General features: G+C 53.1%; 52 protein-coding genes and 3 pseudogenes. 31 read left to right on the top strand and 24 right to left on the bottom strand.

What is annotated here, in order from left to right:
• Positions 1–55 precede the first annotated feature (55 nt).
• A pseudogene (locus AAIR21_RS04120) lies at positions 56–865 on the top strand (MFS transporter); the annotation flags it as partial.
• A gap of 1 nt (position 866) precedes the next feature.
• Here AAIR21_RS04120 and AAIR21_RS04125 read toward each other — a convergent pair.
• Positions 867–1,229: a cell envelope integrity protein TolA gene (locus tag AAIR21_RS04125; RefSeq protein ID WP_183516411.1), complete on the bottom strand. Its 363-nt coding sequence runs from the start codon at positions 1,227–1,229 to the stop codon at positions 867–869.
• Between the two features lie 154 nt (positions 1,230–1,383).
• Here AAIR21_RS04125 and AAIR21_RS04130 point away from each other — a divergent pair.
• Both AAIR21_RS04130 and AAIR21_RS04135 read left to right on the top strand, forming a co-directional pair.
• A pseudogene (locus AAIR21_RS04130) lies at positions 1,384–1,470 on the top strand (hypothetical protein); the annotation flags it as partial.
• Between the two features lie 55 nt (positions 1,471–1,525).
• The gene (locus tag AAIR21_RS04135; protein ID WP_078773976.1) at positions 1,526–1,813 is read left to right on the top strand and encodes a hypothetical protein; all 288 of its coding nucleotides are present in this window, start codon (positions 1,526–1,528) and stop codon (positions 1,811–1,813) included.
• A 316-nt stretch (positions 1,814–2,129) separates the two neighbouring features.
• Here AAIR21_RS04135 and AAIR21_RS04140 read toward each other — a convergent pair whose 3' ends face one another.
• From AAIR21_RS04140 to AAIR21_RS04150, 3 genes are all read right to left on the bottom strand, one after another.
• Complete coding sequence (locus tag AAIR21_RS04140; RefSeq protein ID WP_139366846.1) at positions 2,130–2,372, bottom strand: hypothetical protein; 243 nt, start codon at positions 2,370–2,372, stop codon at positions 2,130–2,132.
• Positions 2,369–2,605 carry a hypothetical protein gene (locus tag AAIR21_RS04145; RefSeq protein WP_078773975.1) on the bottom strand — a complete coding sequence of 79 codons (237 nt, stop codon included), beginning with the start codon at positions 2,603–2,605 and terminating at the stop codon, positions 2,369–2,371. Before AAIR21_RS04145 ends, AAIR21_RS04140 begins: the two co-directional genes overlap by 4 nt.
• A gap of 274 nt (positions 2,606–2,879) precedes the next feature.
• Positions 2,880–3,869: a tyrosine-type recombinase/integrase gene (locus AAIR21_RS04150; RefSeq protein ID WP_434680047.1), complete on the bottom strand. Its 990-nt coding sequence runs from the start codon at positions 3,867–3,869 to the stop codon at positions 2,880–2,882.
• A 44-nt stretch (positions 3,870–3,913) separates the two neighbouring features.
• Here AAIR21_RS04150 and AAIR21_RS04155 point away from each other — a divergent pair, with 44 nt between their 5' ends.
• The 3 genes from AAIR21_RS04155 (at position 3,914) to AAIR21_RS04165 (ending at position 7,068) form a co-directional block, all read left to right on the top strand.
• The gene (locus AAIR21_RS04155; RefSeq protein ID WP_434680050.1) at positions 3,914–5,401 is read left to right on the top strand and encodes a carboxypeptidase M32; all 1,488 of its coding nucleotides are present in this window, start codon (positions 3,914–3,916) and stop codon (positions 5,399–5,401) included.
• A 177-nt stretch (positions 5,402–5,578) separates the two neighbouring features.
• Complete coding sequence (gene asr, locus AAIR21_RS04160; protein WP_032670412.1) at positions 5,579–5,968, top strand: acid resistance repetitive basic protein Asr; 390 nt, start codon at positions 5,579–5,581, stop codon at positions 5,966–5,968.
• Positions 5,969–6,246: 278 nt separating this feature from the next.
• Positions 6,247–7,068: a trypsin-like serine peptidase gene (locus AAIR21_RS04165; protein WP_020884292.1), complete on the top strand. Its 822-nt coding sequence runs from the start codon at positions 6,247–6,249 to the stop codon at positions 7,066–7,068.
• Between the two features lies 1 nt (position 7,069).
• Here the strand turns inward: AAIR21_RS04165 and AAIR21_RS04170 are convergent, their stop codons facing one another.
• From AAIR21_RS04170 to AAIR21_RS04185, 4 genes are all read right to left on the bottom strand, one after another.
• On the bottom strand, positions 7,070–9,232 hold the full coding sequence (locus tag AAIR21_RS04170) for a bifunctional diguanylate cyclase/phosphodiesterase (RefSeq protein WP_434680055.1): 2,163 nt from the start codon (positions 9,230–9,232) through the stop codon (positions 7,070–7,072).
• Between the two features lie 85 nt (positions 9,233–9,317).
• The gene (gene mdtI / locus AAIR21_RS04175; RefSeq protein ID WP_014169849.1) at positions 9,318–9,647 is read right to left on the bottom strand and encodes a multidrug/spermidine efflux SMR transporter subunit MdtI; all 330 of its coding nucleotides are present in this window, start codon (positions 9,645–9,647) and stop codon (positions 9,318–9,320) included.
• Positions 9,634–9,996, bottom strand: a complete 363-nt coding sequence (gene mdtJ, locus AAIR21_RS04180; protein ID WP_025204323.1) for a multidrug/spermidine efflux SMR transporter subunit MdtJ — start codon at positions 9,994–9,996, stop codon at positions 9,634–9,636. The genes mdtI and mdtJ overlap by 14 nt, the downstream gene beginning before the upstream one ends.
• A gap of 117 nt (positions 9,997–10,113) precedes the next feature.
• Positions 10,114–10,284, bottom strand: coding sequence for a protein YdgV (locus AAIR21_RS04185; RefSeq protein ID WP_086463355.1), 171 nt, complete (start codon positions 10,282–10,284; stop codon positions 10,114–10,116).
• A 133-nt stretch (positions 10,285–10,417) separates the two neighbouring features.
• Between AAIR21_RS04185 and AAIR21_RS04190 the strand changes: the two genes are divergently transcribed.
• Positions 10,418–11,461, top strand: a complete 1,044-nt coding sequence (locus AAIR21_RS04190) for an AI-2E family transporter (RefSeq protein ID WP_183516414.1) — start codon at positions 10,418–10,420, stop codon at positions 11,459–11,461.
• Between the two features lie 96 nt (positions 11,462–11,557).
• Here the strand turns inward: AAIR21_RS04190 and AAIR21_RS04195 are convergent, their stop codons facing one another.
• Complete coding sequence (locus AAIR21_RS04195; protein ID WP_014169846.1) at positions 11,558–12,583, bottom strand: LLM class flavin-dependent oxidoreductase; 1,026 nt, start codon at positions 12,581–12,583, stop codon at positions 11,558–11,560.
• 178 nt (positions 12,584–12,761) lie between these two features.
• On the opposite strand from AAIR21_RS04195, the gene yajD reads away from it, so the two are divergent.
• Both yajD and AAIR21_RS04205 read left to right on the top strand, forming a co-directional pair.
• Complete coding sequence (gene yajD / locus AAIR21_RS04200; protein ID WP_014169845.1) at positions 12,762–13,109, top strand: HNH nuclease YajD; 348 nt, start codon at positions 12,762–12,764, stop codon at positions 13,107–13,109.
• Positions 13,110–13,165: 56 nt separating this feature from the next.
• Complete coding sequence (locus AAIR21_RS04205; protein ID WP_068794561.1) at positions 13,166–13,435, top strand: hypothetical protein; 270 nt, start codon at positions 13,166–13,168, stop codon at positions 13,433–13,435.
• A 120-nt stretch (positions 13,436–13,555) separates the two neighbouring features.
• On the opposite strand, the gene AAIR21_RS04210 is transcribed toward AAIR21_RS04205, so the two are convergent.
• Positions 13,556–14,323 (bottom strand): arylamine N-acetyltransferase family protein, encoded by a 768-nt coding sequence (locus AAIR21_RS04210; RefSeq protein ID WP_025204325.1) that lies wholly within the window; start codon positions 14,321–14,323, stop codon positions 13,556–13,558.
• 36 nt (positions 14,324–14,359) lie between these two features.
• Between AAIR21_RS04210 and AAIR21_RS04215 the strand changes: the two genes are divergently transcribed.
• Positions 14,360–15,868, top strand: a complete 1,509-nt coding sequence (locus tag AAIR21_RS04215; RefSeq protein WP_183516415.1) for a PLP-dependent aminotransferase family protein — start codon at positions 14,360–14,362, stop codon at positions 15,866–15,868.
• A gap of 66 nt (positions 15,869–15,934) precedes the next feature.
• Here the strand turns inward: AAIR21_RS04215 and AAIR21_RS04220 are convergent, their stop codons facing one another.
• A complete protein-coding gene (locus AAIR21_RS04220; RefSeq protein ID WP_059306016.1) occupies positions 15,935–16,990 on the bottom strand; it encodes an SDR family oxidoreductase in 1,056 nt (351 codons plus the stop codon).
• A 97-nt stretch (positions 16,991–17,087) separates the two neighbouring features.
• Here AAIR21_RS04220 and AAIR21_RS04225 point away from each other — a divergent pair, with 97 nt between their 5' ends.
• Positions 17,088–17,969 carry a LysR family transcriptional regulator gene (locus AAIR21_RS04225; RefSeq protein ID WP_032678042.1) on the top strand — a complete coding sequence of 294 codons (882 nt, stop codon included), beginning with the start codon at positions 17,088–17,090 and terminating at the stop codon, positions 17,967–17,969.
• Between the two features lie 7 nt (positions 17,970–17,976).
• Here AAIR21_RS04225 and umuC read toward each other — a convergent pair whose 3' ends face one another.
• The 3 genes from umuC to AAIR21_RS04240 all read right to left on the bottom strand — a co-directional run bounded on the left by umuC (position 17,977) and on the right by AAIR21_RS04240 (position 20,757).
• Positions 17,977–19,239 (bottom strand): translesion error-prone DNA polymerase V subunit UmuC, encoded by a 1,263-nt coding sequence (gene umuC, locus AAIR21_RS04230; protein ID WP_183516416.1) that lies wholly within the window; start codon positions 19,237–19,239, stop codon positions 17,977–17,979.
• Entirely contained in the window at positions 19,223–19,657 is a 435-nt protein-coding gene (gene umuD / locus AAIR21_RS04235) for a translesion error-prone DNA polymerase V autoproteolytic subunit (RefSeq protein ID WP_014169838.1), read from the bottom strand. The genes umuC and umuD overlap by 17 nt, the downstream gene beginning before the upstream one ends.
• A 233-nt stretch (positions 19,658–19,890) precedes the next feature.
• A complete protein-coding gene (locus tag AAIR21_RS04240; RefSeq protein ID WP_183516417.1) occupies positions 19,891–20,757 on the bottom strand; it encodes an aldo/keto reductase family oxidoreductase in 867 nt (288 codons plus the stop codon).
• Positions 20,758–20,901: 144 nt separating this feature from the next.
• On the opposite strand from AAIR21_RS04240, the gene tcp reads away from it, so the two are divergent.
• Positions 20,902–22,563 carry a methyl-accepting chemotaxis citrate transducer gene (gene tcp / locus AAIR21_RS04245; protein WP_014169836.1) on the top strand — a complete coding sequence of 554 codons (1,662 nt, stop codon included), beginning with the start codon at positions 20,902–20,904 and terminating at the stop codon, positions 22,561–22,563.
• A 37-nt stretch (positions 22,564–22,600) separates the two neighbouring features.
• Here tcp and smrA read toward each other — a convergent pair whose 3' ends face one another.
• Positions 22,601–23,164: a DNA endonuclease SmrA gene (gene smrA / locus AAIR21_RS04250; protein ID WP_020884302.1), complete on the bottom strand. Its 564-nt coding sequence runs from the start codon at positions 23,162–23,164 to the stop codon at positions 22,601–22,603.
• 355 nt (positions 23,165–23,519) lie between these two features.
• Positions 23,520–24,332 (bottom strand): LysR family transcriptional regulator, encoded by an 813-nt coding sequence (locus AAIR21_RS04255; RefSeq protein ID WP_434680066.1) that lies wholly within the window; start codon positions 24,330–24,332, stop codon positions 23,520–23,522.
• Positions 24,333–24,507: 175 nt separating this feature from the next.
• Here AAIR21_RS04255 and AAIR21_RS04260 point away from each other — a divergent pair, with 175 nt between their 5' ends.
• The 7 genes from AAIR21_RS04260 to uspE all read left to right on the top strand — a co-directional run bounded on the left by AAIR21_RS04260 (position 24,508) and on the right by uspE (position 31,686).
• Entirely contained in the window at positions 24,508–25,818 is a 1,311-nt protein-coding gene (locus tag AAIR21_RS04260) for a M20 family metallo-hydrolase (protein ID WP_020884303.1), read from the top strand.
• Positions 25,818–27,263, top strand: coding sequence for a M20 family metallopeptidase (locus tag AAIR21_RS04265; RefSeq protein WP_020884304.1), 1,446 nt, complete (start codon positions 25,818–25,820; stop codon positions 27,261–27,263). The genes AAIR21_RS04260 and AAIR21_RS04265 overlap by 1 nt, the downstream gene beginning before the upstream one ends.
• Before the next feature lie 44 nt (positions 27,264–27,307).
• The gene (gene abgT, locus AAIR21_RS04270; protein ID WP_020884305.1) at positions 27,308–28,834 is read left to right on the top strand and encodes a p-aminobenzoyl-glutamate transporter; all 1,527 of its coding nucleotides are present in this window, start codon (positions 27,308–27,310) and stop codon (positions 28,832–28,834) included.
• Positions 28,835–28,844: 10 nt separating this feature from the next.
• Entirely contained in the window at positions 28,845–29,360 is a 516-nt protein-coding gene (gene ogt, locus AAIR21_RS04275) for a methylated-DNA--[protein]-cysteine S-methyltransferase (RefSeq protein WP_020884306.1), read from the top strand.
• 183 nt (positions 29,361–29,543) lie between these two features.
• Positions 29,544–30,296 (top strand): fumarate/nitrate reduction transcriptional regulator Fnr, encoded by a 753-nt coding sequence (fnr, locus tag AAIR21_RS04280; RefSeq protein ID WP_014070017.1) that lies wholly within the window; start codon positions 29,544–29,546, stop codon positions 30,294–30,296.
• A gap of 134 nt (positions 30,297–30,430) precedes the next feature.
• Positions 30,431–30,625 carry a hypothetical protein gene (locus AAIR21_RS04285; protein ID WP_014169828.1) on the top strand — a complete coding sequence of 65 codons (195 nt, stop codon included), beginning with the start codon at positions 30,431–30,433 and terminating at the stop codon, positions 30,623–30,625.
• A gap of 110 nt (positions 30,626–30,735) precedes the next feature.
• Positions 30,736–31,686, top strand: coding sequence for a universal stress protein UspE (uspE, locus tag AAIR21_RS04290; RefSeq protein WP_014169827.1), 951 nt, complete (start codon positions 30,736–30,738; stop codon positions 31,684–31,686).
• 49 nt (positions 31,687–31,735) lie between these two features.
• On the opposite strand, the gene pntB is transcribed toward uspE, so the two are convergent.
• Both pntB and pntA read right to left on the bottom strand, forming a co-directional pair.
• Positions 31,736–33,124: a Re/Si-specific NAD(P)(+) transhydrogenase subunit beta gene (pntB, locus tag AAIR21_RS04295; protein ID WP_014169826.1), complete on the bottom strand. Its 1,389-nt coding sequence runs from the start codon at positions 33,122–33,124 to the stop codon at positions 31,736–31,738.
• Positions 33,125–33,134: 10 nt separating this feature from the next.
• The gene (gene pntA, locus AAIR21_RS04300) at positions 33,135–34,664 is read right to left on the bottom strand and encodes a Re/Si-specific NAD(P)(+) transhydrogenase subunit alpha (RefSeq protein WP_020884308.1); all 1,530 of its coding nucleotides are present in this window, start codon (positions 34,662–34,664) and stop codon (positions 33,135–33,137) included.
• Positions 34,665–35,199: 535 nt separating this feature from the next.
• Here pntA and ydgH point away from each other — a divergent pair.
• The 3 genes from ydgH to folM all read left to right on the top strand — a co-directional run bounded on the left by ydgH (position 35,200) and on the right by folM (position 38,475).
• Positions 35,200–36,144, top strand: coding sequence for a DUF1471 family protein YdgH (gene ydgH / locus AAIR21_RS04305; protein WP_020884309.1), 945 nt, complete (start codon positions 35,200–35,202; stop codon positions 36,142–36,144).
• Positions 36,145–36,330: 186 nt separating this feature from the next.
• The gene (locus AAIR21_RS04310) at positions 36,331–37,713 is read left to right on the top strand and encodes an amino acid permease (protein ID WP_020884310.1); all 1,383 of its coding nucleotides are present in this window, start codon (positions 36,331–36,333) and stop codon (positions 37,711–37,713) included.
• 39 nt (positions 37,714–37,752) lie between these two features.
• Positions 37,753–38,475 carry a dihydromonapterin reductase gene (gene folM, locus AAIR21_RS04315; protein WP_020884311.1) on the top strand — a complete coding sequence of 241 codons (723 nt, stop codon included), beginning with the start codon at positions 37,753–37,755 and terminating at the stop codon, positions 38,473–38,475.
• On the opposite strand, the gene AAIR21_RS04320 is transcribed toward folM, so the two are convergent.
• Positions 38,472–38,807: a GlpM family protein gene (locus tag AAIR21_RS04320; RefSeq protein ID WP_020884312.1), complete on the bottom strand. Its 336-nt coding sequence runs from the start codon at positions 38,805–38,807 to the stop codon at positions 38,472–38,474. The two genes, folM and AAIR21_RS04320, sit on opposite strands and share 4 nt — an antisense overlap.
• Before the next feature lie 128 nt (positions 38,808–38,935).
• On the opposite strand from AAIR21_RS04320, the gene rstA reads away from it, so the two are divergent.
• The 3 genes from rstA to tus all read left to right on the top strand — a co-directional run bounded on the left by rstA (position 38,936) and on the right by tus (position 42,440).
• Complete coding sequence (gene rstA / locus AAIR21_RS04325; protein WP_025204337.1) at positions 38,936–39,652, top strand: two-component system response regulator RstA; 717 nt, start codon at positions 38,936–38,938, stop codon at positions 39,650–39,652.
• A gap of 485 nt (positions 39,653–40,137) precedes the next feature.
• On the top strand, positions 40,138–41,436 hold the full coding sequence (gene rstB, locus AAIR21_RS04330; protein WP_014169816.1) for a two-component system sensor histidine kinase RstB: 1,299 nt from the start codon (positions 40,138–40,140) through the stop codon (positions 41,434–41,436).
• Between the two features lie 74 nt (positions 41,437–41,510).
• Positions 41,511–42,440 (top strand): DNA replication terminus site-binding protein, encoded by a 930-nt coding sequence (gene tus, locus AAIR21_RS04335; RefSeq protein ID WP_014169815.1) that lies wholly within the window; start codon positions 41,511–41,513, stop codon positions 42,438–42,440.
• Here the strand turns inward: tus and fumC are convergent, their stop codons facing one another.
• Positions 42,441–43,835, bottom strand: coding sequence for a class II fumarate hydratase (gene fumC, locus AAIR21_RS04340; protein WP_020884315.1), 1,395 nt, complete (start codon positions 43,833–43,835; stop codon positions 42,441–42,443). It lies immediately after the preceding gene.
• A gap of 137 nt (positions 43,836–43,972) precedes the next feature.
• Positions 43,973–45,619 carry a class I fumarate hydratase FumA gene (gene fumA / locus AAIR21_RS04345; protein ID WP_025204339.1) on the bottom strand — a complete coding sequence of 549 codons (1,647 nt, stop codon included), beginning with the start codon at positions 45,617–45,619 and terminating at the stop codon, positions 43,973–43,975.
• 197 nt (positions 45,620–45,816) lie between these two features.
• Between fumA and manA the strand changes: the two genes are divergently transcribed.
• Complete coding sequence (manA, locus tag AAIR21_RS04350) at positions 45,817–46,992, top strand: mannose-6-phosphate isomerase (protein ID WP_020884317.1); 1,176 nt, start codon at positions 45,817–45,819, stop codon at positions 46,990–46,992.
• 99 nt (positions 46,993–47,091) lie between these two features.
• Complete coding sequence (locus AAIR21_RS04355; protein ID WP_063934335.1) at positions 47,092–48,642, top strand: YdgA family protein; 1,551 nt, start codon at positions 47,092–47,094, stop codon at positions 48,640–48,642.
• Positions 48,643–48,711: 69 nt separating this feature from the next.
• Here AAIR21_RS04355 and AAIR21_RS04360 read toward each other — a convergent pair whose 3' ends face one another.
• On the bottom strand, positions 48,712–49,740 hold the full coding sequence (locus tag AAIR21_RS04360) for a Mal regulon transcriptional regulator MalI (RefSeq protein ID WP_014169810.1): 1,029 nt from the start codon (positions 49,738–49,740) through the stop codon (positions 48,712–48,714).
• A 177-nt stretch (positions 49,741–49,917) separates the two neighbouring features.
• Here AAIR21_RS04360 and malX point away from each other — a divergent pair.
• From malX to AAIR21_RS04380, 4 genes and pseudogenes are all read left to right on the top strand, one after another.
• Positions 49,918–51,048, top strand: a pseudogene (gene malX, locus AAIR21_RS04365) (PTS maltose transporter subunit IICB); the annotation flags it as partial.
• 85 nt (positions 51,049–51,133) lie between these two features.
• A complete protein-coding gene (locus tag AAIR21_RS04370) occupies positions 51,134–52,903 on the top strand; it encodes a recombinase family protein (protein ID WP_434680077.1) in 1,770 nt (589 codons plus the stop codon).
• 554 nt (positions 52,904–53,457) lie between these two features.
• Complete coding sequence (locus AAIR21_RS04375) at positions 53,458–54,219, top strand: lysozyme inhibitor LprI family protein (RefSeq protein WP_434680079.1); 762 nt, start codon at positions 53,458–53,460, stop codon at positions 54,217–54,219.
• A 275-nt stretch (positions 54,220–54,494) separates the two neighbouring features.
• Positions 54,495–55,085, top strand: coding sequence for a hypothetical protein (locus AAIR21_RS04380; protein ID WP_434680082.1), 591 nt, complete (start codon positions 54,495–54,497; stop codon positions 55,083–55,085).
• A 903-nt stretch (positions 55,086–55,988) separates the two neighbouring features.
• On the opposite strand, the gene AAIR21_RS04385 is transcribed toward AAIR21_RS04380, so the two are convergent.
• Positions 55,989–57,137, bottom strand: a complete 1,149-nt coding sequence (locus AAIR21_RS04385) for a PAAR domain-containing protein (protein WP_373225284.1) — start codon at positions 57,135–57,137, stop codon at positions 55,989–55,991.
• A 15-nt stretch (positions 57,138–57,152) separates the two neighbouring features.
• On the bottom strand, positions 57,153–57,638 hold the full coding sequence (locus AAIR21_RS04390) for a PAAR domain-containing protein (protein ID WP_434680085.1): 486 nt from the start codon (positions 57,636–57,638) through the stop codon (positions 57,153–57,155).
• Between the last annotated feature and the right edge of the window lie 33 nt (positions 57,639–57,671).

Genomic DNA, 57,671 nt, shown 5'->3' on the forward strand with positions numbered 1-57,671 from the left:
GTGGAGCGGACAATCAATAACGGTGAATTAAGGTTTATATCACCGGCGCTAACACTATCTCAGCGAAGAGATCCACCCGAGCTTTGTCGCCTTCTCTATGGGGCTGTACATCAGCGGGAACTCGATTGGCGGAATGAGTGGACGTCTGCTGAGCGGGGTGTTTACGGACTTCTTTAACTGGCGTATTGCGCTGGCGGTGATCGGCTGCTTTGCCCTTGCGTCTGCGCTGATGTTCTGGAGAATCCTTCCGGAATCACGTCATTTTCGTTCTACCTCCCTGCGCCCGAAAACGCTGTTCATCAACTTCCGTCTGCACTGGCGTGACAAAGGGTTGCCGCTGCTGTTCCTGACCGGCTTTCTGCTGATGGGCTCATTCGTTACGTTGTTTAACTATATCGGCTATCGCCTGATGCTCTCCCCGTGGCACCTGAGTCAGGCGGTGGTGGGTCTGCTCTCTGTGGCGTATCTCACCGGTACGTGGAGTTCACCTAAAGCCGGAGCGATGACGGCCCGCTTTGGACGCGGTCCGGTTATGCTGGTCTCTACGGCCGTCATGCTGCTCGGCCTGTTGATGACCCTTTTCGCCTCCCTGTGGCTTATCTTCGCCGGGATGCTGCTTTTCTCTGCCGGTTTCTTCGCCGCTCACTCGGTGGCCAGCAGCTGGATTGGGCCACGCGCTCGCCGGGCCAAAGGCCAGGCGTCGTCTTTGTATCTGTTCAGCTATTACCTCGGTTCCAGCTTTGCGGGGACGCTGGGTGGGGTGTTCTGGCATAACTATGGCTGGAACGGCGTGGGCGGTTTTATTGCGCTGATGCTCTGCGGGGCGCTGCTGGCAGGGACCCGTTTACACCAGCGTCTGCACTGATTCAGGGTTTGAAATCGAGCGTGTAGTTTTCCCCGATACGCTCATCAGGTACCACTGGGAGCACATGATCGTCACTGGCAGACTGTAAGGCCGTAATGGCGGCCTTACACAGTTCAGGATCGCTGCCTTTTACCACCTGAATGTTGGTCACATAGGCCGCGCCTTTGGGCTGGTGAATCTTTAACGAGCAGAGCTTCCCTTCATACTGCTCTGTGGTTGTCATCCTTTGTTTCACTGTTTCCACATACGCAAACGCCCATGCGTGCGCGGAGTCCTCTTCGGTGTTGAACGGGATTACGTCATGATGATGTGTCTGGCATCCCGTCAGCAACACTGCAATCCCTACACTCACAACCTTGTTCATTTTCCATCCGGCAGTCGTTTTTTTAGGGTTATAACACAGCGTTACTGAACGAAATAGCACCAAACTCTAAGGGGTAATGGCTTGGATTCAGGCGGGAATTTTGATACTACTCACTCTTCATGCCTGAAACATCGCCTTGCAAAGAGAAAACGAAATGAGCGAAAACAGCCACTACCAACAACTCACCCGCACCTTCCAGCGCCTCTCCCGTTTCTCCCACCTCTCCTCCATCGCCAGCTTTAGTTGACCACTACACTTCTGATTGGGCTGATGATGAGGCTGGTAAGCTGTATCTGGTGGAGGCTGAGCGCAACATCTCAAGCAAAGCGCAGCGTCAGTGGCAATGGCTGGATGGTAAGCGTAATGAGCTAAATAGCTGGCACAAAGCCACCAGTAAGCAACACCTGAGTGCATCCGATATCGAGAGACAAGCCAAGAATCACATTGCTGAAATTTTACAGCGTTGTGCTGGTGTACCGATGCCGTACAAACCGGATGAATACGAGGTTAAGGGCAAGATTATTAAGCGCTGGCAACTGGAAGCTGCGAGGCTGAATAGTGACAAGGCACCGTGGGAGTGGTGAGTTAATGCAGTTTTCTAACACAGTACTGCCCGTATATTGGAAAGATTCTGGATAAATTAACACCCTGAGTTTTTTGCAGTGGTGTACTAGCGGATCGATACGTAGGGGCAGTTAGTATTTAATACCCGAGGGAGAGGGGGAACCAATCTCTGACTACCATCCTGATGCAGTTGGCATCGTGGGGAGAGGGGTCAGGGAGAGGGGTTATCACTGTATCTCTCGCTTGCGAGAATATTATTACCCTTCCCTTCGATATCAGTGAACACCTGAATTAAATAAGCCCCTGTAGAGCAATCTGCAAGGGCTTTTATTGTTTCTAGGATGTTACTAAATATACAACTGCTATGACAATGCAGAATGCAGCCATTATTAACAATCCAGCTGTCTGTCTTGTGGTTCCTGTTTCCTTAGCATCTTTCCACATTGCAGCAGGTGCAGAGAGTAATTTTCCAAGTACAGAGAACAGTCCTAATACAACATATCCTGCAATCACAAGAACTACTAAAGCCAAACCAGCAGCTACAATCCACTTGATGCAGACCCACACCATATCAATCATTTTTTCTCTCGCATTTCGGTAAGCATCTGCTCTAACAGGTCATTACGTCTTTTCATCTGCTTCAGCGGATAAGAGATAAGTTTGTATACAACAATTATTGCCCCTACTCCAACAGCTATCCAGAACAGGACGTAGAGGATAACAGCCAACCAATCAAGCACTTCACTCCAGTTGATGTAACGACTTCCCACTACTGCAACTGCTCTTACAATCATTTCTGCTATTTCGCCCACAATTACATCCCCAACATTTCCATTGACTGAATAAGTTCAGCGTCATCATTTTTAATAACCAGCGTATAGTCCAGAGAGCATTGGTCTAATGCCTTCTTCATCTGAAGCAAAGGAGAATGTGTCTTGTAAACACGGTCTGTAGTCACTGAATGAGCGTGACCTAAAATCGAATATCTGATGCTGTCTGGAACAGAACAGTCTCTCAGGCGGTTCGATAGTGAGTAACGAAAATCATGTGTGCTGTGATTCAGTCCATGTTGCTTGAATGCGTTAGCTACACGGCTTGCAGCAGCGTTATTCTTATTCCATCCAATACTGGCTTACCTTTTGGAAGAACGCTCAGAACGTCATACAACTCGTTTAAAGCATGGTTAACAGGGATGTTTCTGATAGAGCTTGCATTCTTAACACTCTTCCCGTCTTCGTCATTAATGCTAATCACCTTCACACCATCAACATTACGGAAGTCTTCTGGTCGTAACTGAATAGCCTCCCCTATTCTCATTCCAGTGTTCCAGAGAATCATGAGCAGTTCTTTCAGCTTGCCTTGATAGTTATTCACGTAATAACCTTCCATAACTCTGCTGTATGTTTCTGGTGAAATTTCAGTCTTCTCGTTAACCGTTACAACCTTGGAATACATCATTCCTTTCACTGGATTCGACTGTAACCAATCACGCTTATCAACACAGAAACTGAACAGAGCATGTACTTTGATTAATGCGTCCTGACGGCTTCTAGGAGCCTCGTAGCGCTCGTCCAAATATTTCTTGAATGATGATATGGCTTCTTTGTTCACGTCCTCTATGGTGTGGATGTGCAGCTTCTTAGCCCATTCAATAAATAGGTCAATAGAACGTCTGTTCAGCTTCTCAGTACGAGGTTTCCAGTCAGGCTTCATCTCCTTACACCACTCTTCCAAAGCATCAGTTAGGGAGTGCGTTTCTCGAATCTGAGCAACGGTTTCAGACTCAACATTTTGAGTTTGGCTAATTGTCGGAATTCCGACTTCTAAGGTTTCCAACAAAGCCCTATCAACCATTTCATCTCTGTGCTTTCTCAGAGTCTGTTTCATAGCCATGAATGACAGGTTCAATGGTTTGCACATTACCCATTTACCAGTGAGGCTTACACCTCTTGCCTGAGCAGTTTTCAAGTCTCTTGTCTTGAGGCTGATGTAAATCGTGTTCCCATCAATTCGTTTCTTCCAGACAAACCCATCTTTATTTGTATGGGAAATGTAGGGGAATCTGGTCAGTTTCATTGTATGCTCCTTGAAACACATCCCTTAGCAAGAGGAAATAAGAATTGGAAAAATCACCCGCCTATCAGTCACTTGTGACGACATTCCAGCGCCTCTCCCGTTTCTCCCACCTCTCCGCCATCGCCAGCTGGGATATGTTCGCCATGATGCCGCCGGGCGGCAGTGCCGCGCGCGGTGAAGCGCTGGCCGAAATGAGCGTTCTGCAACACCAGATCCTGACCGATAAAAAGGTGGGTCAATGGCTGACCGCCGCGGCAGGTGAGGATCTGAATGATATTGAACAAGCCAACCTGCGTGAAATGACGCGTCATTACCAGCAGGCGTCGCTGTTGCCGGAAGCGCTGGTGGAAGCCAAATCGCTGGCAGGCAGCAAATGTGAGCACGCCTGGCGTACTCAGCGCCCGGCCAATGACTGGCAGGGGTTTGCCGCCAACCTGAAAGAGGTCGTCAAACTGAGCCGCGAGGAGGCTCGTCTGCGTGCTGAAGCCAAAGGCTGCAGCCCTTACGACGCGCTGCTGGATATTTTCGAGCCGGACATGACCAGCGCGCGCCTGGACGTACTGTTCGCGGATATGAAGTCCTGGCTGCCGGACCTGCTGGCAAACGTTGTGGAAAAACAGGCTCAGCAGTCGTTCGTTCCGCCGCAGGGCCCCTTCCCGACGGCAACGCAGCGTGAACTTGGGCTTGAAGCCATGAAGATGCTCGGCTTTGATTTTAACGGCGGTCGCCTGGACGTCAGTGCACACCCGTTCTGCGGTGGCGTGCCGGAAGATGTGCGCATCACCACGCGTTATGATGAGGACGAGCTGCTCAGCGCGCTGTTTGGCGTGATCCACGAAACCGGACACGCGCGCTACGAGCAAAACCTGCCGCGAACGTGGGCCGGTCAACCTGTCGCGCTGGCCCGTTCAACGGCGATCCACGAATCCCAGAGCCTGTTCTTTGAGATGCAGCTGGGGCGCAGCGACGCTTTCCTTAAACATCTCCTCCCTGCGGTTCACGCCCGTTTTGGCAGTCAGGCGGCGTTCAGTGAAGAGAACTTTATTGCCTGGAACCAGCGCGTGAAACCGGGCTATATCCGCGTCGATGCCGACGAAGTCAGCTACCCGGCACATGTGGTGCTGCGCTATGAAATTGAACGTGCGCTGATCAATGGCGATATCGAGGTGGATGACATTCCGGCGCTGTGGGATGAGAAAATGCAGGCCTGGCTCGGGTTATCAACCAAAGATAACTACCGCAACGGCTGTATGCAGGACATTCACTGGACCGACGGCGGTTTTGGCTACTTCCCATCCTACACGCTCGGCGCGATGTACGCCGCGCAATTGTTCCATGCGGCCAAAACGGCGCTGCCGGGTCTGCAGTCCTCCATCGCTGAGGGCGATTTCTCCACCCTGTTTGACTGGCTGCGTCAGAACATCTGGCAGCACGGTAGCCGCTTCACCACTTCGCAACTGATTACCCAGGCGACGGGTGAAGACCTGAATATCCGTTACTTCCGCGAGCATTTGACGTCCCGTTATCTGTAATCCAGCGGCCGGAGTACGCTCCGGCCGCTTTCCTTTTGCGCACCCTTTACCGCCCTTTGTACATTCCGTTACACGCCGATACCAATCACTCACGGAAACCCCGAATTTACAGGGATATAGTTCTTTCAACGGCCCCGCAGTGGGGTTAAATGAAAAACCAAATTCGAGGGTATGAACATGAAAAAAGTATTAGCTCTGGTTGTTGCCGCTGCTATGGGTCTGTCTTCTGCTGCGTTTGCTGCTGAAACCACTGCTGCACCGGCTGCTGCTGCTCCAGCTGCAACAACGACTGCTGCTCCGGCAAAAACCGTACACCACAAGAAACACCATAAAGCCGCTAAACCTGCTGCAGAGCAAAAAGCCCAGGCTGCTAAAAAACACCACAAAAAAGCCGTTAAACAAGATGCCGCTAAACCGGCTGTAGAGCAGAAAGCGCAGGCCGCTAAAAAGCACCACAAAAAAGCGACCAAACCTGCTGTAGAACAGAAAGCCCAGGCCGCTAAAAAGCATCACAAAAAAGCAGTAAAACACGAAGCTGCTAAACCAGCTGCACAGCCAGCTGCGTAAGAGTACAAGCTTAACCGTGCCTTTCGGGGCACGTTGGTAAACCGGCGCTGAACCGGAAAGGTCCAGCGCCGTTTTTTTTATCCGGAGGGCGTATGCTGCGGCGCTATCGGTTTGAGCTGATTCTTATCCTGCTTATTTTATGCGCGCTCATCGCAAGCCATTTTTATCTTTCCTGATCGTAGCACGCTGATTTTACTCCCACTTTAGCGCTGTCCCGTCTATAGTATTTTCATAGGGTTCACTTTTAATAATCATAATTGCCCCCACCAGAGTGTGATATGCGTAAATCTGTTGTGTTGTTACTGGGAACGTTTGGTCTTTTTTCTGGATTCTCACATGCGGATGATGGCGGTGATGAAACCATTAGCGCGAAAGAGCTTAAAACGCTGTTTTTCGGTCATGACGATCGTACGCGCGTCGCCGATCCTACCCAGGCACCCTGGGACGCTATCGGGCAACTGGAAACCGCCAGCGGTAATTTATGTACCGCTACGCTGATTACCCCACAACTTGCCCTGACGGCAGGCCACTGCCTGCTGACACCGCCAGACGGCAAGCCAGACAAAGCCGTTGCCCTGCGATTTGTGTCGCAAAAAGGGATGTGGCGTTATGAAATTCACGGTATTGAGGGACGGGTTGATGCTTCTCTCGGCAAACGTCTGAAGCCCGACGGTGACGGCTGGATAGTGCCTCCGTCAGCGGCATCCTGGGATTTTGGCCTGATCATTTTGCGCTACCCGCCCTCTGGCATTACCCCGCTTCCGTTATTTGACGGAGACAAAGCCGCGCTCACTGCCGCACTGAAAGCCGCCGACCGTAAGGTGACGCAATCAGGCTACCCTGTCGATCATCTGGACGCGCTTTACACCCACACGGACTGTATTGTCACAGGATGGGCGCAAAACAGCGTGCTCTCGCATCAGTGCGATACGTTACCCGGTGACAGCGGCTCGCCGCTGATGTTAAAAACGGATAACGGCTGGCAGCTGATTGGGGTTCAAAGCTCTGCGCCAGCGGCAAAAGACAGATGGCGAGCAGATAACCGGGCCTTAGCCGTGACCGGTTTTCGTGACAAGCTGGAAGCACTGGCGCAGCAGTAACTCAGCACTGTCTGACCTGACGTAACGCCCTGATTGATTCAATCGGCATCGGCTGGCTGAACCAGAATCCCTGCAGCTGATCGCAGCCAGCCAGCCGTAACAATTTCATCTGCTTTTCGTTTTCCACCCCTTCAGCGACCACCGCCATGCCCAGGGCATTGGCGATCCTCACCGTGCCGCTCACCAGCGCCGCCGCCTGCTCATCGTTGTCCACCAGCCCGGCCAGTGATTTATCGATCTTAATGGTGTCGAAATTAAAACGCCGCAAATAGCCAATACTCGAATAGCCCGTGCCAAAATCATCCAGCGCCACCGCGGTGCCCAGTACTTTAAGGTTGGCAATCGCCGTGCGGGCACGCTCGGGGTTTTCCAGCACATAGGTCTCCGTGACTTCGAGCTGGAGTCGCCTGGCCGGGAAACGGGTGCTTTCCAGAACCCAGGCCACTTTTTCTTCGAATTCAGGGTCGCGAAACTGCGCCGGGGAGATATTAACGGAGAGCTTTAATTCGCTGTACGGCTCCAGATCCTGGCAGGCACGCTGCAAAACAAACTGGCCCAGTTTGTAAATCAGCCCACTCGTTTCCGCAATGGAAATGAAGGTATCTGGACCGAGTTCACCTTCCGGACGACGCGGCCAGCGAACCAGCGCTTCCACGCTGCTCATTTTCTGACTGCGGGCGTCAATAATCGGCTGGTACCAGACCTCAAACTCGTCTCGCTCCAGTCCGTTACGGATCTGGTTTTCAATCGCAAGCTTGCGTTCCCGGGCGTTATTCAGCGCCGCGTCATAGTGGGTGACACGCCCTTTCCCGCTAATTTTGGAATGGTACATGGCGATATCGGCGCGGCGAAACAGCTCGGAACTGGTGCATTCAATCAGGGTTCCGCTGGCAATCCCGATGCTGGCACCGATATGAATGGTGCGCTCCCCCAGACGAATGGGGGTATTGAGAAAATCCAGTACCGATTCGGCAAAGGTGGTCGCCAGCGCTTCTGCCCCTTCACCGCCGATGGTCATGGCAAACTCATCGCCTCCCATGCGCGCCAGCATCCCGCCCGGTGGAACGCATTCATTCAGCGTTTTGGCGATGGTCACAATGAGATCGTCACCGACGCTGTGGCCGTAGATATCGTTGACGTCCTTGAAGCCATCCAGATCGATAAACACCACGCTTTTGACGTCAATATCGCCACGCAAACTCACGCGGTCCAGCGCTTCAATGAGTGCGCGGCGGTTCGGCAGATGGCTTAGCCAGTCCGTTCTGGCGACCAGACGCGCCTGGCTTTCTCCGCGGGCCAGTTTGTACAGGCCCACGCAGCTCACCATAATGAACAGCAGGATCAGCACCGATGCCAGCACCACTATCTGCGTGATATCAGATGATGCGGCCCGGGCCGCCTGCGCGCCAGGAAGGCGTGCCTGCCAGTTGAGGTAACCCAGTAACTCCCCAGCAGAACTGCGCAGCGGCATACTCAGACTGTTGATTTTATCCGGGGTAAAGTTGAGGTTATCAATCTGAAAGGTCTGCCCCAGATCGGATAATATGCCGCTATTCAAATGGCGGGTAATCACCAGATAGCGGCGTGTACCGTCGTTAACCTGTAATCGCCCGATCATCGGTCGGATCAGCCCTATTCCGACAAACGCGACGCCGTGACGCGTTCGGGTGATCCCGGCATAAATATTCTTCTGGCTGGGTAATTCACGTCCGTGCTGCTGAATAAGCGCTTGCAGGCCTTTGCCAAAAAAGTCGAGATTCGTCTCCGCAAAAGGCTGGCTTTGAAACGATCCCCAGATAACGTTGAAATGCTCATCCAGCACGAAAGTGCCGTCATAGAGGTTATTGACTTTAAAGCCCGCTCCCCAGGTGTTGTATAACCATTCGGTATCGAGCTTTGGGCGGTAGACCTCGCGTACCGCATCGTCCCAGACGGCATTATCAATCACCAGGGTCGAGACACGGTTAACCGACGTTTGTATCGCACCCTGCACGGAAAGCGTGGTGCGGTGCTCGTCAATTTCATTGGTTTTGGTGCTGATCAGGTGCAGAGATAAATAGAGCAGCGCGACAATGGAGATGATTAAGCCGATCCCCGCCATGAAGATCATGGCAAACAATGTTCTCGCGGTGGGAATATTGCGCCAGCTTAATGTGCGATACATTAGCCATCCTCTTCAATGTTTTGCTTTTTTTAAGAGTAATACAGGCAGCGAATTTCGCTGCCTGTAAATAATGGCTTAACGTGTATCAGGCGAGTTTTATCATGATCATGCCAGCAAGCAGCAATATCAGTCCAATCCAACCTTTGTTATTTAAACGCTGACCGAACAGCACCCAGCCGGCTGCCAGGGTGGCGGCAATACCAAACCCGCCCCACAGCGCATAGGCCACGGACAGATCGATACCCTTCACCGCCTGTGACAGGGCGCTGAACGCCCCCAGTACGGCGGCAATCGACAACAGTCCGTAAATTTTACGACGAAAACCGTCAGAGAATTTTAGCAGGACGTTCGCTAAAATCTCCAGCACGATGGCAAACCCCAACCAGGCCGCGTGGATCCATTCAAACTGCTGCATGGGTCTGCTCCTTCGGCTGCTTAGTCGGTTTGCGTGTACCCGATTTAATCAGCACGATACCTGCTACCAGCGTCGTTAACCCGGCAATCTTCATTGTTGATAATGTTTCGTCAAATAATAAGACGCTGAACAGGGTGATCAACAAAATACCGATCCCTTCCCACAGCGCATAGGCCACACCCAGCGCAATTTTCTTCACTGCAAACGACAGGAAAATATAGGAAAGTGAAATCATCACCAGCATTAAAATAAAGCCGGTATTGCCATCGCTGACGCTTGCCCATTTCATAGACAGCGTGCCGGTAATTTCAGCGATAATAGCAAGGGCTAATAAAATCCAGTAAAACATGTTTTTCTCCTGCTTGAGAATATAATCCATCGTGGCCTGCTGCGTGCAGCAAACCCAAAAATATGAAATTAAATCAGACAGCTAAGCGCGTAGCGCCAGCTCAGGCAGAAGATGTGACTATAGCGCGTTGCGCCAGTGTTGCTCACCAGAAAGAAGGCAGAAGGAAGTGAAAAATACAGCGGTGTTGTTTGAAGAATACGTCCTGAACAAATTGTCCATAAAATTACAATTATCCGCGTTGTTGCTTCTCGTCTTTGCGGATGAAAATTGTCCTCGGTAGTTGAACACGCCAAATTTGTACCATAAGTAAGGCTTTTACTCAAAGTCTTTTCAATTCTTTACCCATCCCGTTTGATTTTGGTTAGTTTATTGAAACGGCTTTCGCCTTTATTATAAATAAAAATATTATTCAGGAACCCCCATGGCTAAACCCATCATTACCCTGAACGGGCTAAAAATTGTCATCATGCTGGGCATGCTGGTGATCATATTGACGGGCGTCCGTTTTGCCGCCGACATCATCGTGCCGTTTATTCTGGCCCTGTTTATTGCGGTGATCCTTAACCCGCTCATACAGCGCATGACGCGGTTCCGCATCCCGCGCGTGCTGGCAATCACGATGCTTATCAGCATCATTATTATTGCCATGGTGCTGCTGGTCGCTTATCTCGGCACCTCCCTGAATGAACTGACGCGAACGTTACCGAAATACCGCTCGTCGCTGGCGATACCGCTGTTGCAGCTTGAACCCTGGCTGCAGCGTGCGGGAATCGAAGTCTCCGTTGAGGAGTTGCTGAAGTACATTGATCCGAATGCCGCCATGACCCTCGTCACCGGCCTGCTGGCGCAGCTCTCTAACGCCATGACCTCGATTTTCCTGCTGTTTTTAACGGTGGTGTTCATGCTGCTGGAAGTGCCGCAACTGCCCGCAAAACTGCAGCAAATAATGGTCCGTCCGGTTGAAGGCATGAGGGCGATTCAACGCGCGCTGGATAGCGTCTCCCGCTATCTGGTCCTGAAAACCGCCATTAGCCTGGTCACCGGGGCCGTGGTCTGGGGAATGCTGATGGCGCTGGATGTCCGGTTTGCGTTCGTCTGGGGATTACTGGCCTTTGCGCTCAACTATATCCCCAACATCGGTTCGGTGCTGGCCGCTATCCCCCCTATTCTGCAGGTGCTGGTGTTCAGTGGGTTCTATGATGCGCTGATTCTGCTGGCCGGGTATCTGGTGATTAACCTGGTGTTCGGGAATATTCTTGAGCCACGCATGATGGGGCGCGGTCTGGGATTGTCCACGCTGGTGGTATTTCTGTCCCTTATATTTTGGGGATGGCTGCTCGGCCCGGTCGGCATGTTGCTCTCCGTTCCGCTGACCATCATTGTGAAGATTGGCCTCGAACAGACGGCGGGCGGGCAAAGTATCGCCGTGCTGCTGAGCGATATGAGCCATAAGCCAGTGGAATAACCTCCGCAGATGCCTGTCTCGTCTCCCTTACCGGGGGTGACGAGACAGGCAGGCGTTACGGCCTTCGCGCGCGGCGCCCGGCGCACAACAAAATGGCTACTCGCGCCATCCCATTGCCGGTGCAACATGCTTCAGAATGGACTCGATAACATGCGCGTTGTAATCCACCCCGAGCTGGTTCGGCACGGTGAGCAATAAGGTGTCCGCTTCGGCAATCGCTTCGTCCTGTTTCAACTGCTCAATCAGCTTTTCAGGCTCAGCGGCATAGCTACGTCCGAAAATTGCGCGCGTTTTCTCATCAAGGTAACCCACGCTATCGCTGTCGTTCCGGCTTGCGCCGAAGTACATGCGGTCACGATCGTCCATCAGCGCAAAAATACTGCGGCTGACCGAGACGCGCGGCTGACGAGTATGCCCGGCTTCCGCCCAGGCCTGTCGGTAGGCGCGGATCTGTTTTGCCTGCTGAATATGGAATGGCTCACCGGTTTCATCATCTTTCAGGGTTGAGCTTTGCAGGTTCATCCCCAGTTTTGCAGCCCATACCGCTGTCGCGTTCGACCCTGCGCCCCACCAGATGCGCTCACGTAAACCTTCGGAATGTGGCTCCAGGCGCAGCAGTCCCGGTGGATTTGGGAACATGGGTTGTGGGTTCGGTTTTGCAAACCCTTCTCCGCGTAGCACCTCAAGCAGTACCTCGGTGTGTCGGCGCGCCATATCTGATTCGTTTTCCCCTTCCTGCGGGACATAACCAAAATGACGCCAGCCATCAATGACCTGCTCCGGAGAGCCCCGGCTGATCCCCAGCTGCAAACGTCCGCCGGAGATTAAATCCGCCGCGCCCGCATCTTCCGCCATGTACATCGGATTTTCATAGCGCATATCGATCACGCCAGTACCGATTTCGATGCTTTTCGTTTTCGCACCGATCGCCGCCAGTAAGGGGAATGGAGAGCTGAGTTGACGGGCAAAATGATGCACACGGAAATAGGCACCATCTGCGCCCAGCTCTTCAGCGGCGACGGCCAGGTCGATGGATTGCAACAGGGTGTCCGCCGCGGAACGCGTGCCGGACTGGGGTGACGGTGTCCAGTGACCAAATGACAAAAAGCCGATCTTTTTCATAACGAGATATCCTGATGATGCTTTGCGTTATCTCTACTTTACGCATTACCCGGGGAGAATAAATGCCCTTTATTTAACGGAATAATTCAAATAAATTGACTGAATTGAGCAGATCGCAATGACGCCCCATAATGAGATATAGTGCGTCTTTCTTTTTCCCTGGCAGGTGAAACCGGCAATGGCTCTGATCCCTAAAAACTACGCGCGACTGGAAAGTGGCTACCGTGAAAAGGCATTAAAAATCTATCCCTGGGTCTGTGGACGCTGCTCACGCGAGTTCGTCTATTCAAACCTGCGCGAGCTCACGGTTCACCATATCGATCACGATCATACTAATAACCCGGAAGATGGCAGCAACTGGGAGCTGTTGTGCCTGTTTTGCCACGACCATGAACACTCGAAATACACCGAAGCAGATCAGTACGGCACCACCGTTGTGGCGGGTGAAGACGCGCAAAAAGACATGGGCGTGGCCACTTTCAACCCGTTTGCCGATCTAAAAGCGATGATGAATAAGAAGAAATAATTCCCTAATATTGCCCCTCTTCGTCATATGGGCCGCACAGTTACAGGTAAAAGGATATGGATACACTCCGTTGCTACTGGGACGTTTTTTTCAATGCTTATGGCTCACTGCTCACGAAAACCGTGCTGGTATTACTGCTGGTGTGGTGGTGTCATCAAACCCTGCAGCGCTTCAGAAAAGAAGCCCCTGACGCTACCGGCCCCATTGCCGAGGCCAATGCCAGAGAACGCTACCAGTGGCGCTACTTGCGGTGGGCTTTAAGTAGCATCCAGGGTATCCTTTCTCTGTATATTATCTGGTCGATTATTACGACGCTTTTTACGTAGCGGATACGGTTTCTGCCCTGAAGACGTCTCAGGTAGCCTCTGTATTTAACAGTCCGCATTGTCGATGATAAGCCGGGGGCGCATGCGCAGACTCGATACAGTCCAGCGTCCCCCTGCGGATCACTCAACCGTCAGCGCAAAACAATTTTTCAGTACAGAGGCAATGTCATCTTCTGCCAGCTGCTGCGTTTCCACGCCCTGCGCGGTGATCGTTTTCAGCACATTACCCAGCAAAATCTGGCGTCCTTCCGGGCGATGCTGTACGACGAGCAGCTTCTGCACAAAAATGGCGTCCGGGTGCGTGGAGTTGAGGTAGTTGGCAGGCACAAAATCAATCCACTCCTGAGGAGAGAGGTCAAAGCCGTACTGACTGGCCCATTTACCCTCCACCCGTGCCTGAAGCAGATACTCACCCTCCGCGTTACGGGTCAGCCGGAACGTGTCGAAATCCTGCCGGATATCCGTATCAAGCATGTCTAACGCCATCGGCGCACGGATGCCGTAGCTACCGAACCCGAGGTCACAAAGCCACTGACGACCGTCAATCTCAGCAATGAGTGCCATATGGGTTTTAGGCCGACGCACCGGGTAGAACATCGGGCGCGCCGCGACAAAACGCCAGCGAATGCCCAATGCCTCCAGCGCCATCGCAAATAGCCCATTCACCTCATAGCAGTAACCGCCGCGCTTCTGCCTCAACAGCTTGTCGGCAATGTCTTCGGGTACCAGCGAGACAACTTTACCCGCCTGTACATCCCCATTTTCAAAGGGTATCGAAAAGAGCTGATGGCGCATAAGCGCATGCAGGGTAGCAGTATCGGCAGCCGCAGGGCCGGTATAGTTTATGCGCCTGAAATAGGCAGAAATATCGAAATTGTCGCTGTGCATAGTGCCTCCTTGTCTGGAACATGCCGGACACTATAGATGGGGCACTTCATTGGCTGTATAGTCAGTTTTATCGAAAATTTGACTGCACAGATCCCCATGGCCGCCCCGTCCCCCCATTACCGTCGGATTGCTGAGATGCTGCGTCTTACGCTGGCTTCAGGCGCGTTGCAAATCGGCGACCGGATGATCTCTGCACGTAAACTGGCCGAGCGCGAACAGGTCAGTCTCCCGACGGCACTGGAAGCACTCCGCTGCCTTGAGGCCGAAGGCCTGATCGTTGCGCGTCCGCGTTCGGGCTACTACGTCCGTCAGACCCGCCAGTCCCGATGCGTGCAGCCCACGCGTTCCCTGTCAGGCCCCGTGCCTGTGACAATGTCAGCCGTCGCGCGATCGTTATTCAGTAGTGCAGAAGCCCGGCTGATACCGCTGGGGGCTGCCTTGCCCGACCCCGCGTGGCTACCAGGCGATACCCTGCAACGTGCGCTGCAGTCTGCAGGTCGACGTCTGGAAGCGCGTGGGCAAAGCTATAGCCTGCCTCCGGGACGGGTTGATTTGCGCAGTAAGATTGCCGCCCGGGCTGCGCAATGGGGCGGCCGTTTTGGTGCAGAGGATCTCATCATTACCGCTGGCGCGACACAGGCGCTGCGTCTGGCGTTGCGGGCTGTGTGCCAGCCTGGCGACGTGGTAGCGATAGAACAACCCGCCTATTTCGGTACGCTGTTGTTGCTGGAAGATTTGGGCCTGAAGGCGCTGGAGATCCCAACCGATCCTCAAGAAGGGTTGCTGCTGGCGCCGCTCGCCGATGCTATTCGGTGCCATCATCCAGCGGCCGTTCTGGCCTCGCCCACCGTGCAAAATCCGCTGGGTGCCAGTATGTCCGTCCCCCGCAAGCAGGAACTGGTTGCCCTGCTGGAAGATGCAGGCATCCCGTTAATTGAGGACGATGTTTATGGCGACCTGGTCGGCGAAGGGCAACGTCCTCCGGCCTGTAAAGCGTTCGACCAGAGCGGGAATGTCATTTACTGCAGTTCATTGTCTAAAACGCTTGCGCCCGGATGGCGCATCGGCTGGATTGCGCCCGGACGTTACCACGCCCAGGTCCTGCAGGCGCGTATGGCCGGAGACTGGGCAGGCGCGCCGCTGTTTGAAGCCGCAACGAGCGAAATCCTGGCCAGTGGCGACTACGATCGTCATCTGCGGCGGCTAAAGCGGCGCATCGCGGAGGGGATTGGTGCCGTCATTGCGCGCGTCAAGGCAAGCTTCCCTCCCGGCACACGCGTTAACGTGCCGGCTGCCGGTTTCCTGTTGTGGGTTGAACTTCCACACCAGGTGAATGCACTGGAGGTGCACCGCCGCGCGCTGACACTGAACATTGGCGTTAGCCCCGGGCCGCTGTTTTCCCCCCGCGCACACTTAACGAATTTCCTGCGATTAAATTGTGCCAACGAACCCACGCCCCTCCTGCTGAATGCGGTGGATCGGATTGGCGCGCTTTGTCATGAACTGGCCAGCTCCTCTGGCCTTATTCCAGAAAGTGAGCATTGAGCGCTCTTTACTCCCTGCATCCGGGTTCGCGTTTTTTACTGCCGTCAGAAACGCACACCCCTTTTTTTACGGAATAATACGTGCCGCTCTTAGCTGCGAGAACAGGCTGAAAAACATCTCATCGGTTGCCTGCATTCGCGTGAACCCTGACCGGCGGAGCTTACTGCCGTCGCCAAACATGTCGTAATTCCAGCTAAAGACAAAATCGGCAAAATGCCCGTCGTTCAGCTGCAAAATATCCGCCTCCACCAACCGCTCCCCGGCAATGTCGCGCCATAACGCACGATAATCCTTAAACAACTGATGGAATGACAATCTGACCGGCGGCGCAGAGTCCAGTTCAAACCAGCGTGCGATGCGCGGCCACAGCTCGCTCCAGCGCCAGATGTCCCCATTATTCACGTTGAAAGCCTGGTTGTTAGCCCTACGTGATGTGGCTGCCCACAGCGTTGCCTCCGCCAGCAATCCGGCGTCAGTATGATCAACAATGCTGTGCCAGGTCTGTTCCGAACCGGGAAAACGCAGAGGTAAACCCAGAGCCTTACACAGGGACGCATACAGTGCGATGCTCAGCGCAAGGTTCATTGTATTGCCTGGCACCGAACTGCCCACCACGCCTGGCCTGATGGCATTCCAGTGCCAGCGTTTTCCCCGCTGAAAATCACGGAGCCACGCGAGCTGAGCGGCGTTAAATTCTGCCCCGGGTACGCCCGGATCGCTTTCGCGTGCCGGGGTTTTGAACGGTCCCAGGTGCGCGCCATACACTTTGTATCCCTGCATCAGGCTTACCGTCTGCAAAGGCGCCGTTTTTTCAATATTGCTGACCAGGTTGCGCAACATCGTGACGTTCGGTTCAACCATTTCCGTCCAGCTCCCGGCATTCATCCAGGCACTGTAAAAAATATGGGTGATCTCGCCAGCGGCTTGCAAAGCCCTGGCGCTATCCTCCGCATCCAGTAAATCAACGTTGATCAGCGAAATAGCATCAGGATGGGATAAGGCATGGCGGCTCAGGCCAATCACCTGCCATTTGTTGTCCAGGAGTGTTTTGACGAGCTGTCTGCCTACGATCCCGCTGGCACCAGCGACCAGCGCGACGTTTTGTGGCTGCATCTTATTCACGGTGTTTCTCCAGTTAGGGTGACAGACACAGTGTGATATATTATTTTTTCCCTACATATCCCCTGAATTCGATGGCACTTATAAGAAAAAACATTAAATGAACAATAAGCTCAACGCCATTTCCACCTTTCTGCGCGTCGCAGAAGCGGGTTCCTTTTCGGCAGCCGCTCGCCAGAGCGGAATGAAGCAGTCTGCCGTCAGCCAGCAGATTGCCGCCCTGGAACAGGAGCTCGGGGTGGTATTACTGCATCGGACAACGCGAATGATGAAGCTCACCGAGCAGGGTGAACGTTATCGCCGTGATATGCAGCTTTTGCTGGATGCCATGCAGGAAGCGGAGAGACGGTTGAATCCTGCCGATCATCAGTTTCAGGGCAGCGTCCATGTTCAGTTGCCAAGCGGTCTGGGGCAGATCGTTTTGCCCCCTCTGCTGGCGCTTCAGCGCCTGCATCCGGCATTGCACCTGACGTTGTCCCTGGATGACCGCATCGCCGACCTGGTGAGCGAAGGGGTGGATGTCGCGCTACGCCTTAGCGCTGAGCCTCCGCAGTCGCATGCGGCACGTCTTCTGATGCGGATTGAAACCGCGCTGTTCGCTGCTCCCGGCTTTCAGGCGGTACACTCCGTCAGCGAACTGGCTGCACATCCCCATGTGCGATTTAGCGGCATCCCGCGGGATGCGCCTCTACGGTTGATCGCCGGTGAGGAAACAATTGACGTGAAAGTGCATACCGTTTTTCGTGCCAACACCAGTGACGCCCTGTTACAGGCGCTGGAGTCAGGCATCGGGATTGGCGGCATGCAGCTGCCGCTTGCGGCAAAGGCGTTGCAAGCCGGCACGCTGGTGCCGGTATTACCGGCCTGGCGGTTACCTGACCGGTATCTCTATGCCGTCTACCCCGACGCCCGCTTTATCCCACAACGCGTCAGAAGCGTGATACAGGTGATCGAACAAATCCTGCCGACGCTTGCCAAATAACCGGCGTCTACTTCGCTACCGGCAAATCCGCGTACCGCGTCGTATAAGCCGGTGATAACATCTCGCGCTTCATCGCCCAGGATTTCTCAATCCCCTGCCCGGCGAACCATATCTTCCCTTTCCCGGAATGATTCACGCTATCGATCAGCTCCATCAGCGCCGCGCTGTTGGCGCGCAAACGGTTATCGTCAAATAAATTCAGCTGGGCGACGCCGCTACTGAAAAAGTCCGCCAGCATCACCCCCGCTTTCATGTAGCGATAACCGTCAAGCCATATGCGCCCCAGCGCATCGGTGGCGGCACGGATGATATCGCGCGAGTCATTGGTGGGCGTCATCAGGGTGACAGACGCCTGATTGCCGTAATAAATCTCGTTGTCCGCATGCGGGCTGGTACGCAAAAACACGCTGATAAAGCGACAATATTGATGCTCGCTGCGCAGCTTTTCCGCAGCCCGTTCAGCGTAGGCGCAAATGGCCTGGTGCATCTCCTCGTATTGCGTAATACGGTGTCCAAACGAGCGGCTACAGATAATCTGCTGCTTCGTGGGCGTGAACTCTTCCAGATCAAGACAGGGCTCGCCGCGCAGCTCGCGCGCCGTGCGCTCCAGGACAACGTTAAAATGTTTGCGGATGACCCACGAGGAAGCTTGTGCCAGATCCAGCGCCGTGGTGACGCCCATCGCATTAAGTTTTTTGGTAATGCGCCGCCCGACGCCCCACACCTCCTCTACCGGTACGCGCGCCAGCAGTTTACGCTGCCGCTCGCGATCCGATAAATCCACTACGCCTCCCGTGCTGCTCCACCGCTTTGCCGCATAGTTGGCCAGCTTCGCCAGCGTTTTCGTGGGGGCAATGCCTACGCCAACGGTTAATCCCGTATTTTTAAACACCTGCGTGCGCATATGATGACCAAACGCCTCCAGCGCCATGCAGTTGCTGATGCCAGCAACGTTCACAAACGCCTCATCAATGGAGTAAATCTCTATGGCCGGGGCGAAATCGGTCAGCGTCTGCATCACCCGGCTGCTGAGATCGGCATAAAGCGCATAGTTCGAGCTAAAGACGTAAACCCGCGCGGGAAAGCGCTTCTCTTTGAATTTGAAATACGGCTCGCCCATTTTTATATCGAACTGCTTTGCCTCCCGCGACAGCGAAATAATGCAGCCATCGTTATTGGAGACCACCACCACGGGTTTGCCCCGCAGATCGGGCCGAAACACCGTCTCGCAGGAGGCATAAAAGCTGTTCACATCAACCAGCGCGAACATGTTTATGCGTTTTGAGTGTGTGGGTGACAACACCGAAGATCTGCAGTTCCTCTTCGGACTGAAACGTGATCGGCTGATAGCGAACGTTATGCGGCACTAACCTCAGGATCGGGCGGGTCTGCAGCTCTTTGACCGTAAACTCACCCGCGACGGATGCCACCACAATATCCCCGTGCACGGCGTTTAACGAACGATCGACGACCAGCAGATCGCCATCGCCGATCCCAACGCCGATCATCGAGTCTCCGCTCACCTTCACAAAGTAGGTCGCGCTGGGATGCCTGACGGCCAGGCGGTTAAGATCGAGACGATCTTCCACATAATCCTGTGCCGGGCTTGGAAAACCACACGCTACGCGTTCTACAAATAACGGTAATTCAAGAGGTTGCTTTGGATAATAAGAAAAGAGAGTGTCCATAAATGCCTTTCTCGTCAGATACTGTATATAAATACAGTATTACGGATTATGGACAAGGATCAAGGTCCTTTACGGGGGTCACCCCAAACGCATTGAAGTGTGAGCGGATTTAATTCAGCCGTATCCTGCGCATCGGCGAAAGAATAGCCAGATAACGCCTGCGGCAGCGACATTCAGGTTTCAAGAGGGACAAAAAAGCCCAAAGTACTGCTTTGGGCTTATGCCTGTCTGGCTTAATCCGCCAGCGAATCGAGCATTTCCAGCGCGTCAGCCGGCAGCACCAGCTCCGCCGCCGCAAGATTTTGTCGCAGATGCGCCACGGAGGAGGTGCCGGGGATCAGCAGGATGTTCGGCGAACGTTGCAGCAACCACGCCAGCGCGACCTGCATTGCCGTTACGCCCAGCGAATCAGCGACCGCCTGCAGCCCGGATGATTGCAGGGGTGTAAAACCGCCCAGCGGGAAGAACGGCACATACGCAATCCCCTGCTGCGCCAGCGAATCCACCAGCGCATCATCGCCACGGTTCACGATGTTGTACATGTTCTGCACACACACCACCTGCACCATCTTCTGCGCTTCCGCAACCTGGGTGGCCGTGACGTTGCTCAGGCCAATATGGCGCACCAAACCTTGCTGTTGTAACTCGGTCAGCGTGGCGAGAGGTTCAGCAATTGAGCCTTCTGCTGGCCCGTGTGCGCTGAACATGATGCGCAGATTAACCACGTCCAGCACATCCAGCTGCAGATTACGCAGGTTGTCATGTACCGCCTGCGTCAGTTCCTGCGCGGAGAAGGCCGGCAGCCAGGAGGCATCACTGCCGCGACGGGCACCGATCTTGGTGACGAGCGTCAGATCGTCGCGGTACGGATGAAGCGCCTCGCGGATCAGCTGGTTGGTGATATGCGGCCCGTAAAAATCGCTGGTATCAATGTGATTCACCCCAGCAGCCACCGCTTCGCGGAGCACATTCAGCGCAGCATTTTTGTCCTTTGGAGGACCAAACACGCCCGGCCCGGCAAGCTGCATCGCGCCATAGCCAAGCCGTTTAACCGTCCGCGACCCCAGTGCGTACGTCCCGCTTTTATCAATGCTGCTCATGTCGACCTTCCTCATAAAAATGATCCGGATTTACAACGAGTTCCTTAACAGACCCCGTAGTTAAGCGCGAGTTAAATTAAAGTTTAATTTCTCTACGACGATAGTATTTGTGTAACCCTGCATCTTCTCTAACGGACGACCGCTATGCTGAAAAATCTGCACGTGATTACCGGTATTATCTTTGCTCTCACCATATTCTGTCTGTTGCAAGTTGTCACGGGAGGGTTGTTCTACTCTGCCGTCAGCAACGACCGCCATAACTTCCAGAACTCCGGGGTGCTCAATGCCCAGCAGGAGAGCCTGAGCGACAGCGTGAACACGCTGATCAAAACGCGCGTCACCGTCACCCGCGTGGCGATCCGCTACCTGAAAAACCAGCGCGACCCGGCGTCCCTTGCGGCGATCAACAAACTGCTTGGCACCGCGGCTGATTCTCTGGCTAAAGCGGAAGCCTATAACAAAGAGTGGCAGAAAATGCCGCAGGTTAACGGCCAGAACGCGGCATTAACCGACGAAATGCAGAAATCATGGAGCCAGATGCATGAAGTGATGCGTCTTTCCATTGCGTATCTGCGTGCCGACAACTACCAGGCCTATGGCGATCTGGATGCCCAACAGGCCCAGGACGATATGGAAGGGGTTTATAACCGCTGGCGCGCCGAAAACAACACCCTGCTGAAAGCCGCAACCGAAGAGAACCAGAGCAGCTTTACCCAGATGCAATGGACGCTGGCAGCGATCTTCCTGGCCGTGATCGCGGTGCTGGTGGTGATCTGGCAGGGTTTACAACACCTGCTGTTAAAACCGCTCCACATGATTATGAACCATATTCGCGCCATTGCGGGCGGCGATCTGACGCAGGATATCGCCCTGTCTGGCCGCAATGAGATGGGCCAACTGGCGGCGGGTCTGCATGAGATGCAACAGTCGCTGGTGACCACCGTCAGCGCCGTGCGTGGTAGCACCGACTCCATTTACACAGGCGCAGGTGAAATTGCCGCCGGAAGCAACGATCTGTCTGCCCGCACCGAGCAACAGGCGGCTTCGCTGGAGGAGACGGCTGCCAGCATGGAAGAGCTGACCGCAACGGTTAAACAGAACTCCGACAACGCCCGTCAGGCTACGCTACTGGCGAAGAACGCTTCAGAAACGGCGGCCCGTGGCGGTCACGTGGTGGATAACGTTGTCCGTACCATGACCGAAATCGCCGACAGCTCGCAGCAAATTGCGCACATTACCGGCGTGATTGACAGCATTGCCTTCCAGACAAACATTCTGGCGCTTAACGCGGCGGTGGAAGCCGCGCGTGCCGGGGAGCAAGGTCGTGGCTTTGCGGTCGTCGCAGGTGAAGTCCGCACGCTGGCCAGCCGCAGTGCGCAGGCGGCGAAAGAGATCAAAGGGCTGATTGAGAACTCCGTCAGCCGGGTGAATACCGGTTCAGAGCAGGTCAGCGAAGCGGGCGCAACCATGAAGGAGATAGTCGCTGCCGTCACCCGCGTGACCGATATCATGGGCGAGATTTCGTCGGCGTCCGATGAACAGAGCCGCGGCATCGAACAGGTGAGCCTGGCCGTTTCGCAGATGGACAGCGTCACACAGCAAAACGCCGCGCTGGTACAGCAATCCGCCACGGCGGCGGCGGCCCTGGAAGATCAGTCGGAACAACTGCGCCAGGCTGTGGCAGCGTTTCGCCTGAACGGAAAGGAAAAAGCCACCGCACCCCGCCCGGCCACGGTGAAAACCCCACAGCTGTTACGCCCGGCAACGGCCAACACCGCCACCGACAGCAACTGGGAAACCTTCTGAGTGACAGGCGGGCGAACGTCTCGCCCGCCAGAAGCACTTAACGGCTGCGCTTAGCGTGCCGTTCCCAGTTCTCCTGTTTCGCTTCGTCAGACTTTCGTAGCGAAACATAGCATGCTCCGCTGCCGCCGTGATGCGGCAGCGCCACGCAAAAGGCCTGCACTTCCTCGAACTCGGTTAACCAGCGCGCCAGATAACTGCGTACCACGTTGGGATGGGCGTTCTGCTCCCGCCCTTTTCCATGAATGATCACCAGGTTACGTAATCCATCGCGTCCAGCCTGGCGGATAAAGGAAAACAGCATCTGCCGGCAACGCTCGGCGGGCTGGCGTAACAGATTTAAGCTGGCCTGGCGGGAATATTTACCCGAGCGGAGCTTATCAATAACGCCCTGTTGCACCCCTTCCCGTCTGAACGCCAGCGGCTCCTCCAGGGGCAGAAGTTCCAGGAAGCCCAGGGTCAGGAAGTTATCCAGTTGCTCGGTATCAATCTCCTGACGCGTTCGCGTGTTGCGGCTCGGCTGCCAGTGAATATCCGTGCAGCGCTTCAGGGGCTGGATACCCTCCATGGCGTCAAGAAAAAGTGATTTGTCGTCAGGGTTCATGGACATCCTCCCGCTACATCTGAGCCTGTACTATACCTGCGCCAGGCATGGGCCTCAATAACCGCTACCCCAGGATGAGGGCATAAATATTAACCTGATGAATATAAAAATTATTTCTTCGCAAAAGTTAAACGCGACTTAACTTAAATTTCAGCACACATAAAACAGAAAGTTTAGGTTAAAAAAATGTGGAATCAATGATGCTAAAACATATCATTTTGAGGGTGGGCTGTTATAATTAAATAAACCTGCTTCACGGATATAACATTCAGGATCTGCGAAGGGAAGCACTGCTGTGTGTTGTAGGGTCTGTCTGATGTCGGACAGGCTCTGTTTTTTTATTTTACTCCCCACTTCACTCCGATACTATTTTCCGCGCCTCTCTTCTGAATTGCGTAATTAACGATTCGGTCAGGGGTGTCTGACGAGAATCACGGCGCTGAATTAAATAATAGGCCGCTTTAGGTAGCGATTCGACAACGGGCAGCATAACCAGACGGTGCGCCAGCAGCGGGTCACAGCCCAGTTCCTTTGGCAGGATACTTAAAAAATCACTTTGTGCAACAAGACTAATGCAGGAAGAAAACGTTTCGCAGACAACGTCAATGCGCGGTATTTGCGAGCGATGAGTAAAAACATCTTCTAATTGCTTATAATAACTCCCGCGTGGCGTCGGCATTGTCCAGTTATAATTCAGCAATTCGGTAATGGATGTCGCGCCCGTCGCCGGATGCCCTTCCCGACAAAATACGGCGAAAGGCTTTTCGAACAATTTTTCAAACGTAAACTCATGATCGTACGGCCCCTGATAATAGGTATTGATGGTGAAATCCAGCTCGCCCTGGCGTAATTCATTGATCATCGACACCAGTTGCCCTTCCATAATCCGGACTTTTACCTGCGGATGTTGTGCATGAAAGCGGGTGATCACCGCGGGCATAAGGCTTCGCGAAATACTGGCTCCCATTCCAATGTTAATCTGCCCGGCCAGTTCCCCCTGGCGCTGGCGGATATCATCCTGCGCCGCCATCCCCTCTTCCAGCTCTTTGATCGATTTGGTCAGCGCCGGTTGCGAAAGATTAAGCGTCCTGCTGGCACCGCGGATACTGCCCTGACGCGCGACTTCAACAAACGCCCGGATTTGATGAAATTTAATCTGAAATGACATAGCCCGACCGATAACCGTTGTTTATCAGAGTAAAGAAACTGTCATCTACTTTAATGGAAATGGATGTGCGAGGGTAATTCCTGAACGGTTAAAACTGTGAAAAAACGGTTAGTGATAAGTAAAAACTATCACAGCGTGAAGCAGTTCACATATTTTAATGATGACAGGAACAGATATGGAATCACTGGCGCAGTACATCCAGACATTAGCCCCACAACTGAGCGCATGGCGTCGCGATTTTCACCATTTCGCGGAGTCCGGATGGCTCGAATTTCGCACGGCGGCGAAAGTCGCGGAAATCTTAGACCAGCTGGGTTATTCGCTGGCGATGGGCCGCGACGTGGTGGACGCCGAAAGCCGTATGGGATTACCCGATGACGCCACGCTGGCGCGAGAGTTTGCTCGCGCCCGGGCGCAAGGCGCACCAGAGAAATGGCTGGCCCCGTTTGAAGGGGGATTTACCGGCATTGTGGCGACCCTGAATACCGGCCGCCCAGGCCCGACGCTGGCGTTTCGCGTGGATATGGACGCGCTGGATTTAAGCGAAGCACTCGATGACAGCCATCGCCCGTTCCGCGACGGGTTTGCCTCCTGCAACCCGGGGATGATGCACGCCTGCGGCCACGATGGCCACACCACTATTGGTCTGGGGCTGGCGCACGTGCTTAAGCAGAATGAATCGCAACTCAATGGCACCATCAAACTGATCTTCCAGCCTGCCGAGGAAGGCACCCGAGGCGCTCGCGCCATGGTGGCCGCCGGGGCGCTCGACGACGTGGACTACTTCACCGCGATTCACATTGGCACCGGTGTGCCCGCCGGTGTGGTGATCTGCGGCAGCGATAACTTTATGGCCACCACCAAGTTCGATGTGCATTTTACCGGGGTTGCCGCACACGCCGGTGGTAAACCGGAGGACGGCCGTAATGCCCTGCTCGCCGCGGCTCAGGCCGCTATCGCGCTTCACAGCATTGCCCCACACAGCGAAGGTGCATCGCGGGTGAATGTCGGCGTGATGCAGGCCGGCAGCGGACGCAACGTCGTGCCGGCTAACGCCCTGCTCAAGGTTGAAACCCGCGGCGTAAGCGAAGCCATTAACCAGTACGTCTTTGAACGCGCGCAGGCCGTGATTACCGGTGCGGCGGCACTCTACGGCGTGAGCGTCGAGATGCGTCTGATGGGCGCCGCCACCGCCAGTGCCCCTACACCGGCCTGGGTAGATTATCTGCGCCAGCAGGCAAGCCAGGTGACCGGCGTGGTGCAGGCCATTGACAGAGTCAACGCCCCCGCAGGTTCCGAAGACGCGACTCTGATGATGGCCCGCGTGCAACAGAACGGCGGAATGGCGTCGTATATGGTGTTCGGTACCGAGTTAAGCGCAGGTCATCACAATGAAAAATTTGATTTTGATGAGCAGGTCATGAACCTCGCTATCGAAACGCTGGCGCGCACTGCGCTTAATTTCCCGTGGACGCGAGGTGTGTAATGCAGGAGAACTACGCTTTTATTGCCGATGCCATCGACACGCGATGTCAGCTGTTAACCGACATTGCCGACGACATCTGGGATCACCCTGAAACGCGTTTTGAAGAGTTCTGGTCCGCGGAACGGATTGCCGGCGCGCTGGAAGCGGAAGGTTTCAATCTGACCCGTGAAGCCGGCGGGATTCCGAATGCCTTTATCGCCAGCTTCGGCAGCGGTAAACCCGTTATCGCCCTACTGGGGGAATATGATGCTCTGGCCGGATTGAGCCAGCAGGCACACTGCGCGACGGCACAGTCCGCCACGCCGGGTGCCAACGGCCACGGCTGTGGCCACAATTTGCTGGGAACGGCAGCGCTGGCGGGTGCCATTGCGGTGAAAAGCTGGCTGGAGCAGCACGGGGGGAGCGGCACCGTGCGTTTCTACGGCTGTCCTGGTGAAGAAGGTGGTTCAGGGAAAACCTTTATGGTGCGCGAAGGTTTGTTTGATGACGTTGATGCCGCCGTCACCTGGCACCCTGAAGCATTTGCCGGCATGTTTAACGTCAGCACGCTGGCCAATATTCAGGCCGCCTGGCGGTTTCACGGCGTGGCGGCGCATGCTGCTAACTCGCCACATCTGGGGCGTAGCGCGCTGGATGCCGTAACGCTGATGACCACTGGCACCAATTTCCTCAACGAACACATCATTGAGAAAGCGCGCGTTCATTACGCTATCACCGATACCGGTGGAATCTCACCCAACGTGGTGCAGGCGCAGGCTGAAGTGCTGTATCTGATCCGCGCGCCGGAAATGGCCGATGCGCAGCAGATCTACGAACGTATCGAGAAAATCGCTCAGGGCGCGGCAATGATGACCGAAACCACCGTTGCGTGTCGCTTTGATAAAGCCTGCTCCAGCTACCTGCCCAACCGCACGCTCGAAGCGGCGATGTATCGCGCCCTGCAGCATTACGGCACGCCGGAGTGGACGGAAGAGGAGCGCCAGTTTGCGCAGGATATTCGTGCCACGCTAACGCCAAATGACCTGCAAAACAGCCTGAAGAACATTGCCGCGACGGGGGGAGAAGCCGGTAACGCTTTTGCGCGCCGTCAGCAGGAGATGTTACTGACAGATGAGGTCGCACCTTACGCCATTACCGATAACGTACTGGCCGGGTCAACCGATGTGGGCGATGTCAGCTGGAAAATGCCGGTGGCACAGTGTTTCAGCCCCTGCTTTACCATCGGAACGCCTTTGCATACCTGGCAACTCGTGGCTCAGGGGCGAACCTCGATTGCTCATAAAGGCATGCTGCTGGCCGGAAAAGTGATGGGCGCAACCGCGCTAAATCTGCTCCAGGATGCAACGCTGCTGCAACAATGCCGGGAAGAGTTCGAACAACAAATCACCGAAAAACCGTACGTGTGTCCGATTCCGGCAGGCGTGACACCGTCACCTTTAAAATAATAAAACACAACACAACAACACAACAACAGTCCCGAGGAACGCCCATGAGTATGTCTTCCATACCTTCGCATTCCCCATCCGGTAAGCTCTATGGCTGGGTTGAAAGGATCGGCAATAAAGTGCCGCACCCTTTCCTGCTTTTTATCTGGTTGATCGTGGTTTTGATGGTGGCGACAGCGGTGCTGTCCGCCTTTGATGTCAGCGTGCGCAGTCCGGCCGATGGCAGTATGGTGGCGGTCAAGAACCTGTTGAGTGTCGAAGGGTTGCACTGGTTCTTACCGAATGTGGTTAAAAACTTCAGCGGCTTCGCCCCGCTGGGGGCCATTCTGGCGCTGGTACTGGGCGCCGGGCTTGCCGAGCGTGTCGGTCTGTTACCGGCGCTGATGGTGAAAATGGCCTCCCACGTCAGCGCACGTTACGCCAGCTACATGGTGCTGTTTATCGCCTTCTTTAGCCACATCTCCTCTGATGCCGCGCTGGTGATCATGCCGCCCATGGGCGCTCTGATTTTCCTCGCCGTCGGACGCCATCCCGTGGCGGGTCTGCTGTCGGCGATTGCGGGCGTAGGCTGCGGCTTTACCGCCAACCTGCTGATTGTGACCACCGATGTCCTGCTCTCAGGCATCAGCACGGAGGCGGCCAAAACCATCGACACCGCGATGCACGTCAGCGTCATCGACAACTGGTACTTTATGGCCAGCTCGGTGGTCCTGCTGACCCTGGTGGGCGGACTGATTACCGATAAGCTCATTGAGCCGCGTTTAGGGAAATGGGAAGGCCGAAGCGATGAGAAGCTGGAGACGCTGAGTAAAGAGCAACGCGTTGGCCTGCGCGTGGCAGGCGTGGTCTCGCTGGCGTTTATTGCCGCGGTCGCGTTGATGGTGGTACCGGAAAACGGCATCCTGCGCGATCCGGTTAAACATACCGTTCTCCCCTCGCCGTTTATTCAGGGCATTGTGCCGCTGATTATTCTGTTTTTCTTTGTCGTTTCGCTCGCCTATGGGATCGCCACCGGCAAAATTCGCCGTCAGGGCGATCTGCCGCAGCTGATGATCGAACCCATGAAAGAGATGGCGGGCTTTATTGTGATGGTGTTCCCGCTGGCGCAGTTCGTGGCGATGTTTAACTGGAGCAACATGGGCAAATTTATGGCCGTGGGGCTGACCGATGCGCTGGAAGCGGCGGGGTTAAGCGGCGTCCCGGCATTTGTCGGCCTTGCGCTGCTGTCGTCACTGCTGTGCATGTTTATCGCCAGCGGCTCGGCAATCTGGTCGATTCTGGCTCCCATCTTTGTGCCGATGTTTATGATGCTGGGGTTCCACCCGGCGTTTGCCCAGATCCTGTTCCGTATCGCAGACTCCTCCGTCATCCCGCTGGCACCGGTCTCACCGTTTGTTCCGCTGTTTTTAGGCTTCCTGCAGCGCTATAAACCAGAGGCAAAACTGGGTACCTACTATTCGCTGGTTTTACCCTATCCGCTTATCTTTTTAGGGGTATGGCTGGTGATGCTGGTGGCATGGTATCTTGTCGGTCTGCCGATTGGGCCGGGGATTTACCCAAGGCTGCACTAAAGGATTAACGATGCTGAGATTACTCGAAGATAAAATTGCCACGCCGCTTGGTCCACTGTGGGTGATTGCAGACGAGCAGTTCTGTCTGCGCGCCGTTGAGTGGGAAGAACACAGCGACAGGATGGACACGTTGCTCAACGTGCACTATCGCGCGCAGGGTTATGAACGTATCAGCGCCACCAACCCAGGCGGCCTGAGCGACAAACTGACGGCGTACTTCGAGGGCGATCTCAGCATCATTGACACCCTGCCGACCGCCACGGCAGGCACACCTTTCCAGCGCGAAGTCTGGCAGGCGCTGCGCAGTATTCCGTGCGGACAGGTCATGCATTACGGCCAGCTCGCCGGGCAACTCGGCCGTGCCGGCGCGGCCCGCGCGGTCGGCGCGGCAAATGGCGCTAACCCCGTCAGTATTGTGGTCCCCTGCCACCGCGTGATTGGCCGCAACGGCACCCTGACCGGCTATGCCGGTGGCGTGCAGCGCAAGGAGTGGTTACTGCGTCACGAGGGGTATCTCCTGCTCTAGTTTCCAGGCTTTTAGTGCTTAATTTTCTTCCGGTTAGGCTAAAAATCCATAATCAAGCTGTGGAATTTCAAGAAGATGGCAACAGGTTGCCGTCTCTTGTCCTTATTGATGGTTTGGCAGGCTTACGTACTTACCAAAAAGATGTTAAAATTGACCAATATCAATTAAGGCTTGAGCAAACCTATGATCCCGGAAAAGCGAATTATACGACGCATTCAGTCTGGCGGTTGTGCTATCCATTGCCAGGATTGCAGCATCAGCCAGCTCTGTATCCCGTTTACCCTGAATGAGCATGAACTCGATCAGCTTGATAATATCATCGAGCGCAAAAAGCCTATTCAGAAAGGGCAGACGCTGTTTAAAGCGGGAGACGAACTGAAATCGCTCTATGCTATCCGTTCTGGCACCATCAAAAGCTACACCATCACTGAACAGGGTGATGAGCAGATCACCGGCTTCCATCTGGCGGGTGACCTGGTTGGCTTTGATGCCATCGGTACTGGCCATCACCCGAGCTTTGCTCAGGCGCTGGAAACCTCAATGGTTTGCGAAATCCCGTTTGAAACGCTGGACGATCTCTCAGGCAAAATGCCCAATCTGCGTCAGCAGATGATGCGTCTGATGAGCGGTGAGATCAAAGGCGATCAGGACATGATTCTGCTGCTTTCCAAAAAGAATGCAGAAGAACGCCTGGCCGCGTTTATCTATAACCTCTCACGCCGCTTCGCGGAGCGCGGTTTCTCCCCGCGTGAATTCCGTCTGACCATGACGCGTGGCGATATCGGTAACTACCTGGGCCTGACGGTGGAAACCATCAGCCGCCTGCTGGGTCGTTTCCAGAAAAGCGGAATGCTGGCCGTTAAGGGTAAATACATTACCATCGAAAACGGTGAAGCTTTGGCCGTTCTTGCCGGTCACTCCCGCAACGTGGCATAACGCCTCCGCATGATTGATGCCAGGCCGATAAATTTTTATGATTTATTGGTCTGGTACGTCACCACTTCCGTTTCACCACGTTTCCCTGGCACCGCCCCACTCAGTCCCTGAAAGGTTCTTGTTGAGGTTATGAATTGAGAGAAAGTTTATTTTTCGTTTCAGTCGTTATCGCCTCAGTGACCTTCATATTCATCTGGATCATGCTTGTCGGGCCAATGAAGGGTGAAGAAAAAACCTACGTACAGGATTCAACGACGTTTGCGATTGCGGTGATGGTACTGCTGCTGATTGCCTTTATCGCGGTAACGACAACGGTTCTTTTTCTGTGACAGATTTTCATGATTTATTGATCTGACAAAAACTTCCCCCCTGTTTCATTCAAGATATATAGGTTACTCTTTTAATTACAGACTGTGGTGACAGTAGTAAGGAGACCTGTATGGCAAAGTATCAAAACATGCTGGTGGCTATCGATCCTAACCAGGACGATCAGCCGGCATTACGACGTGCTGTGTATCTACATCAACGGATTGGTGGCAAAATCAAAGCGTTTTTGCCGATCTATGACTTCTCATATGAGATGACCACCCTTCTGTCGCCTGACGAACGCACCGCAATGCGTCAGGGAGTGATCAGCCAGCGTACCGCGTGGATCCGTGAACAGGCCAAATATTACCTGGAAGCGGGTGTTCCTATCGATATTAAAGTGGTCTGGCATAACCGACCTTTCGAAGCCATTATCCAGGAAGTGGTCGCCGGTGGGCACGACCTGTTGCTGAAAATGGCGCACCAGCACGACAAGCTGGAATCCGTGATCTTTACCCCTACCGACTGGCACCTGCTGCGTAAATGCCCTTGCCCGGTGTGGATGGTAAAAGACCAGCCGTGGCCAGAAGGCGGCAAGGCCGTCGTGGCGGTCAACCTGGCGAGCGAGGAGGATTACCACAATTCGCTCAATGAAAAGCTGGTCAAGGAGACGATCCAGCTTGCCGAGCAGGTTAACCACACTGAAGTCCATCTGGTGGGCGCTTACCCGGTAACACCGATTAATATTGCCATCGAGCTGCCTGAATTTGACCCGAGCGTGTATAACGATGCGATCCGGGGGCAGCACCTGCTGGCCATGAAGGCGTTACGCCAGAAATTCAGCATCGATGAGAAAATGACACATGTGGAAAAAGGGTTGCCTGAAGAGGTGATCCCGGATTTAGCAGAACATCTGCAGGCGGGGATTGTGGTACTGGGTACCATTGGCCGGACCGGTATTTCTGCCGCGTTCCTGGGCAATACCGCCGAACAGGTGATCGACCATCTGCGCTGTGACCTGCTGGTCATCAAGCCGGATGAGTATCAGACACCGGTTGAACTGGACGACCCGGAAGACGACTAAGTTCAGACATAAAAAAACCGCCGTTTCCGGCGGTTTTTTTGTCGCTGATTTACAGCGATTTCAGAATCGCATCGACACTGGCTTTTGCATCGCCAAACAGCATGTGCGTGTTCTCTTTGAAGAACAGCGGGTTCTGAACCCCTGCATAACCGGTATTCATGGAACGTTTGAAGACAATCACGTTCTGCGCCTTCCACACTTCCAGAACCGGCATACCGGCGATTGGGCTACGCGGATCGTCCTGCGCCGCCGGGTTAACGGTGTCGTTGGCACCAATAACCAGGACGGTGTCGGTATCGGTGAAATCATCGTTGATCTCATCCATCTCCAGCACGATGTCGTAAGGCACTTTCGCTTCCGCCAGCAGCACGTTCATGTGGCCTGGCAGACGTCCCGCGACCGGGTGAATGCCAAAGCGAACCTTGATACCACGCGCACGCAGTTTCTCGGTGATCTCCGCAACCGGATACTGAGCCTGCGCCACCGCCATGCCGTAGCCTGGGGTAATGATGACCGAGTGTGAGTTTTTCAGCATCTCTGCGGTATCTTCCGCGCTGATCTCACGGTGCTCACCCACTTCTTCGTCAGAACCGGTTGAGGAGCCATCAGAACCAAAGCCACCCGCGATAACGCTGATAAACGAACGGTTCATCGCCTTACACATGATGTAAGACAGGATCGCACCAGAAGAACCGACCAGCGCACCGGTGACGATCAACAGATCGTTGCTCAGCATGAAGCCAGCTGCCGCCGCGGCCCAACCGGAGTAGGAGTTCAGCATGGAGACAACCACTGGCATATCGGCACCACCAATGGAGGCCACCAGGTGCCAGCCAAAGGCCAGAGCAATCAGGGTCATCACCAGTAACGCCAGCACCTGCAGGCCCACGCTTTCAGTGCGCACGAAGACCACCAGCAGCACAAAGGACACGACCAGCGCCGCCAGGTTCAGCTTGTGACGGTTTGGCAGCATCAGCGGTTTAGAAGAGATCTTACCGCGCAGTTTGCCGAACGCGACAATTGAGCCGGTGAAGGTCACCGCACCAATGAAGATGCCGAGGAACACTTCCGTCAGATGGATGTTGACCAGAATCGGTTCCAGACCGGGTGTGTGGTACAGGTAGCTGTTGAAGCCCACCAGCACCGCCGCCAGCCCCACGAAGCTGTGCAGAATGGCCACCAGCTCCGGCATCTCGGTCATTTCAACGCGTTTCGCCAGGCGAATACCAATCGCGCCACCGATGATCATCGCCACCAGGATCCATGCAACGTTGCCGGTGTCCGGCCCGAAGATGGTGGCAATCAGCGCAATCGCCATCCCGGCGATACCAAAGTTATTTCCCTGCTGAGACGTTTCGTGTTTGGAAAGCCCCGCCAGACTGAAAATAAATAGGATTGCAGCAACAATGTATGCGGCTGTGACTAATCCTCCAGACATATGCTACCCCTTAGCCTTTACGAAACATTTTCAGCATGCGCTGAGTCACGGTGAACCCACCGAAAATATTGATACTGGCGATCAGCACCGCGATAAAGCTCAGGAAACTTACCCAGCCGCCGTGGCCAATCTGCAGCAGCGCCCCGACCACGATAATCCCGGAGATGGCGTTAGTGACCGACATCAGTGGCGTATGCAGCGCATGGGAGACATTCCATACGACGTAGTACCCCACCACACACGAGAGCGCGAAGACGGTAAAGTGGCCGAGGAATTCTTTCGGCGCGACGTCTGCCAGCCAGCCAAACAGAATAATGACCAGCGCCATGATCGCGTACTTGCGCCACGGAGAAGCCGGTTTAGCTGGCTCTTTAGGCTCAGGCGCCGCTTTCGGTGCCGCCTGAGGCTGCGCGGACACCTGAATCGGTGGCGCAGGCCAGGTGATTTCGCCTTCACGCACCACCGTTACGCCACGCACAACAACATCGTCAAAATCAACGGTGATGTTGCCGTCTTTCTCTTTGCAGAGCAGTTTCAGCAGGTTAACAAGGTTGGTACCGTACAGCTGAGAAGACTGCGTTGGCAGACGGCCCGGCAAATCGGTATACCCGATCACCTTCACGCCGTTAGCAGTTGTGGTCACCTGATTTGGCACGGTGTACTCACAGTTGCCACCGTTCTGCGACGCCAGGTCGACGATCACACTGCCCGACTTCATGGAGTCAACCATCTCACGGGTAATCAGCTTCGGCGCGGGTTTACCGGGGATAAGCGCGGTAGTGACAATGATGTCGACATCTTTGGCCTGCGCGGCGAAGAGTTCCATTTCCGCTTTGATAAAAGCTTCGGACATGACCTTCGCGTAACCGTCACCGCTGCCCGCTTCTTCCTTGAAGTCCAGCTCAAGGAATTCGGCCCCCATACTTTGGACTTGTTCTTTTACTTCAGGACGGGTGTCAAAAGCGCGTACGATAGCGCCCAGGCTGTTTGCCGCGCCGATAGCCGCAAGACCCGCCACGCCCGCGCCAATCACCATCACTTTCGCCGGAGGCACTTTCCCTGCCGCGGTGATCTGACCGGTAAAGAAGCGACCAAACTCATGCGCCGCCTCAACAATCGCGCGGTAACCGGCGATATTCGCCATGGAACTTAAGGCATCCAGCGACTGCGCGCGCGAAATACGCGGCACGGAGTCCATGGCCATCACGGTCACGCCACGTGCTGCCAGCTTCTCCATCAACTCAGGATTCTGTGCAGGCCAGATGAAGCTCACCAGCGTCGTGCCAGGATTAAGCAGTTCAATCTCGCTCTCTTCCGGCGCATTAACCTTGAGAATAACGGGCGACTGCCAGACTTCAGCACCGTCCACCACTTCCGCGCCAGCCTGAATAAAGGCCTCGTCATCGAAACTCGCCAGTTTGCCCGCGCCGCGTTCAACTGCGACGGTAAAACCCAGTTTAAGCAGTTGCTCCACCGTTTTCGGTGTTGCCGCTACGCGGGTTTCATTGGCTAACCGTTCTTTTGGTACCCCAATACGCATAGTTTTCCCTTCCATCGGTTTTTGATGATGGTTTGTCGATAAATGCCCGCGGTTTGTATCAACTTTCGCCAGCAGGACAGCGACGACATATGATTAACCCCAGAAAATAAAACAGTAACAAACTTTCTATAACCTACTGAAAATAACGCCCGTGATCTACCGCCAGAAAACACTATTTCTTACTTTATCTGTGAAAAATAAGTGATCTGCGTCGCTGACAGTGATATTTACCTTAAATTCATCGCTGAGACCGATAAATAGCGCAAGCGAAGCGGTAAAAACATGATATAGCGCCATTAGAGAACAACTTATTAACATTAAATTAACTTGTAAAAGTCATAAGCTTTATCAGTTTTGCTTGTCAGACGCCTGTTTTTTCAACATATCACTAAATGTTATCAAATCAGATGATTCAGTGAGCACAGGCTGTGAAAAATGGCGCAGACAGCGACGGGTTTTAAATGCCATAATCGGGACCGTCTCAAATTAACAACAATACCAGTACATGGTTTGCGCAAGGCGAAGGATTATTTTTATGAAGCTTAAGAACACACTCCTGGCGTCCGCACTTCTCTCCGCGACCGCCCTGTCTGCGAATGCCGCGACAGAGTTAACGCCGGAGCAAGCGGCAGCGTTAAAACCTTTTGACCATACGGTCATTGTGGGTCGTTATAATTCTATTGGCGATGCCGTCGCCGCCGCATCAAAAGCCGCCGATAAAAACGGTGCGGCCTCGTTTTACGTTGTTGATCAGTCTGACTCCGGCAACAGCGGTAACCAGCGCGTGACCATTGCGCTGTATAAAGACAATGCGCCGAAAGCTGACGCACCGAAAAACCGCGTGATTAACGGCGTCGTTGAATTACCGAAAGATCAGGCGATTGAGCTGGAACCTTATGACACCGTCACCGTGCAGGGCTTCTATCGCAGCCAGCCTGAAGTGAACGATGCCATCACCAAAGCCGCAAAAGAAAAAGGCGCGTACTCTTTCTTTATCGTGCGTCAGGTCGATGCTAACCAGGGTGGCAACCAGCGCATTACTGCGTTCATCTATAAAGAAGATGCGAAAAAACGCGTTCTGCAAAGCCCGGACGCTATTCCTGCTGATTCCGAAGCGGGTCGTGCGGCGATAGCGAAAGGCGGTGAAGAAGCGAAGAAAGTGGAAATTCCAGGCGTAGCCACCTCTGCCGCACCAAGCGCTGAAGTGGGCCGTTTCTTCGAAACACAATCCACCAAAGGTGGCCGTTACTCCGTTACCCTGCCAGACGGAACCAAAATTGAAGAGCTGAACAAAGCCACTGCAGCGCAGATGGTGCCGTTCGACAGCATTAAATTTACCGGCAACTACGGCAACATGACGGAAGTCTCTTATCAGGTCGCGAAACGTGCGGCGAAGAAAGGGGCGAAGTATTACCACATCACCCGCCAGTGGCAGGAACGTGGTAACAACGTGACCATCAGCGCCGACCTGTACAAGTAACAGAACGGTTGACCCGAGGCGGCGCAATGCCGCCTTTTTTGTTACTTTTTTTTTGAAATTCGGCCCCACGTCATTGCATGCTTTCGTGACACTCCGTAAAATCCCGCGCCTTAGTGTGATCCACCATTTTTATGCGCCTGTGCGAAATAATTATTCTGGATTTGGACCTTTCATAACAGGAAGCCAATGGAAAAGAAACTAGGCCTGAGTGCTTTGACTGCACTCGTTTTGAGCTCAATGCTGGGTGCGGGCGTGTTCAGCTTACCGCAGAATATGGCAGCGGTCGCCAGCCCTGCCGCACTGCTTATAGGGTGGGGCATCACGGGTGCCGGGATTTTGTTGCTGGCGTTCGCAATGCTGCTTCTGACCCGCATCCGCCCGGATCTGGATGGAGGGATTTTCACTTACGCCCGTGAAGGTTTCGGCGAACTGATTGGCTTCTGTTCCGCATGGGGCTACTGGCTATGTGCGGTCATCGCAAACGTCTCCTACCTGGTGATCGTCTTTTCGGCGCTCAGTTTCTTTACCGATACCCCTGAACTGCGGTTCTTTGGCGACGGCAATACCTGGCAGTCCATTGTGGGCGCCTCGGTACTGCTGTGGGTTGTTCACTGGCTGATTCTACGTGGCGTACAGACGGCGGCCAGCATTAATCTGGTGGCAACTCTGGCCAAACTGGTTCCGCTCGGCCTGTTTATCGTGCTGGCCTTTATGGCGTTCCGTCTCGATGTGTTCAGTCTCGATTTCAGCGGTGTCGCGCTGGGCGTACCGGTCTGGGAGCAGGTCAAAAACACCATGCTGATCACCTTGTGGGTCTTCATCGGTGTTGAAGGGGCCGTCGTGGTCTCTGCCCGGGCGCGGAATAAGCGCGATGTGGGTCGCGCCACGCTGCTGGCGGTACTGGCGGCGCTGGGCGTGTATCTGATGGTGACGCTGCTGTCGCTGGGGGTGGTCGCGCGTCCTGAGCTGGCCGAAATGCGTAACCCGTCGATGGCGGGCCTGATGGTGAAAATGTTCGGACCGTGGGGTGACGTGGTGATTGCCGCGGGGCTGATTATCTCCGTGTGCGGCGCGTACCTGAGCTGGACCATTATGGCGGCAGAAGTGCCGTTCCTGGCCGCAACGCACAAAGCATTTCCACGCCTGTTTGCTCGTCAAAACAAAAACAGCGCGCCGTCGGCCTCACTCTGGCTGACCAACATCAGCGTTCAGGTCTGTCTGGTGCTGATCTGGCTCACAGGTTCAGACTATAACACTCTGCTGACCATCGCCTCGGAGATGATTCTGGTACCCTATTTCTTAGTAGGTGCGTATCTGTTAAAAATCGCCACACGTCCGGCGCACTATGTGGTGGGTGTCGGAGCCTGTATTTACGGCCTGTGGTTGTTGTATGCTTCCGGGCCTATGCATCTGCTGCTGTCGGTGGTGTTGTATGCACCGGGCCTGCTGGTGTTTATCTACGCCCGCCGCACGCATCAGTTAGAGAACGCGCTTAGACGCCGTGAGATGGCCTTAATCGGGCTGTTACTGGTTGCTGCCGTACCGGCAACCTGGATGTTAATGGGATAGAATCGCCTTTCCCATTGTTGAACTGAAAAGGAGAATACGATGGGAAATGCGCAGCAACGCCCAATACTGATTACTGGTGGAGGCCGTCGTATCGGCCTCGCCCTTGCCCATCACTTTCTCAATCTTCGCCATCCGGTCATCATCAGTTACCGCAGCGAATATCCCTCGATTGAGGGGCTACGCAAAGCCGGTGCGATCTGCATTCAGGCCGATTTCTCAACCGATGACGGTATTCTGGCCTTCGCTGATAAAGTGAAATCTACCACCCCCGGGCTGCGCGCCATTATCCATAATGCCAGCGCCTGGCTTCCCGAAAAATCCGGTACGCCACTCAGCGAAACGCTCTCCTGCATGCTGCAGATCCACGTCAATGCGCCCTATCTGCTGAACCATGCCCTGCTCGACCTGCTGCGCGGTCACGGACATGCGGCGGGTGATATTATTCATTTCACCGATTACGTCGTGGAGCGCGGCAGCGACAAGCACATCGCCTATGCGGCCAGTAAAGCTGCACTCGATAACATGACGCGCTCGTTCGCCCGTAAACTTGCCCCTGAAGTTAAGGTGAACGCCATCGCCCCGGCGATGATTTTATTCAACGAAGACGATGATGCGGAGTATCGCCAGCAGGCGCTGAATAAATCGCTGATGAAAATTGCGCCAGGTGAAAAAGAGGTTATCGATCTTATCGATTATCTGCTCACCAGTTGCTACGTCACTGGCAGAACCTTTGCCGTGGACGGCGGTCGACCGCTGCGCTAGTGAAAGCGGCTCCAGAAGAAGATAAGCACCCAGGCGCTGAGTCCCCAGCAGACAACAGCCCCGCTCAGCGCCAGGGGAAGTCGCATAAAACCGGTGAAGTACCACAGCGAAAGCAGATAAAGAAAATAAGGGATGATCGACCACATCCCGAACACGATAGTCGTACGCAATGCTTCCGTGCCTCGTTCTGAGGCGACAATATAGTGCGCTATTAACGCAAAGGTCGGGAAGAGTGGGATCAGCCCGGCAATATAATAATTCCTGGTTTTAGCCAGAATACCTATCAGTAACACCACCAGCGCACCCAACGCGGCTTTTATCACCAGCCCCATCTTTTTCCCTATAACAATCAAATAACAATATGAGCCAGAATAACGGAACTGGCGTTAATTATGAAAGATTAATGGAACGTTAAGGTTGTGCGGTGTATGTTGGCTTTTTTCGCGATAACAGACGTTGTATGAATAAGATTGTTTATGTTGAAGACGAGCCCGAAGTGGGGCAATTGATTGCCGCCTATCTGGGTAAGCATGATATGGACGTCATTGTTGAGCCTCGTGGCGATCGTGCCGAAGAGGTGGTCTTACGTGAAAACCCGGACCTGGTGCTGCTGGACATTATGCTGCCCGGCAAAGATGGCATGACGGTCTGCCGCGATCTGCGCGCCCGGTGGGAGGGCCCTATCGTGCTGCTGACCTCGCTGGACAGCGACATGAACCATATTTTGTCACTCGAAATGGGTGCCAATGACTACATTCTGAAAACCACGCCCCCTGCCGTCCTCCTTGCTCGTCTGCGCCTCCATTTACGCCAGCGTGCCAGCGTTGAACGAGAAGCGCCTGCTCAGTCGCTGACCCCGCACAAAGCGATGCGTTTTGGTACCTTGTCTATTGATCCGATTAACCGTCAGGTTCTGCTTTCTGGCGAGCTTATCGCCCTTTCCACGGCAGATTTTGACCTGCTCTGGGAACTGGCAACCCACGCCGGGCAGATCATGGATCGCGATGCATTACTGAAAAACCTGCGCGGCGTCAGCTACGACGGAATGGATCGCAGCGTTGACGTGGCTATTTCGCGCCTGCGTAAAAAACTGCAGGATAATGCCACTGAGCCGTACCGCATTAAAACCGTGCGTAACAAGGGCTATCTGTTCGCGCCTCACGCCTGGGAAACCTGATGCCGGTTCCCCGAATGACACTGTTTAAAACATTATGCAGACGAGGTCTGACAGTTGCATAAAATAAGAACACTCAGCCTGATCTGCAGTTTTGGGTTAACCGGGTGCGTTGTCGCAGATATGGATTCAAGTCATTATGACTATGTTCCGTATATTCAGACTATCCAGAATCCCTGGACCCCGGGCCATACCAATGTGCAACAACGCCGTGAGGATTTGTACGCCTGCGGCGTTGATCGAAAGTATTCGCTCAATTCATGGGACGAAAACTTCAGTCGTAACCGCCTGCTGCCGGGCGAAACGATAGAACAGCAAGATTCCAGGATCAAAAAAATAGAAGACTGTATGAAATCAAAAGGGTACGTTCTGTGGGATTACTCACAATGCGGGCCCCGTAAAAAACCGAGCGGTATGTGTAACTAGTTTGGGTTTGCGTGTTTGTCTTCGACGCAGGTTGTTAACGTATTGATTTTCGGTGAGATTGAATGAAAAAGCTGTTCGTACAGTTTTACCTCCTGCTGTTTGTCTGCTTCCTGGTGATGACCATGCTGGTTGGACTGGTCTATAAATTCACCGCCGAACGTGCGGGCAGGCAGTCACTGGATGATTTAATGAAAAGCTCGCTCTACCTGATGCGCAGCGAGCTGCGAGAGATCCCGCCACACGACTGGGCCAAGACCTTAAAAGAGCTGGATCTGAACCTGTCGTTTGATCTGCGCATCGAGCCGATGAAGGATTTCGATTTAGAGCCACCCGCCATGCAGCGACTGCGTGACGGGGACATTGTGGCGCTGGATGAGAAATATACCTTTATCCAGCGCATTCCACGGAGCCATTACGTTCTGGCCGTGGGGCCGGTACCTTATCTCTATTATCTGCACCAGATGCGCCTGCTGGACCTTGCCCTGCTGGCTTTCATTGCCATTTCGCTCGCGTTCCCGGTCTTTATCTGGATGAGGCCACACTGGCAGGACATGCTGAAACTGGAATCAGCTGCGCAACGTTTTGGTGACGGGCATTTTACCGAGCGCATTCACTTCGACAGCGGTTCCAGCTTCGAGCGTCTTGGCGTGGCGTTTAACCAGATGGCCGATAACATCAATGCGCTGATTATCAGTAAAAAACAGCTCATTGACGGAATTGCTCACGAGCTGCGTACGCCACTGGTACGCCTGCGCTATCGGCTGGAGATGAGCGAAAACCTGACGGAGGCCGAGTCTCAGGCACTGAACCGCGACATTGGTCAGCTTGAGGGCCTCATTGAGGAGCTCCTGACCTATGCGCGCCTCGATCGCCCGCAAAACGAACTGAACCTCAGTACGCCGGACCTGCCCGGCTGGTTACAAACCCATATCGATGATGTCCAGAGCGTAAACCCGCAACGCACGCTGCTGACACACGTCACGCCCGGCGATTATGGCGCACTGGATATGCGTCTGATGGAACGCGTGCTGGATAATCTGATGAACAACGCCATGCGCTATAGCGAGAGCACGCTGCAGATTGGCTTAGATTTACAGGGTAGTCAGGCCTGTCTGACGGTTGAGGACGACGGACCTGGCATCGCCCCGGAAGCGCGTGAAACGGTGTTTGAGCCGTTTGTACGCCTCGACCCCAGTCGCGATCGTGCCACGGGGGGATGTGGCCTGGGGCTGGCAATTGTTTACTCCATTGCGCAGGCGATGGGCGGCACGGTGCATTGTGAAGAGAGCGCACTCGGCGGCGCGCGCTTCTGCTTTAGCTGGCCGGTATATCACAACATCACCCTTCCCGTCCCTGCCTGACCTTTATCGCACGCTGGCCTGACCCGGCGTGCTGTGCTATATGATAAGTATGTTGTAACTAATGAAAAGTTATCATGGCGACGTACGATCTCATCGAAAGGCTGAACAGCACGTTCCGCGACATTGAACACGAGTTACTGACCCTGACCGAACGTTTGCAGACCTGCCGTCTGTTAGCCGCGCGCGTCTTTACCCTGCCGGATGTGGTGAAAGGCGCTGAACACGACCCGCTGGAAACCATAGAGGTACAGCAGCATATCGGCAAAGCGGCGCTGGAACTGACGCTGCGGCACTACCGTCGCCTGTTTATCCAGCAGCAGTCAGAAAACCGCAGCAGTAAGGCGGCCGTTCGTCTGCCAGGCGTAATCTGCCTGCAAACCGATGCGACAACGCGAGAAGCGCTGGAAAACCAGATTGCGCATATCAACACGCTTAAGGCGACGTTTGAAAAGATCATCACTGAAGAGTCGGGTCTGGCCCCTGCCGCCCGTTTTGAATGGGTACACCGACAGCTACCGGGATTAATCACCCTGAATGCCTACCGTACGCTGACGGTACTGCGTCATCCCGCCACGCTTCGCTTCGGCTGGGCCAACAAGCACATCATTAAAAACTTCACCCGGGATGACATTCTGGCACAGCTGGAAAAGAGTCTTAAGGCACCGCGGACTGTCGCACCGTGGTCACGCGAGCAGTGGATTGAACGGCTTGAGCAGGAGTACCACAGCATCGCCTCACTGCCGGCGGATACCCGGCTTAAGATTAAGCGTCCGGTGAAGGTGCAGCCTATCGCGCGCGTCTGGTATTCCGGCCAGCAAAAGCAGGTACAGTATGCCTGCCCAACGCCGCTGATCGCACTTTATGATGCCGATCAGGGGGCCATTGTGCCGGATATTGGCGAACTGCTGAATTACGATGCTGAAAATGTCCAGCATCGTTACAGACCTCAGGCGCAACCGCTGCAGCTGATTATTCCGCGGCTGCACCTGTATGTGGCGCAGTGATTATTTCAGGCTGCCGACCATCGATTCCGGGCGTACCCATGCATCAAACTCAGCCTCCGTCAGGTAACCCAATGCCAGAGCGGAGGCTTTCAGCGTCAGCCCCTCTTTATGCGCTTTTTTCGCAATCTCGGCGGCTTTGTCGTAGCCGATATGGGTATTCAGCGCGGTCACCAGCATCAACGACTCATTGAGCAACTGGCTGATGCGCTCGCGGTTTGGCTCAATGCCTGACGCACAGTGCTCGTTGAAACTCTCCATACCGTCCGCCAGCAGGCGTATGGACTGAAGCACGTTGTGAATCACCATCGGGCGATAGACGTTCAGCTCAAAGTTACCGGATGCGCCGCCCATGTTAACGGCAACGTCGTTACCCATTACCTGGCAGCAGAGCATGGTCATGGCTTCACACTGGGTCGGGTTTACTTTGCCCGGCATGATAGAGCTACCCGGCTCGTTTTCCGGAATGCTAATTTCACCGATACCACAACGGGGACCCGAGGCCAGCCAGCGCACATCATTAGCGATTTTCATCAACGACGCTGCCAGACCCTTGAGGGCACCGTGGGTATGAACCAGCGCATCACAGGTGGCCAGCGCTTCAAACTTATTCGGCGCCGTGATAAACGGCTGCCCGGTGATGGCCGCCAGCTCGTCGGCAACGCGCACCGCATATTCCGGATGGGTATTTAACCCCGTACCGACCGCCGTTCCGCCCAGCGCCAGCTCTGCAAGATGCGGCAGGCTGTACTCGATGTGCTTGAGGTTATGTTCTAGCATTGCCACCCAGCCGGAAATCTCCTGGCCGAGCGTCAGCGGCGTGGCATCCTGCAGGTGAGTACGTCCTATTTTGACGATATCGCTGAAAGCCTGCGCCTTCTCGCCAAGGGTGGTTTTAAGCACGTTGAGCTGCGGGATCAGCTGTTCACGAAGCGCAATCACCGCCGCCACGTGCATCGCCGTCGGGAAGACGTCGTTCGAACTTTGGCTTTTGTTTACGTCATCGTTCGGGTGAACCTTACGCTCCATACCGCGCACGCCGCCCAGCAGTTCGCTTGCCCGGTTCGCCAGCACTTCGTTCATATTCATGTTGCTCTGGGTGCCAGAACCGGTCTGCCAGATGGCGAGGGGGAATTCATCGGGATGCTTGCCGGCCAGCACTTCATCGGCAGCAGTGATAATCGCGGTGGCCTTATCTGCCGCCAGCAGGCCTAAATCCTGATTCACTTTGGCGGCCGCACGTTTAGTGAGCGCCAGCGCCTGAATCAGCGAGACGGGCATTTTCTCGGTCGAAATACGGAAATGTTCCAGCGAACGCTGGGTTTGCGCGCCCCATAGCTTGTCAGCCGGGACATCGATCGCGCCCATAGAGTCTTTCTCACGGCGTACCGTAGTCATTACTTTCTCCTTGATAACACTGTCGGGATTGCTCACATGCTTCAGAGATAAGTATTGATTGCTTTACAGAAAAGATATGGCGCTTTGTGCGCTCTTTGATGTGCCGGGTGACGTGAACGCCACCCGGCTATAGTAGATTACTTCACACACGCCGAACATTGAGAGGACTGGATCTGCCTGAAGAAGTCGTTACCTTTGTCATCCACAAGGATAAACGCCGGGAAATCTTCCACTTCAATTTTCCAGATAGCTTCCATACCCAGTTCCGGGTATTCAATGCACTCAAGGCTCTTAATGCTGCCCTGCGCGAGTACGGCAGCCGGACCGCCGATGCTGCCCAGGTAGAAGCCACCGTGTTTATGGCAGGCATCCGTCACCTGCTGGCTACGGTTTCCTTTTGCCAGCATGATCATGCTGCCGCCGTTGGCCTGCAGCTGGTCAACATACGAGTCCATACGGCCTGCGGTGGTCGGGCCTAACGAGCCAGAGGCGTAGCCTTCTGGCGTTTTGGCCGGGCCTGCGTAGTAAATCGGGTGATCTTTGATGTACTGCGGCAGCCCTTCACCGTTGTCCAGACGCTCTTTCAGTTTCGCGTGAGCGATGTCACGACCAACGATGATGGTTCCGTTAAGAGAGAGACGGGTCGACACCGGATACTGAGACAGCTGCGCCAGAATCTCTTTCATCGGACGGTTCAGGTCAACGTGAACGGCTTCACCCTCGCCCGCTTTGCGCAACGCTTCAGGAATGTACTTCCCTGGGTTATTCTCCAGTTTTTCGATCCAGACGCCTTCGCGGTTGATCTTCGCCTTGATGTTACGATCCGCAGAACAGGAGACCCCCATCCCAACCGGGCAGGAGGCACCGTGGCGCGGCAGACGGATCACACGCACATCATGGGCAAAATATTTGCCGCCGAACTGCGCACCCAGGCCAAGGTTACGCGCTTCTTCCAGCAGTTCCTGTTCGAGCTGAACATCGCGGAACGCCTGGCCGTGCTCGTTCCCTTCGGTAGGCAGGCCGTCATAATATTTGGTCGACGCCAGCTTCACCGTTTTCAGGGTGCTCTCTGCTGACGTACCGCCAATCACAAAGGCAATATGGTACGGCGGGCAGGCAGCGGTGCCGAGCGTGCGCATTTTCTCAACCAGATAATTCTTCAGCTTGCCCGGCGTGAGCAGCGCTTTGGTTTCCTGATAGAGATAGGTTTTGTTCGCTGAACCGCCACCTTTGGCGATGCAAAGGAATTTGTATTCATCACCGTCCACGCTATACAGGTCAATCTGCGCAGGCAGGTTTGTGCCCGTGTTGACCTCTTTGTACATATCCAGCGCCGCGTTTTGCGAGTAGCGCAGGTTGTCTTCGGTGTAGGTGTTGTACACGCCGTGCGCCAGCGCCGCTTCGTCGCCGCCGCCAGTCCAGACGCGCTGGCCTTTTTTACCCACAATGATGGCCGTGCCGGTGTCCTGGCAGGTAGGTAAAATACCTTTCGCCGCGATATCCGAGTTACGCAGGAACTGCAGGGCGACGTATTTGTCGTTTTCGCTGGCCTGCGGGTCGCTCAGGATATCGGCAACCTGCTGCTGGTGCGCAGGGCGGAGCATAAACGAGGCGTCGTGGAAAGCCTGCTGCGCCAGTAACGTCAGCGCCTGTGGATCGACCTTGAGGATCTCCTGCCCTTCGAATTCAGAGACGGAGACATGATCGCGGGTTAACAGGTAATATTCGGTTTGATCCTTACTGAGGGGGAAAGGATCCTGATAATGAAAGGGTTTGTTCGACATTGTTCTCTCACTTACTGCTTCAGTCTGATTATTTGGGCAGATGTTCCGCTGCCCGCTTAAAAGCGAGTCAGCTTATCCTACACAATTTTTTAACAAAAACTGAGACTAGTACGACTTTTTACATCCACAGGTTACTTCCATGTTGTTTATTGCTTTAATACCCGGAGTTAATTCCACCATTGAATCAGGGCTTGATAATGCAAAAACTCATTAACTCAGTGCAAAACTACGCCTGGGGAAGTAAAACTGCGTTAACGGATCTCTACGGTATCGCGAACCCAAACAACCTGCCGATGGCAGAGCTGTGGATGGGTGCGCACCCGAAGAGCAGCTCAAAAATTGAAGACGCAAGCGGCCAGGTTCGCTCTCTGCGCGACGTGATTGATGCCGACAAAGCCACCCTGCTGGGTGACAAGGTTGCCAGCCGTTTTGGTGAGCTACCGTTCCTGTTTAAAGTGCTGTGCGCCGACCAGCCGCTCTCCATCCAGGTTCACCCGAATAAAAAAGCCTCTGAGATGGGCTTTGCGAAAGAGAACGCGGCCGGTATTCCGTTAGATGCCGCCGAGCGTAACTATAAAGATCCTAACCACAAGCCGGAGCTGGTCTTTGCGCTGACCCCCTTCCTGGCGATGAACGCGTTTCGCGAGTTCTCAGAAATTATCTCCCTGCTGCAGCCGGTGGCGGGTGCTAACAACGCTATCGCTCACTTCCTGGAAAACCCGAATGCAGAAGGCCTGAGCCAGCTTTTCGCCAGCCTGCTGAACATGCAGGGTGAAGAGAAATCTCACGCCCTGGCCGTGCTGAAAGCAGCACTGGACAGCCAGCACGGTGAGCCGTGGGATACCATCCGCCTGATTTCTGAATTCTACCCGGACGACAGCGGCCTGTTCTCCCCTCTGCTGCTGAACGTGGTGAAGCTGAACCCGGGCGAGGCGATGTTCCTGTTTGCTGAAACCCCGCACGCCTACCTGCAGGGCGTGGCGCTGGAGGTGATGGCCAACTCAGACAACGTACTGCGTGCAGGCCTGACGCCGAAATACATTGATATCCCTGAGCTGGTTGCCAACGTGAAGTTTGAGGCGAAGCCAGCGGATCACCTGCTGACTCAGCCTGTTAAACAGGGTGCGGAGCTGGACTTCCCAATCCCGGTGGATGATTTTGCCTTCTCACTGCATGACCTGAGCCCGGCAGAAACCGCTATCGCGCAGGAGAGCGCAGCAATCCTGTTCTGCGTTGAGGGTGAAGCAACGCTGCATAAAGGTGGCGAGCGTCTGGTGCTCAAACCAGGCGAATCGGCATTTGTAGCGGCAAACGAGTCGCCGGTGAGCGTGAGCGGTACCGGTCGTCTGGCGCGTGTTTTTAATAAGCTATAAGCACTTACTGAATTTTTTAACAACTCTTGCTAAGCTAGTTGAAGACTTTACATCACCGGGCGGTTTCTACCGCCTGGTTTCATTTTAGGGATAGTCGCAATGAAAAAATCGGTCGTAGCGGTAGGAGTGATTGTAGCGTTAGGCGTGGTCTGGACAGGTGCCTCCTGGTTTACCGGGAAACAGCTGGAAAGCCGTCTGGCTGAGATGGTGGCACAGGCTAACGGAGAGCTTAAGCGTGGCGCGCCGGAAGCAGGCGTGGAGCTTGCCTACCAGAATTATCAGCGTGGTATCTTTACCAGCCATATGCAGGTGGTTGTCAAGCCTGTTGCCGGTAATGAAAATGGCTGGCTGAAACCGGGCCAAAGCGTGGTGCTGGATGAAGTGGTCAGCCACGGTCCGTTCCCGCTGGCACAGTTAACGTCTTTTAACCTGATCCCGTCGATGGCGTCCGTTCATACTGTACTGGTGAATAACGACTTAACCAAACCTCTGTTTGATCTGGCAAAGAATGAGTCACCTTTCGAGGTTAACACCCGCATCAGCTACGCCGGTGACACACGTTCCAGTATCGATCTGAAAGCACTGAACTACGAGAAAGATAACGAGAAAGTGACCTTTAGCGGGGGGAATTTCAAGGTTGATGCTGACCGCGATGGAAATGTCTTCTCCCTGACCGGTGAAGCAGAGAGCGGCCTGATCAATGCCGTCAATGAATACGGTCAAAAGGTTCAGCTGACGTTCAATAACCTGAAAGCCGACGGCGACAGCAAGATGACCGATTTTAAAGAGCGTATCGGTAATCAGAAACTCTCTTTTGACAAGATTGCTATCGCGGTTGAAGGGAAAGAGATGGCCGTGCTGGAAGGCATGGAGGTGGACGGCAAATCCGACGTGTCTAAAGACGGTAAGAGCATCAATACCCAACTGGATTACGCCCTGAAGAGCCTGAAAGTGCAGAACCAGGATCTCGGGACCGGCAAACTGTCGCTGAAGATTGGCAATATCGACGGTCAGGCGTGGCATGAATTTAGCCAGAAATACAGCAAAGAGAGCCAGGCACTGCTGAGCAATGCCGCGCTGCAGCAGAATCCGGAAGTTTACCAGCAGCAGGCCATGGCGGTGCTGATGAACAACCTGCCCATCCTGCTGAAAGGCGAGCCAGTTATCACCGTGGCCCCGCTGAGCTGGAAAAACAGCAAAGGCGAAACCAACTTTAATCTGTCCCTGTTCCTGAAAGACCCGGCAACCGCAACGGGTGAACCTCAGACTCTGGCGCAGGAAGTGGATCGCAGCGTGAAGTCACTCGACAGCAAGCTGACCATTCCTGTGGATATGGCGACCGAGTTTATGACCCAGATTGCGAAGCTTGAAGGGTATGGCGATGAAGATGCCGGCAAGCTGGCGAGCCAGCAGGTGAAAGGCCTGGCGGCAATGGGCCAGATGTTCCGCATCACGAAGATGGAAGACAATACCATTTCCACCAGCCTGCAGTATGCCAACGGTCAGGTCACGCTGAACGGCGATAAAATGCCGCTGGAAGATTTTGTCGGGATGTTTGGTATGCCTGCCCTGGGGATGCCGGAACCGGCTGAACCTGCAGCGCCGGCCGTGCCTGAAGCACCTGCTGCACCCGCTGCACCACAGCAGTAATCATCAAAACCCCTCTCTGAGGGGTTTTTTATTACCGGTTGCAGGTACTCAGACTGGTGCCACGAAATACTATTTCACCGTCACTAACCGTGCCGACACAATCTGGTGCCCGGCCTGCACGTCTGCTTTTTCGATGCGCTGCATAATCCTGTCCGCCAGCGTGTAACCCATCTCCCGGGCAGGTGTGGTGGCCCAGACAATGGGCAGATCGTCCAGCGCGTTTTCACCGACGTCGGCAAATGCCCCTAACGCCACCTGGTGGCCGAAGAAGGTTTCAACCCCACCCTCTCCGCTCTGACGCCCGGCGCGGATCAGGCCAAACCAGGCTCCCATCGCAATCACCTCGTTATAGCAAATCACGGCGCTTATCGTCGGGCTACTCCGTAATAACGCGTTTATCGCTTCCGCGGCTTTCTTCTGGCTGGATTCGCATTCCACCACCCATTCGCTGTGGAACGGGAGGCCGTATTTAATCAGCGTCGCGCAGTAACCGCCTACCCGCTCGGCTCGCGTCAGGGACGAGCTTTTTCCGCCAAGCCAGGCAATGCGCTGATGCCCACGATGAATGAGATGCTCCGTCAACATTTGTGCGGCCTGCATGTTGTCTGGTCGCAGGGTATCGGCTTCGTCCAGATAACTGGCGCGCGAGGCAAACACCAGCGGCACGCCTTTTTCGGCGGCGCGCTCGCACAAGTCATTACTCACACCCGACGCGCCGGCGACGATCACCCCGTCGACGCCCTGCGTAAGCAGCATATCCAGACGGGAAAGGAGCTGATCGGCCTCGCGACCGCCGTGAAGCAAAAAGACCATCCGTCCCTGCGCTTCAAGCGCTTCGGTCAGGCCCGCGGTCAGTTCGGCATAAAAGGGAGAGGTCAGATCACGCACAATCAAACCGATCACACCGCTTTGGCCGCCGCGCAGCGCTGATGCCTGGCGGTTACGTACAAAGCCCAGTTGCTCAACCGCCTCGTTAACCCGTTGCCCGGTCGCGGGAGAAATGCGTCCTTTCCCGCTGAGCACCAGTGAAACGGTGCTGACGGAAACCCCCGCCGCCAGCGCGACATCGTTGATGGTGATTTTTTTCGCTACAGCCATGTGTCGGCGTGACTCCCTGAAATGAGATCGGTAAAACGTTTTATCAATATGTAATCTTTATACTACCAGTCAAAGCCTGAGAATGTGATTCAGAGCGCACTAAACTTTGATAAAACGTTTTATCTTCTCGCAGCATTGACGCAGATAAACTGATTTTAACAATAAAGGAGTCGTTTTATGACGGCGAAAGCAGCACAAAAAATATCGCTGTGGGAATTTTTCCAGCAACTGGGTAAAACCTTTATGCTGCCCGTGGCACTCCTCTCGTTCTGCGGGATCATGCTCGGGATCGGCAGTTCGTTGAGCAGTAAGGACGTCATCACGCTGATCCCGTTCCTCGGGACACCTGTGCTGCAGGCGATCTTTATCTGGATGAGTAAAGTCGGCTCCTTCGCCTTTAGCTTCCTGCCGGTGATGTTCTGTATTGCTATCCCGCTGGGTCTGGCACGCGAGAACAAAGGCGTGGCCGCCTTTGCCGGGTTTGTCGGTTATGCGGTAATGAACCTTGCGGTGAACTTCTGGCTGACGGCTAAAGGCATTCTGCCCACCACCGATGCCGCCGTGCTTAAAGCGAACAACATTCAGAGCGTTATCGGGATTCAGTCCATTGATACCGGGATCCTCGGCGCGGTGATCGCCGGGGTGATTATCTGGATGCTGCATGAGCGCTTCCACAATATCCGCCTGCCTGATGCGCTGGCGTTCTTCGGGGGCACCCGCTTTGTACCCATTGTAACCCTTGTGGTCATGGGTCTGTTTGGCCTTATTATTCCGCTGATCTGGCCAGTCTTTGCGCTGGGGATTAACGGGATTGGTCGCATCATCAACGGTGCGGGCGATTTTGGTCCGATGATCTTCGGAACCGGCGAACGTCTGCTGCTGCCGTTTGGTTTGCAACATATTCTGGTGGCGCTGATCCGCTTTACCGAAGCGGGCGGCACAATGGAGGTGTGCGGACACGATGTGAGCGGTGCGCTGACCATCTTCCAGGCACAGCTGAGCTGCCCGACCACGCACGGCTTCTCTGAAAGTGCGACCCGCTTCCTGTCACAGGGTAAAATGCCGGCCTTCCTCGGCGGCTTGCCGGGTGCGGCGCTGGCCATGTATCACTGTGCTCGTCCGGAAAACCGCCATAAAATTAAAGGGCTGCTGATTTCCGGGGTCATCGCCTGCGTCGTGGGCGGTACAACGGAGCCAATCGAATTCCTGTTCCTGTTTGTCGCGCCAGTGCTGTATCTCATCCACGCGGTACTGACCGGTCTGGGCTTCACCGTGATGGCGGTGCTGGGCGTCACCATCGGGAACACTAAAGTAGAATACCCCTCATCAATAATTGAGGCGTAAAGACAGCTATAACCGTCGCCTCAGTGGATTATCAAGGAGGTGATGAACAATGTCTGCACATGATACAATCTTAAGAAATACAGTAACTCCAGTGAAATTCAATACCATGAATCGTCCACGCTTATATTCATATATCCGTTACTCCAGCGAGCGACAAGGTAAAGGTAGCTCGATAGAACGTCAGAAGAGCTACATTGCTGAAATGGCAAAACAGATCGCTATTGAGTACGATCTGGAGATTTTCGAGGAATACCAAGATTTAGGAGTGTCAGCGTACAAAGGTAAAAACGTTCAGGAAGGAGCTTTATCAGATTTCATAGCCCAAGTTGAATCGGGTTTGATCCCAAAGGGGTCTTTCCTTTTGATTGAATCCCTTGATCGCTTCTCACGCCAGAACGCTATGCAAGCGGTTAACCTTTTCACCAGCTTATTACTTAATGGCATCACGGTAATTACCGGGATTGATAAACAGGTTTACAGACAAACTGAAGTGAACACCGAGACATTACAGCAACTGATGTTTAGCGTGATGTTGTTCAGCCGTGCAAACGAAGAAAGTTCAACCAAATCACACCGCACTATTGCAAGTGCTCTGTCCAAGATCAGACGTCACAAGGAACGGAAACCAGGTGATCCTGTAGTCGCGATTAAAGAGTTAGGATCGGATAAATGGTGGACAGATTCGAGTACTGGTTATGTCATTCCGCATCCAGTCCTATTCCCCATAGCAAAAAAGATTATCCAGTTTAAACAAGACGGTTGGTCAAATCGAATGATCCTTCGCCACCTTAAAAACAACTACGATCGACCGGTTATTGGCAACAAAAAATCAAAAGGTATATGGAATATGCAGCATTGTTCCAGAATTCTTGAACCTGCCATTTATGGACGAAAAGTGATCACTATAAACAATGCTGAATACGTTCTGGATGATTATTACCCTGCCATCATAAGCAAAGATGAATATGAAGCGTTAAAGCTCCAAGTGGGAAACAAAGGGTTTGCCCCAAATCGCGAGAGTAATCCAGAAATTCCATTACTTTCCGGTATTGGTATTTTGCATTGTGCGCATTGCTCATGTTACATGGTTAAGGCAAAATCAACCCTTAAGAACCATCCACATGCTTACCGTTATCAATGTGCATCCAGAGATTTACACCAAGATTGTAATAAGTGGGGATTCAGGGCAAGCACCCTTGAAAGGACGATTTTACAACTGATAGCCGATAGAATTTTCTTGCAGAAAAAATATCAACCATCTGGTTTAGAAGGAAAAATCGCGGACATACAAGCGCAAATTGAGAACTATGTATTGGCTATTGGTTCAGCTAAAAATCCGGCAATCATAAATAACCTCACTTCACAAATTGATCAACTGGAACAAGAAAAACAAAGTCTGATAGTGGAAAAAAGACTATACGATGAATCAATCGTGCAAATGAACACTGAGGGGTGGGACAAGTTCAGGGAGTTTGACATTAATGACGCACTTAACCCTTTACGTACAAAAATAAGGGCAAACATTAAGACCGTTATTATGCGCGTGGATTGCTTCAGAATAGATAAGAAACACAACTTGTTTACCATCACATACCGAGATCAGCATAAACAGCGTATCGTTATCGAAAACAACTCAGGCTGGAAGAAAGGTAAGATTTATGTTGAAGCGCAGACTATCAACGATATTCAAATTCTTGAATCTGAAGGTTTGGTACTGCATGACCATATTGACATAATGATCAACAGAGACAAGTTCATGACCGAAGCGAAAAAACGACTAGATCATCCCCGAACACTGATCGATGAACTGACGGAATAAAGGTAAGTGTTAGTGCCATTGTAAAATTGCCCCACAGAAATGTTAGCGTCATCCATCGGTATATAGCCATGAATCGCTCTGTATCTTGTCAGAGCGATTAAAGCAGACTTCAGACATCGTTCAATACAAAACCCCCGTAAAACTTGATACAGCGCGTTTTAGAGCAAGGGTTCAAATTACATCGTATTCATTATGTCTACGAATTGTACTTATTGCACCGCTCCTTATCGAAACACCTCTATGGTTGCAGGAAAGCCCGTACAGTCGAAGGGAATCCCTTCCAATCGCAGTATTCAAGACTAACCGCTGCCCCCCGCCCGACGTTAACACCAAGCATATGAACCATTTTAAAACCCTTTAAAAACAATACCCTTCGCATCTTCCCCTCTTCTCCCCATGTTAATTGATCGTTTTTACAGATCAATTATACGATATTGATAGATTTCATAGATCAATGTAAGATCATGATTCTTCGGTTAGTGTTTCTCGTAAACAAGACTCATGGAATGAATGCTCTGTCCACGATGGAGTGCGAACGATAGAAGGTATCCAGAATGACCATCCTTATAAAAACCTTGAAAATCATGGCGTCAGGTGTTGTTTTCGTTTCAGGTTTAACCACCGCCTCCAGTACCGTCTATTTCTTGCCAGAGGCAAAATCAATGGGTGTCGCCAGCAGCGACAAAAACGCACTTATGTTTCTCGGGATGGACAGGGATGTAAATCTGAAGGGAATATGCTTCGCGATGACAAAGCAATCATCATCAATCGTTCCGCTGGTAGATATCACTGCTACAACTGATAACGGCAGATTCACGATGCACGGGTTACGCCCTAATGTCAGTGATTCTAAAGAAGTCGCTTGTTCCTTCGGGTCCGAAGCTGGTGATTTCTTGACTGCCATTTCGAAGTCAACAACCGTTAACGTGAAGCTGGACTTCAATGGCGAGATCCGCAATTACAGTTTCGACACTACAGAGTTCGGAAAGGTATTGACTGCGAATGGGCAAGCCGTGGGGGAAAAAGCAGCTAAAGACTACGCTCAGGGAGTAAGGGCACCCGTTTTGTATGATACCAATCACGAAGCCCCTAAAAACAATGCAGAAAAATCAAAGGACGATACACATAGTTTTAAAGCAAGCGATGATAAACTTAATTCAGTCTGGAAAAATCTTAGCTCTGATACACGTAAACGCTTGCTCCCTGCGCAAAGAGAATGGATAAAGAAAAAATCCCAATGCAATAATGAAGAGGCATGTCTTACCCACATGACGGAAAATCGAATTCGTGAACTGGAATCTGAAAATGGAAAATAATCCATCAATATTACCCTTAAACACCAGCTCACTTCATTCTGTGGCTAAAGAGGATACAAAGGACAATATTCAACCATTGTACTTCGCAGATAATGCAATCATCGAATAATGGAAAGAAAAACGCACCCACGTCATAAATGATGTACAACAAAACCAAAGTCAATTCGATTTACCCACTTTGCATTATGATAATAGTATCAACGTCCCAGAAGACATCTTTGATGCTTCTGGGTGCATCAAACATAAATGTTAAACCTACTAAAGGGAAGTAGATCATGAAATTATCGGAAACAGCACGTTGGTCAATATTCGGAGTGATAGCCGCAGTAGTATTAATATCCGCGTGGCTATCAAGAGATCCGAATAAGGTAATCAAGCAAGCAGCGGAACAAGCCGCAATACAAGCCGTAGAAGACCAACATGAAAAAATGCTACAGGATCGTCGTGAAATTGGATTCGTTGAAAAGGTCGACCACACAAACGCATTTGGTGATGTCACCACGCGTTCTGTAAGCGTGTTGGGACGCACGAAAGGGACAATGCTCACAATCAGACGTGAAGGAACAGGAAAGCTGTTAGACGTGTGTTTCAGTGCGATTACTAACGATAAAAAGCGTGAACTTTTCGCCCCATACTTTTCTACCACCGTTTATGCGAAATTCGATGGTGGAGAAACAAAGGAGTTTAGCGCAAGCAGAGGAATCACCGACGATTTTCTGTGTATATCCTCTCCTCAGAAGTTTCTTTTTGAAATGAGCCACGCCAATCTAATGCAAGTCCAGTTAATCTTTCTGGATCACTATTCCAAAGTTCCAGAAGTCCATGAATGGAACCTGAAACAATATAATGAGATGTTCAAAGAATAAACAACAAAATAACATTAAAGCTGTAATTCGCTTTAATTTTTTGGGTTTGAATTAACACATCGATGGGAGCAAAGCTTCAAGCACATTACAAATAATTTTTGATGCGAGCGTTAAAACTTCATATGAAAGTCATGACAACGAATAGGCGTATACTTTTAGCGGATGATGATAACATGCAAAATAATCAAACCAGTTTAGTTTTCAGAAATGAGTGGGAAGCTTCCACATCTAACCTTATGTTTAAGGGGAAACTTACAGTCGGACGATTTCACTTGACAGATTACTTCATCGTTCAATATATGAAGCTGTTACATGGGATCGAAATACCCGATTCGTGGGTCAGTAGCTGTTTCACTAACATATCATGTACCGATACCCGTAAGGTTATGTATATGGAAGGTTGCGACATATTATCTAAAGACACAATGAATGAGATCCGTAAAGCAGTGAAATCCCCCCCTGAGGAGGTTAAAATATATCGCAATGGAGAGCGTATTGTTAAGATAGAATTTAGGGAGAAACAAAATAACCTCACACATTAAACGCCAGTTTGAAAAGCCAACTGCAATTATTGCAGATATTATAGAAGTGATGGTGGGGATATCGACGTAAGGGAAAGGCTGGAAGAAACCAGCCTTTGGTGGTCATCGCATTTTCTTGAAGATAAGAATGATAAGTACTGTAGAAATGATGTAACCAAACAGAGAAACATTTACCAACCAAGAATAGTACTGATCGAAATCAGAAACCACAGCATTACAACGTTCAACTGTGATCGTCTTATCGTTGAGAATATCGGTGTATTTTTTTGTTATCCCGTAATCTAAGACGCTGATAAGTACTGTGGCGATGTATATGAAGGAGATCGAGAGTATGCTCCCCCATCGGATTATACATTTTGATCTACTCGTTAATATCATATGAGCCGCCCAAGAAACCGCCAACAGTACCGCCCGAATAACCAGACGCTGAACCTAATGTAGAAGCGCCTTGAGCCAGCTTTTTCTCCATAGCGTTTTCTTCCCCTGCGGTATAGTTGTCAACGTTCGGATACTGTTCTCGAAACTGGTTCGTAACTTCAAAAACCTGCATTGCATTCAGAGAGCTGCTTTTTTCCACTAAGTACTTTTGCAGGGATAGAGGGACGGCAAAATCCTGTTCTCCTTCAATAGGGAGCTGTGTTGTTGTTGATGTGTAGACAGTATCGAAGACTTTAGAGCCAGCTTCACCAATAGCCTGAACTGTATGTGTTGTGCAGTTGCTGCCAGTAAGGTCATAAACGTCAATTACTCTTCCACGACGCTTTGTTCTTTCACCCATTTTATCTGTTACTACAGGCTCTGCCCCTGAGAGCCATAGATTTTCAAAGAATGAACGAGTTGCAACTATAGAAGCATCATCAATCCTGAACACCCGTGCATTAACTTTATACAATTCTTCACGGTAGTAGCCGCGAGCATCTTCCCCAGTAAAGTATATTAATATCCCATCACCAGTTAAGTTCGCTGGCCCTCTTCGACCAAAACGCCCGTATGTGTAAACGTATATCGAATTGTCTTGATGAACTGATACGAAAGCGTGTCCTGCATCCGTGATTTCAGTCCAGATGTAAACACCATTCAATAGCGGATTATCTTCTGGCTTGCAGGTGTCAGCAAAGCTATTTTGCTTCTTTGCAACCTGGGCGTGTTGTTGTGGCTCTTGTACAGGCTCAGATACTGCTTTCGTTTCCACGGATGCAGATGTCGCTTTTACTGGTTCCTGGTAAGGGCCGTGTTTCATAAAAGTATGGGTGGCAATGAAAAATGACTTACACGGACAGGTAGAGCGGCTGTAGATCGTACTGGCGGCTAACTGCCCATGAATATATTCTCCGGGGTATCCACCAGCCACGCTGTATATGCCAGGATGTTTACCACAGGATACCTGGCAACCTACTGTTGCTTGTCTGTTTAGATTAGGGCCAATCTGCTTCCCTTTCGGATGTCCGGTCAGTACCGATCCCCCGCATGTTGTTTTATCGCCTTTCACAACCCAAAAGCCTATAGACATTTTCTGAACTCCTTTTTAGAGCGACGCTGGAGCGAGAAAATCGGCTGGCATTGCGGGGCTATTATCTAACTGGCACAGAAGAGCATAGTCTTGTGGGGTACTAACAATCACATCACCGTTATCAAGCTGGCTACCTACGAGTGCATAAGAAACGCCACTCCCGTTAGTATTGACGGATCCAGATCCGTTGATGATCCTTGCGCGCGTTCCGTCAGGATAGACCACATAATCACCAACCATTGCCCGATTAACTTCACTCCCATCCTCCAGTGTAAACGAATCGTTGGCGCTGGCTTTCTCAATCTTCCCGCCGTTTTGGGTAAGTGATCCTTCAGTGGCAAAACGCCAAATAGCCACTAAAGAGCGATCTTTCATTTCTTCAACATGAGATTTGAAAATCTGGCGTTGTTCGTCGTCTGCATTTGCCAGTTGCTCTGGGCTGAATGGGTTCTTGAATGTTGTGATCACAGATGGGGTAAGTTCGTTGGTGTATTGCTTCATAAGTCCCTCTACTTGTTATGAAAATAATTGCAG

Origin of the sequence: Enterobacter sp. PTB, from assembly GCF_051130085.1 — a bacterium.
Classification (GTDB): Bacteria; Pseudomonadota; Gammaproteobacteria; order Enterobacterales; family Enterobacteriaceae; genus Enterobacter; species Enterobacter ludwigii.

Coding starts and splice junctions, on each gene's coding strand:
- AAIR21_RS04125 (WP_183516411.1), bottom strand. CDS start 1,229: ATGAACAAGGTTGTGAGTGTAGGGATTGCAGTGTTGCTGACGGGATGC.
- AAIR21_RS04140 (WP_139366846.1), bottom strand. CDS start 2,372: ATGATTGATATGGTGTGGGTCTGCATCAAGTGGATTGTAGCTGCTGGT.
- AAIR21_RS04150 (WP_434680047.1), bottom strand. CDS start 3,869: ATGAAACTGACCAGATTCCCCTACATTTCCCATACAAATAAAGATGGG.
- asr (WP_032670412.1), top strand. CDS start 5,579: ATGAAAAAAGTATTAGCTCTGGTTGTTGCCGCTGCTATGGGTCTGTCT.
- AAIR21_RS04165 (WP_020884292.1), top strand. CDS start 6,247: ATGCGTAAATCTGTTGTGTTGTTACTGGGAACGTTTGGTCTTTTTTCT.
- AAIR21_RS04170 (WP_434680055.1), bottom strand. CDS start 9,232: ATGTATCGCACATTAAGCTGGCGCAATATTCCCACCGCGAGAACATTG.
- mdtI (WP_014169849.1), bottom strand. CDS start 9,647: ATGCAGCAGTTTGAATGGATCCACGCGGCCTGGTTGGGGTTTGCCATC.
- mdtJ (WP_025204323.1), bottom strand. CDS start 9,996: ATGTTTTACTGGATTTTATTAGCCCTTGCTATTATCGCTGAAATTACC.
- AAIR21_RS04190 (WP_183516414.1), top strand. CDS start 10,418: ATGGCTAAACCCATCATTACCCTGAACGGGCTAAAAATTGTCATCATG.
- AAIR21_RS04195 (WP_014169846.1), bottom strand. CDS start 12,583: ATGAAAAAGATCGGCTTTTTGTCATTTGGTCACTGGACACCGTCACCC.
- yajD (WP_014169845.1), top strand. CDS start 12,762: ATGGCTCTGATCCCTAAAAACTACGCGCGACTGGAAAGTGGCTACCGT.
- AAIR21_RS04205 (WP_068794561.1), top strand. CDS start 13,166: ATGGATACACTCCGTTGCTACTGGGACGTTTTTTTCAATGCTTATGGC.
- AAIR21_RS04210 (WP_025204325.1), bottom strand. CDS start 14,323: ATGCACAGCGACAATTTCGATATTTCTGCCTATTTCAGGCGCATAAAC.
- AAIR21_RS04215 (WP_183516415.1), top strand. CDS start 14,360: ATGGGGCACTTCATTGGCTGTATAGTCAGTTTTATCGAAAATTTGACT.
- AAIR21_RS04225 (WP_032678042.1), top strand. CDS start 17,088: ATGAACAATAAGCTCAACGCCATTTCCACCTTTCTGCGCGTCGCAGAA.
- umuC (WP_183516416.1), bottom strand. CDS start 19,239: ATGTTCGCGCTGGTTGATGTGAACAGCTTTTATGCCTCCTGCGAGACG.
- umuD (WP_014169838.1), bottom strand. CDS start 19,657: ATGGACACTCTCTTTTCTTATTATCCAAAGCAACCTCTTGAATTACCG.
- AAIR21_RS04240 (WP_183516417.1), bottom strand. CDS start 20,757: ATGAGCAGCATTGATAAAAGCGGGACGTACGCACTGGGGTCGCGGACG.
- tcp (WP_014169836.1), top strand. CDS start 20,902: ATGCTGAAAAATCTGCACGTGATTACCGGTATTATCTTTGCTCTCACC.
- smrA (WP_020884302.1), bottom strand. CDS start 23,164: ATGAACCCTGACGACAAATCACTTTTTCTTGACGCCATGGAGGGTATC.
- AAIR21_RS04255 (WP_434680066.1), bottom strand. CDS start 24,332: ATGTCATTTCAGATTAAATTTCATCAAATCCGGGCGTTTGTTGAAGTC.
- AAIR21_RS04260 (WP_020884303.1), top strand. CDS start 24,508: ATGGAATCACTGGCGCAGTACATCCAGACATTAGCCCCACAACTGAGC.
- AAIR21_RS04265 (WP_020884304.1), top strand. CDS start 25,818: ATGCAGGAGAACTACGCTTTTATTGCCGATGCCATCGACACGCGATGT.
- abgT (WP_020884305.1), top strand. CDS start 27,308: ATGAGTATGTCTTCCATACCTTCGCATTCCCCATCCGGTAAGCTCTAT.
- ogt (WP_020884306.1), top strand. CDS start 28,845: ATGCTGAGATTACTCGAAGATAAAATTGCCACGCCGCTTGGTCCACTG.
- fnr (WP_014070017.1), top strand. CDS start 29,544: ATGATCCCGGAAAAGCGAATTATACGACGCATTCAGTCTGGCGGTTGT.
- uspE (WP_014169827.1), top strand. CDS start 30,736: ATGGCAAAGTATCAAAACATGCTGGTGGCTATCGATCCTAACCAGGAC.
- pntB (WP_014169826.1), bottom strand. CDS start 33,124: ATGTCTGGAGGATTAGTCACAGCCGCATACATTGTTGCTGCAATCCTA.
- pntA (WP_020884308.1), bottom strand. CDS start 34,664: ATGCGTATTGGGGTACCAAAAGAACGGTTAGCCAATGAAACCCGCGTA.
- ydgH (WP_020884309.1), top strand. CDS start 35,200: ATGAAGCTTAAGAACACACTCCTGGCGTCCGCACTTCTCTCCGCGACC.
- AAIR21_RS04310 (WP_020884310.1), top strand. CDS start 36,331: ATGGAAAAGAAACTAGGCCTGAGTGCTTTGACTGCACTCGTTTTGAGC.
- folM (WP_020884311.1), top strand. CDS start 37,753: ATGGGAAATGCGCAGCAACGCCCAATACTGATTACTGGTGGAGGCCGT.
- AAIR21_RS04320 (WP_020884312.1), bottom strand. CDS start 38,807: ATGGGGCTGGTGATAAAAGCCGCGTTGGGTGCGCTGGTGGTGTTACTG.
- rstA (WP_025204337.1), top strand. CDS start 38,936: ATGAATAAGATTGTTTATGTTGAAGACGAGCCCGAAGTGGGGCAATTG.
- rstB (WP_014169816.1), top strand. CDS start 40,138: ATGAAAAAGCTGTTCGTACAGTTTTACCTCCTGCTGTTTGTCTGCTTC.
- tus (WP_014169815.1), top strand. CDS start 41,511: ATGGCGACGTACGATCTCATCGAAAGGCTGAACAGCACGTTCCGCGAC.
- fumC (WP_020884315.1), bottom strand. CDS start 43,835: ATGACTACGGTACGCCGTGAGAAAGACTCTATGGGCGCGATCGATGTC.
- fumA (WP_025204339.1), bottom strand. CDS start 45,619: ATGTCGAACAAACCCTTTCATTATCAGGATCCTTTCCCCCTCAGTAAG.
- manA (WP_020884317.1), top strand. CDS start 45,817: ATGCAAAAACTCATTAACTCAGTGCAAAACTACGCCTGGGGAAGTAAA.
- AAIR21_RS04355 (WP_063934335.1), top strand. CDS start 47,092: ATGAAAAAATCGGTCGTAGCGGTAGGAGTGATTGTAGCGTTAGGCGTG.
- AAIR21_RS04360 (WP_014169810.1), bottom strand. CDS start 49,740: ATGGCTGTAGCGAAAAAAATCACCATCAACGATGTCGCGCTGGCGGCG.
- AAIR21_RS04370 (WP_434680077.1), top strand. CDS start 51,134: ATGTCTGCACATGATACAATCTTAAGAAATACAGTAACTCCAGTGAAA.
- AAIR21_RS04375 (WP_434680079.1), top strand. CDS start 53,458: ATGACCATCCTTATAAAAACCTTGAAAATCATGGCGTCAGGTGTTGTT.
- AAIR21_RS04380 (WP_434680082.1), top strand. CDS start 54,495: ATGAAATTATCGGAAACAGCACGTTGGTCAATATTCGGAGTGATAGCC.
- AAIR21_RS04385 (WP_373225284.1), bottom strand. CDS start 57,137: ATGTCTATAGGCTTTTGGGTTGTGAAAGGCGATAAAACAACATGCGGG.
- AAIR21_RS04390 (WP_434680085.1), bottom strand. CDS start 57,638: ATGAAGCAATACACCAACGAACTTACCCCATCTGTGATCACAACATTC.